This is a genomic window from Amycolatopsis sp. NPDC104863 (assembly GCF_055582965.1).
The window spans coordinates 253,179-310,325 of record NZ_JBVJOW010000011.1 but is presented as its reverse complement, the minus strand read 5'-3'; the positions used below and the strand labels follow the sequence as shown (position 1 = coordinate 310,325).

Sequence of the window (57,147 nt, the reverse complement as noted above, 5' to 3'; positions counted from 1 at the left end):
ACGTCGTCCTGCTCCATCGCCAGCCGGACGAACGTCGGCAGCCACTGGTGCCGCAGCATCATCTGCGCGTACGTCGGGTTCAGGATCGGCTCGAGCACGGCCATCGCGCGGGCCCGGTCGCCGCGCTGCTCGGCGGCGAGGGCGTCGGCGACCAGCAGGAAGTCGAAGCTCTCCCGCTCGGCGCCGGTCGCCGGGGCGTACTCCTCGGCCGCGTCGAGGTGGGCCGCGGCCTGCGCGCGGTCGTCACGGCGGCCCGCGATCAGCGCCGCGACACCGTGCAGCAGCAGCGCCGCCGGGCCGGGTTCGCGCAGGCCGTAGAACGTGATCGCCGGGCCGTCCTCGGTGACGGTGTCCAGCTCGACCAGTGCCTCGTCCCAGCGCCCCTCCCAGTACCGGTGCACCGCCACGGACACCTGCAGCCCGACCGGCATCGAGTGCCGCGCCGCGACCTCGCCCGCCATGCGCAGCGCGTCGCCGGCCTCGGCGAGGCGGTCGAGGTTCTGCAGCGTGAAGACGCGGTTGTCGAGCAGGTCGAGGTGCAGGTCGGCCAGCTCGTGCTCGTCACCGACGGCCTCGATCGCGGCGTCGACGTGGGTGAGCGCGCTGTCGTGCTCACGCCGCACGGAATCGACCAGCCACAACGTCTGCAGCGCGTGCGCGGTCAGGTACCGGTCGCCGCCCGCCTGCGCCTTCGTCTCCCGCGCCGCCTTCTCCGCAGTGTCCAAATCGGACAGATCACCGCGGCGGAAGTTCGCCAGCAGCTGCCGGTGCCGCACCCGCCACAGCTCCGGCACGGCCGGGTCGTCGGCCGACGCGCCGAGCGTGGCGACCGCGCTTTCGGTGTCCCCACGCCGGTGCCGCAACGCCGCGAGGACGTGCCGCATCTCCTCGACGGCGTCCGGGTCGGTGGCGACCTCGAGTGCTTGCTGCGCCAGGGTTTCCGGGTTGCGTTCCAGCCGGAACAGCACCTTCACCAGCGCGACGAGCAGGACTTCACGGCGGGCGTCGACACCCGCGGCCAGCGCGCGTTCGAGCAGTTCGACGGCGATCAGCGGCGCCCGGTTCGACACGGCCGCGTGGTGCGCCGCGAGCCAGTCCAGCACCCACTCGTCCACCGTCGCCGGGGCCGCCACCAGCTGCTCGGCGACGCGCTTCACCGGCGCGCCGATCCGGGCGAGCGCCTCGGCCGCCTGCCGGTGCAGCGCCGCCCGCGTCCCGGCCAGCAGCCGGTCGTAAAGCGCTTGCCGCAGCAGGGGATGGCGGAAGGCGAGCTGGGTCCCGGTGTCGATCAGGACGTTCGCCGCGACGGCTTCTTCCAGCGGCTCCAGCAGGTCCGACGGCCGGGTGCCGAGCACCGCGGCGATGTCCCCGACGGCGAACTCCATCCCCAGCAGCGCGCCCCAGCGCAGCACTTCCTGCGTTCCGGCGGGCAGGAAGTCGAGCCGCCGGTCGACCGCCGCGACCAGCGAGCTCGGCGCCTCGAACTCCTCCGGGTCGTCGACGTCGGCCTCGCCGCCGCTGACCTCGACCGCGCCGGCGCGCAGCAGGACGTCGACCATCTCCTTGACGTACAACGGGTTTCCCGCACCACGCGCGGCCAGCTCCCGCAGCCCCGGCCCGGGCGGCGACCCGATCTGGTCTTCGATCAGCCGCCCGACGTCCGCGCCGGTCAGCGGCGCGAGGTCGAGGACCACGCCGTCGCGCGCCAGGACCCCGCGGCGCAGCTGGGCGAGCTCGGCGCGGTCGGGCGCCGGCCGGGTCGCGGCCACCAGCAGCAGCGGCAGCTGCCGGGTCGCCGCGCAGAGCCGGTGCCAGACCAGCACGGACGCCTCGTCCGCCCACTGCAGGTCGTCGATCACCAGCACCTGCGGCGAGTGCGCGCACAGCTCGTCGACCAAGGCCAGGATCCGGTCGACGGCGCCGAGCACCGGGTCGGCCGGCCCCCAGCTGCGCCGCACCGGGCCTTCACCCGCGAGCTCCTTCGCCAGCCGCGCGCGCCGCGGGTCGGGCGAATGCGCGTCGATCGCCAGGCACTCCAGCATGACCTGCAGCGGGAACCGCGTGCTCAGCTCGTCCGCGGCCGCCCAGAGCCGCTGGACGCCGGGGGCGTCCGGCAGCGAGCTGGTGAGCAGCTCGGACTTGCCGATCCCGGCCTCGCCTTCGATCCACACGGCCCGGCCGCGCCCGGCCCGGACGTCGGTGACGAGCTCGGCGAGCCGAGTCGTCTCGGCTTCCCGGCCGAAGAGCCGGTGCCCGGTGACGACCACCGGCGCGGTGGGAGCGTCGAGGGCCGGGTCCTGGGCGAGGATCTGCTGCTGCAGCCGTTGCAGTGCCGGGCCGGGCTCAACCCCGAGCTCGTTGATCAGCGTGGTGCGGGCGTCGCGGAAGACGTCGAGGGCGTCGGCGTGCCGCCCGCTGCGGTAGAGGGCGAGCATGAGCGACTCGCGCAGCGGCTCCCGCAGCGGGTGCTCCCCGGCCAGCACCGCGAGCTCGGGCGCGAGGTCGAGGTGGCCGCCGAGCGCGAGCAGCGCCTCGGCCCGCCGTTCCAGGGTGTTCAGCCGCAGCTCAGCGAGGTATTCGCGGTGTCGCTCGGCGAACTCGCCGGGCACCCCGGAAAGCGCTTCACCCTGCCAGAGGGCGAGGGCGGCGTCGAGCTCGGTGACCGCGGCGCGCGGGTCACCTCCGTCGAGCCGGCGCTGCGCGGCGTCGCGGTGCCGCTCGAACACGGCGGCGTCGAGGGCGTCGTCTTCGAGCAGCAGCGAGTACCCGGCGGGGTCCGACAGGAGGACACTCGCGGCCGACCAGCGTGAGCGGTCCGGCTCCAGCGCGCGCCGCAGCCCCGAAACGTAGGTGTGGACGCTGCCTTCGACACTCGCGGGCGCGGAGTCGCCCCAGACCCCGGCGATCAGCTCGGCCCGCGGCACCGGCCGGCCGGCGTTGACCGCGAGCACGGCGAAGATGGCGCGCTGACGCGCGGGGCCCAGGCCGATTTCGGCCGTCCCGCGCCAGGCCCGCAGCGGGCCGAGCACGCCCACCCGCAGACCGGTGTCCGCATCCCCTGGCATGTCGTTCCGTTCCCTCTGGGGCGCGTGCCCCAGACCCCCGCCAGGGCGGGCCCCCAGGACCCCGGCGGACATCTCTCGGTGCCGACTTCACCGGCGAGCTTACTGTCGTGGCAAGAGGTACCTGAAGTGCGGGGAATCCGGGTTCCCGGCCCCTGGTGTCGGCCGAAGTTTCGACCGTCCGACCGGTATGCGCGGCAGGCTCACTCGCCGGCGGCGCGGGACCGCACGGGGTTGGCGCGCCGGATCCCGAACGGCTGCATCCGGGCCTCCGCGCGCCGCACGTCCCACACCGCGCCCATGCCGGTGTACGCGGTCAAGGCCGTCCGGAACGCCGTCCGCGCCTCGTCCAGCCGGCCCGACTCCGCGAGCAGGATCGCCGCGTCCTCGGTCGCCTTCGCCTGCTTCAGGAGCCGCCCGGCCGCGCGGTAGTGCCCGGCCGCCGTCAGCACCGGCTCCGGATCACCGGTGACCAGCCCCCGGCAGTGCGCGGCCGCCGCCGCGTGCGCCGGCGGGACGTCGCCGTCCGGCTCCAGCAGCCGCAGCGCCTGATGCGCCCGCTGCTGGTCACCCAGCGCCCCCGCGAGCCGCACCAGGTCCGGCAGCCACTGGTGGCGGGCGGCGGGCGGGTAGTTCTCCTCCAGCAGCGGCAGCAGCGCCGTCAGCGCGGCCTCGGGACGGCCGTCCTGCTCGGCCAGCAACGCCTGCGCGGCCAGGAGGAAGTCACCGCCGTCGGGCTCCAGGCCCTGCGGCCACCGCTGCCGGCTCGCCGCCTCGAGGTGGGTCCTGGCCGTGCCCGGCTCACCGCGGTGGCCGGCGATCAGCGCGCCGACGCCGTGCACGAGCAGCGCCGAACCCGGGCTGCGCAGGACGTAGGACGCGGTTTCCGCGCCGTCGCGGATCACCGCGTCCAGCTCGGCCAGCGCCTCGCGCCAGCGGCCCAGCCAGTAGTAGTGCACCGCGCCGGCCAGGTGCATCTCACCCGGCACCGCGCGGGTCGCCGCGATCCGGCGGGCCGCGTCGAGCGGCTCGGCCGCCTCGTCGAGGCTGTCGAGGTTCGGCACGGACAGCGCCGCGTCGTCGAGCGGGTGCAGCCCGGCCGGGACGAGCACCGCGCCGGTGTCTTCGCCGAGCCGTTCCAGCGTGGCCAGCAGCGACTCGTGCCGCCCGCGCCACATCTCCGGGACGTCGGCGTCGTCGAGGGTCCGCTTCAGCTCGGCCGTCGCCTCGGCGAAGTCGCCGCGGCGGTAGTAGATGTAGGCCAGGATCCAGCGCATCTCGGCCGCGCGCCTGCTGTCGGACGTCCGCGCGACGACCGAGCGTGCCTCGGCCTCGGGCTCGCGGCCGAGCCAGAACATCAGCCGCGCCAGGGTCGCGGTCAGCGTCTCCCGCGCGTCCGGCGGCAGCGTGCCCTGGGTGACGGCGTGGCGCAGCAGGTCGACGGCGACCCGCGGGGTCTCGGTGGCGACCGTGCCGATGTTCTCCAGCAGCCACGCGGTGACCCACGGGTCGACCTGCGCGGGCGCGGCGGCGAGCTGCTCGGCGACGCGGTCCGCGGGGGAACCGGTGCCGGCGAAGGCCTCCGCGAGCTGCCGGTGCAGCGCGACGCGCATCGCGGCGGGCGTCTTTTCGTAGAGCACGCGGCGCAGCAACGGGTGCCGGAACGCCAGCCGGTCACCCGACTCGACGAGCACCCCCGCCGTGATCGCCTCGTCGACCGCGCCGACCAGCGCCGTCGGCGGCCGTTCGGTGGCGACGGCGATGTCCGACAGCGAGAACTCGCGGCCCAGCAACGCGGCCCAGCGCAGGGTGTCGCGCGTCCCGCTGGAGAGGAAGCTCAGGTAGAGCGTGATCCGCGAGCCCAGCGGCGACGGGATGGTCGCGCACGAGTTGCCGTCGAGGTGCGCGTGGACGCCGTCGAGCACGATCATGCCCTGCCCGAGCAGCGTCTCGACGATTTCCCGGACGTAGCGCGGGTTCCCGGACGCGTACGACACCAGCACCTGGAGCCCGGGCCCGGGCGGCGCGCCGACCAGCTCGGTGGCGAGTTCGAGCGCGGCGGCGACGGCCAGCGGCGGCAGCGTGAGCACGGTGGTGGGGTCGGCGTCGAGCTCGGCGCGCAGGTCGTCGAGCGCGGCCTGGCGCGGCACCGCGCGGCACGCGCCCACGAGCAGCAGCGGCAGCTCCCGCGTCTCCCGGCTCAGGTGCCGCCACACCCGCAGGGTCGTGTCGTCCGCCCACTGCAGGTCGTCGACCGCCAGCACCAGCGGCGCCTCGGCGCACAGCTCGCGGACCAGCCCGAGCAGGCCGTCGACCGGGTCTTCCCCTGGCCGCTCGGCGAGCCGCGCGGCCAGGCCGGCCCGGCGTTCGTCGGTGGCGCGCGGGTGCACCCCCAGCGCGTCGAGCAACGGCCGGAGCGCGAACCGCTGGTCCAGCGCGTCCGCGGCGGCGAAGGCGGGCTTCAGCTCGGCGTCCTGGGCCATGGCGAGGACTTCGGCGAGCATGGCCGTGCGGCCGCTGCCCGGCTCACCCTCGAGCCACAACGACCGGCCCGTGCCCGCTCCGAGCTCGGCGACGGCTTCGCGCAGCCGGGTCAGCTCGGCCTCGCGGCCGACGAAGACGTCCGCCTGCTCGGGCAGGGTCGCGGCGGGGAACCGCGGCAGCCGGGCCGGGGGCGGCGGTTTCGGCGCCGCGGGCTCGGCGGGCTTCTCCACCAGCTGCTCGTACAACCGCCGCAGCGCCGGGCCGGGCTCGGTGCCCGACGACTCGACCAGCCTGTCCCGGACGTCGGCGTACACCGCGATCGCCTCGGTCCGCCGGTCGGCGCGGGCCAGCGCCCGCATGAGCAGCCCGCGCACCGTCTCGCGGAAGGGGTGTTCGCGCGTCAACGCGGTCAGCTCCGCGACGAGCTCGGCGTGCCCGCCCAGCTCCAGCACGATCTCCGCGCGCCGCTCGATCGTCGCCAGCCGGACCTCCTCGAGGCGGGCGCGCTGGGCGGCGGCGAACGGCCCGGGCAGGCCCGACAGCGGGATGCCCTGCCACAGGCCCAGCGCCTCATCGAGGGTTTCGCGCGCGCCGCGCAGGTCACCGGCCGACTGCGTGCGCTGGGCCAGCTCCCGCAGGGTTTCGAACCGGTGGACGTCGATCGACTCCGCGTCCAGCCGCAGGGAGTACCCGGACCCGATCGACGCGAGCAGCTGCGGGCCCTCACCCTTGACCCGGCCGGGTTCGAGCGCGCGCCGCAGGCCGGAAACGTAGGTGTAGATGGACCCTTGCGCACTCTGCGGCGGCGCTTCGCCCCAGACGGCGTCGATCAGCTCCTCGCGCGAGACCGTGCGGTTCGGGTTCATCGCCAGCACGGCGAGAACCGTCCGACGGTGCGCGGAGCCGAGGTCGAGCTCCTCTTCGCCCAGCCAAGCCTTCACCGGGCCCAGAAGGTGGAGTCTCGGTGCGGAGCTGTCCGCAGCCGACATCGGTCTCCCTTCGTGCGCTGACGGATCGTCACGCGCCGGATGCCTGAGGTGAGCATACGCGGCCGTCGTGAACCGGCAGGCAATGATGGCGGACATTCGGGCAACGGCGGACGGGCGGGGTTTCGTCGCGCCGCGGCGTGCGCCACGCTCGGGGAGCCGAACCCGTGTGAGGAGCCCGGATGTCCACACCCGTGCCGACGGAGGACATGAAGCACGCCGCAGCGCGCTTCGCGTCCGCCATCGAAGCGGCCCACGAGCGGCTTCGCGGGGTCAACAGCGAGATGGCGACGGTCCAGGCCGCGTGGCGCGGGGAGGCGTCCGTCCGGTTCGGGCAGGCGATGAGCGACTGGGAGCAGGAGTTCGACGTGATCCTCTCGAGGCTGGCGTGGCTGCTCGAAACCACCGGCGGCCGGGTGCCGCGGCCGCGGCGGCCGTGACCCGGCACGAGCTCGACTTCACCCTCGCCGACCTCGTGCTCGACCGGATGGGGTCGGTCACCGGTGAGCTCGGCGAGCTGCTCGCCGAGCTCGAGGAGGGGGTCGAGCCGGGCCTGGCCGGCTGGACCGGCGAGGCGCGGGAGCAGTACCTGCTGGCCAAGCGCGACTGGGCCCGCGCGGCCGAGCGGATGCCGGAGTGCCTGGAGCGGGCGCGGGAGGCGTTCGGGGAGCTGGCCCGGGGCGACGGCGGCCCGGCGACGCGCGACGGCTGGTGACTTCTTCACGGCGTGAAGACGGAATAGGGAAGGCGTGAAGACGCGCCGTCCACACTGCCTCCATGAAGCCCGTCGAAGTGACCGTCCTCGCCTCGGACCCGATCACGCACGCCGGCGCGGTGAGCCTCCTGGAGTCGCATCCGGACGTCCGGGTCACCGACCTGGTGCCGGACGTGCTGCTGGTGATGGAGGAGCACGTCACCGAGGCGGTGCTGGGCGAGATCCGCGCGGCGAAGGCGTCTCACGTCGTGCTGGTCGTCGAACACTTCCGCGAGAGCGACCTGATGGCGGTGCTGGAGAGCGGCGTCGTGGCGATCCTGCCGCGCCGCGAGACGGGCGGGGCCGAGCTGGTGACGGCGGTGCTGGCCGCGGGCGACGGCACGGCGAACCTGCCGCCGCGGCTGCAAGGGGCGCTGCTTTCGCAGGTGCAGCGCATGCGCCGGGACGTCCTGGAGCCGAACGGGCTGACGCTGTCCGGCCTCGCCGCGCGCGAATGCGACGTGCTGCGGCTGGTCGCCGAGGGCTTCGGGACCGAGGAGATCGCGGCGAAGCTGTGTTACTCCGAGCGGACCGTGAAGAACGTCCTCTACGGACTCATGACGCGCTGCGGCCTCAACAACCGCGCGCACGCCGTCGCCTACGCGCTGCGAGCGGGCGCGATCTGAGCCGGTTTCCGCGCCTTCGCGTGGGCTAGGGTCACGATCATGGTGTTGACGGCAGCAGAGATCGCGGCGTCCGTCCGGGCCGGGCAGCTCGATCCTGTGCAGGTGACCAAGGAAGCCCTCGACCGGATCGCCGCGGCGGACGGCGTGGTCGGCGCCTTCCGCCGGGTGCGCGCCGACGAGGCGCTGGCCGAAGCCGCGGAGGTCGCCGCGCGGCCCGATCTCGCGTCGCTGCCGCTGGCCGGCGTGCCGGTCGCGGTCAAGGACGTCACGGCGATCACCGGCGAGTTCGCCTCCCACGGTTCGGCGGCGGGGCCGTCTTCCCGGGCGGTCGAGGACGGCGTGGTCGCGGCGCGGCTGCGGGCGGCCGGCGCGGTGCTCGTCGGGCTGACGCGCGTGCCGGAGCTGTGCGTCTGGCCGATGAGCGACACCCCGGACGGCATCGCCCGCAACCCCTGGGACCCGACGTACGCCTCGGGCGGCTCGTCCGGCGGCAGCGCGGCGGCGGTGGCGGCCGGGCTGGTCCCGGTGGCCCACGGCACCGACGGCATGGGCTCGATCCGGCTGCCGGCCGCGATGTGCGGGCTGGTCGGGCTCAAGCCAGGCTCGGACCTGCTGGCCGAAGGCGGCTGGTTCGGCATGTCGGTGCACGGCCCGCTGACAACGACGGTCGCGGACGCGGCGGTGCTGCTGTCGGTGCTGGCGGACAAGCCTTCGCTGGCTTCGGTGCCTTCGCCGTCGGCTGTGCGCATCGCGACGTCGACGACGGTGCCGCTGCTGCACACCCCGGTGCCCCGCGAGCTGGTGGCGGCGGTCGCACAGGCGGCGGGCTTCCTGACGGCGGCCGGCCACACGGTCTCCCCGGGAGCACCGCGCTACCCGGCGACGATGGTGGCGGGCATGACGGCCCGCTGGCTCGCGGGCCCGGCCCGCCAGGCCCGCGACTTCGACTTCGGCCGGTTCCAGCGGCGCACCCGCACGCACGTCCGCCTCGGCCGGCTCCTGGAGCGGGCGGGCCTGATCCGCGACCGCACCCGCGACCGCTGGCTCGAGCGCGCGGCGGAGTTCTTCGAGGCCCACGACGTCCTGATGACACCGACGCTGTCGCACTGGCCGGTGAAGGCGGGCCGCTGGCACGAGCGCCGCTGGCTGACGAACGTCCTGCCGTCGACGCGCCTGGCGGGCTTCACGGGCCAGTGGAACCTGGCGGGCTACCCGGCGATCACGGTCCCGGTGGGCCGCTCGGTCAGGTCGGGCTTGCCAACGTCGGTCCAGCTGATCACCCGCCCCGGCGGCGAGCCGTTGCTGCTGGGCCTGGCGGCCCAGCTGGAGTCAGCCAACCCCTGGCCCCGCACCGCCCGCAACTGAACCCCGCGACCCCCGCCCCCACTCACGCGACTCCCGCCCGCAAGCACGCGAGTTCGGCCCGCAAGCACGCGAGTTCGGCCCGCAAGCACGCGAGTTCGGCCCGCAAGCACGCGAGTTCCGTCCGCAAGCACGCGAGTCCAGTCCCCAGTCACGCGAGTTCCGCCCGCAGGCACGCGAGTTCCGGTTCCAGCCACGCGAGCCGACCCACTAGGTCCGTGTCGTCCGCCCAGGTACGCGTGTCGTCCGCTCGGGTACGCGTGTCGTCCCTTCAGACACGCGAGTCGACCCTCCGATCACGCGAGTTGACCTTCCGATCACGCGTGTCGTCCCTCCGATCACGCGTCAGCCGCACCGCGCCGGCGAGCGCCGGAACTGTCGGTGCCCGCCGGTAGCGTGGAAAACGGGGGCTGCTCAGGCCCGGAAACGCACTGAAGGCCGCCCCGATCACTCGGGACGGCCTTCACGCGAGAAGTCTCAGGAACCCGGCTTGCTCGCCGTCGGCGAGAGCGGCTTGGCGCCGTTGCCGTTCCCGTTCGCCGGCTTGGTCGCCGGGCCGTTCGGCTTCGCGGGCGCATTGCCCGGCTTCGCCACCGGCTTGGGCGCCGGCGCCGCGGCCTTCACCGCGGGCTTCGCCGAAGCCGACGCCGGGATCGACGGCTGGACCACCGGGACCACCGGCGCGGCCGGGGTCGTCGGGGACTCCGCCGCGGTGTCGCCGCCCACCAGCTTGGACGCCTGCGGGATCACCGCTTCCTCCGGCAGCGTCGCCAGCTGCGTCTCGCTGCGGTTGAGGATGTCCTCCGCCGCCGCGAGGCTCTTGCGCGCCTGCTCGCGGATCTCCGCCAGGCGCTCGACCTTGCGGTTCGCCGCCGTCGTGCGCTGGGCCGCCTGGGTGGTCGCCTCGTCGAGCCGGCGCTTGGCCTCCGCCGTGGCCTCGTCCAGCCGCCGCTTGGCCTCGGCCGTCGCCTCCGCGAGCCGGCGCTCGGCCTGGTTCTTGCTGGCCGTGCGCTGGTCGGCGACGTGCTTCTCGAGCGCCGCCTTCTGCGCCGCCTGCGACGACTCGAACTCACGCTCGAGCTTCCGCCGCTTGCGCTCGGCCTCGTTGTCGAGCAGCTCCCGCCGCTGGGCCGCCTCGACGGTCAGCCGCTGCACCTCCGCGCGCGTCTCCGCCAGCGCGTTCTCGTGCTCGGAGTGCAGCAGGTCGGCCTGCTTGTCCAGCTCCGTGACGAGCCGCGAGTAGCGCTCGCGCAGCTTCGTCGACGCCTCGGTCGAGCCCGCCCACGTCTTCTCCGCGGCGGCCTCGGCGCGCTTGACGATCTCGTCCGCGCGGGCCTGCGCGAGCGTGACCGTCCGCTGCATCCGCTCGTCGAGGTCCTCGAGCCGCTCCGGCGGTTTCTTGAGCTCCTCCACCCGCGCTTCCAGCGACGCCACCTGCTGCCGGACCGACTCCAGCTCACGGGTCGCCGTGGCGGCCTGCGCCACGGCGGCGTCGCGGTCGCTCAGCACCCGGCGCAGCTGGGCTTCGACGTGGTCGAGGTACTGACGCACCTCGTTGCGGTCGAAGCCGTGCCAGGCCTGGGTGTATTCACGACGGAGGGGGAGGAGGCCGTTGAGGGCGCTCGCGGCGTGGTCGCGCTCAGGAACCATGCGCCCGACCGTACCCGGGCACCGTCCGCTTACGCCGGTCGGCTTAACAAATCACCAACACGTGTCGCGGTTCCGGCGGCGCGTCGCCGGAATGGCCGCACCCGGAAAACGCAGAGTCACCAGTGAAAGCCGCGCGAAAGCCGGGCGAGCGCCATCGCCGCACGCGAGAGGTGTTTCTCACCACGTCCGATCTTGAGACCGCCCGAACCGCCCGCCGCGGCGGAATCCGGGAAGATCCGGAAACCCTGGTACGCGACGGCGTCGGTGAGGCCCGGCGTGAGCGTGTACGCCAGCCCGATCGCCTGCCCCGCCGGGGTGCCGATGTGCTTCGGCCGCTCGACGAGCGCCTTGAGCACCATGTCCGCGGCCTGCTCCGGCGACTTCGTCGGGAACGCGTCGTAGATCTTCGTCGGCCGGATCATCGGCGTCCGCACGAGCGGCATGTGGATGGTGGTGAACGTGATCCCGTCACCGTGCGTCTCGGTCGCGGCGATCCGCGAGAAGTAGTCCAGCGCCGCCTTCGACGCCGCGTACGCCGAGAAGCGCGGCGCGATGCCCTGCACGCCGATCGACGAGACGTTCACGATGTGCCCGAACTTCCGCTCGGACATGTGCGGCAGCACGGCGAGGATCAGCCGGACCGCGCCGAAGTAGTTGATCGCCATCGCGCGCTCGTAGTCGTGCATCCGGTCGTACGACAGCTTGATCGACCGGCGGATCGACCGGCCGGCGTTGTTGACCAGCATGTCGATCCGGCCGTGCTCGGCGAGCATCGCGTCGACGGCCTTGCGCACCGAGTCCTCGTCGGTGAGGTCGGCGGGGTAGACCGACGCGGTGCCGCCGGCGGCGACGATCTCGTCGCGGACCTCTTCCAGCTCGTGCTGGCGCCGCGCGACGAGCAGCGGGACACCACCCGCGGCCGCCACCTTCAACGCCGTCGCCCGGCCGATGCCCGACGACGCGCCGGTGATGATCACGCGCCGGCCGTCCAGCTCACCGCGCGGGCCGTGCTTGCGGGCGCGGAACGGGTCGAGGTGCTCGCGCCAGTAGCGCCAGAGCGTCGGCGCGTAGTCCTCCAGCCGCGGCACCTCGAGCGACCCGGCGAGGGCCTTGCGCGTCTCGGCCGAGGAGAACACCGACGGGAACGCCATGGTCTCCAGCAGCACCGGCGGGATGCCGAAGCGCTCCATGACGGCGTCGCGCGCGATGGTGACGCCGGGGATGTGCTCGGTCAGCTTCACCAGCCCGACGATCCGCTTGGAAAGGCCTTCGCCGAGCTGCACGCTGATCGTCGGCGCGCCCGCGGCCTTCGCGAAGGCGTTGTAGACGGAGACGACCGGCTGCGGCTCGGGGTTGACCAGGTGGAAGGCCTGGCCGTCGAGACCGGGCTTGACCACCAGCTCGAGCAGCGCCTTCGCGACGTAGTCGACCGGCACGATGTTGGTGTCGCCGAGGTCCGGGCCGACGATCGGCAGCACGTCCGGCAGCCCGGCGAGCCGGTTGATCGCGGGGAAGAGGTAGTACGGGCCGTCGACCTTGTCCATCTCGCCGGTCTCGGAGTGCCCGACGACCACCGCGGGCCGGTAGACCCGCCACGGCACCTCGTCCTGCTCGCGGACGATCTTCTCGGCCTCGAACTTCGTCCGGTGGTACGGCGTGACGAGCCGCTGCCCGGCGTCGAACATCTCCTCGGTGAAGACGCCTTCGTGGTCACCCGCGACGGCCACCGAAGAAACGTGGTGCAGGCAGCCGGCGCGCAGGTCGGCGGCGAGGTCGACGACGGCGCGCGTACCGTCCACATTGGCCTTGATGCTGGCTTCGTCGTCGGCGGTGAGGTCGTAGAGGGCGGCGAGGTGCACCACGTGGTCGACGTGCCCGCGCAGCTCCTCGCGGTCCGCTTCGGACACCCCGAGCAGCGGCTCGCCGAGGTCGCCGGTGACCAGCGTGACGCGGTCGGAGTGCGGCCACTGGTCGACCAGCGCGGCCAGCTTCGCCTTGCTCGACGCGCGGACCAGCAGCGCGACGCGGTCGTCGTCGGGGCGGGAGAGCAGCAGCCGGGTGAACTGGCGCCCGATCAGTCCGGTCGCCCCGGTCACCAAGAACGTCGCCATCGTCTTCACACCTCTCACCGCTTGCCCTGACCCTGGGCATTCTGCTGCATCCGGGCGGCGGTGACCACCTCGCGAGGACGTGAAGTTACTCACGGGTAACTTATTGGGGGTCCGCGATGACGACGCGGTTCTCCTCGTAGCCGTCCGAACCGCCGACCCAGCGGCCCCCGCACGTCACCAGCACGAGCCGGTGCGGCCCGGACTGGCCGAAGAGGTCGTCGGCCCGGGCCGGGAGGTCGTTCTTGTGCACCGTGACGAGCTGGGAGACCTTGAAGCGCCGGAGTTTCCCGTCGTTGTCCACAATGGACACGATGGAGCCGGTCTCGATGGACCAGAGCTCGGCGAACGGCCCGGTCGCGCCCCGCCAGTTCACGTGCCCGGCGAGCACACTCGCCCCACCGGCGGCATCGAGGGCGGCGCCCCACCAGGTCGCCTGCCCGAGATCGGCGGGGATCGGAAGCTCCCCACCGGGGCCGAGGTCCTTCCGCACGAGGACGGCTTGACCACCACCGGGCAGCCGCACGGTGCCGGGCGGCTGCGGCTTGGGAGAAGGAGGTGGTGGGGTCGACTGGGTCTGCGCGGCCGGGGCGGCGGGCGCGGTGCTGGTCGGGGTGGGGGTGGTGGTCGGGCCCGGACTCGCGGCGGGGGCGGCGGCGCCCGCTGCGGGCAGAGCGGTCCCGGCTACGACGGCTACGGGCGGCGAGCCGGCCACGGAGGAGCCGAGCTGTACCGCGAGCACGGTCGCGGCGCCGAGCGCAAAGCCGACGAGCAGCCGACCCCGCCGCGGCTTCGGCGGGGTGTGGGTGCGCCACGGATCGGCGCTCGGCTGGTCGGCGCCGGTTTGCCACCGACTGTCCGCTTGCCGGCCCGCGCCGGAGTGCTGCTCGGTGCCGGTCTGCCCGGCGCCGCGGCCGCGCTGGTCGCCGACGGCCTGCCACGGGTCGGCGGTCGGCTGGTCGGCGCCGGTTTGCCACTGACCGTCCGCTTGCCAGCCCGCGCCGGGGTGCTGGTCGGCGCCGGTCTGCCACCGACCGTCCGCACGCCGCTCATCCGGCGGCCAAGCCCCACCGAGCTGCTCATCCTCCTCAGGACGCCACCCGGTCCCGCGCCGCCACTCCTCGACGAACCAGCTCTCGCCCTGCCAGTTGTCGCCTGCCAACGCCGTTACCTCCGGGATGCCCGCCGCGCCGCGAAGGCGACCAGACCGGCGCCCAGCAGCGCCAGCAGGCCGAGCCCGGCCAGGCCCGCCGTCGAATAGCTCGTCTCCACGACGCCCCGCGCCTGCGCCAGCGGCTGGTCGCCGGCCGGGATCGCGCGCGGGACCTCGTTCGGCTTGTTCGTCACCGTCAACGCCAGCGTCTCGCCCGGCTTCACCGTTCCGCACGCCGACGGCGGGTTCTGCGGGTCGTACGCGTTCGTGTACCCCGGTGGCGGGCTCGCCTCCACCACGCAGATCTCCTGTGGCGTCCGGAGGTTCTCCACCGTCACCCCGCCGGTCGCGCCGTCGGTCGTGACGACCGCGGGCTTGCCGTCGGCGCCGGTGAGGGGCTTGCCGTCCTGGCCGAGCGCGGCCGACGTCTTGTCCTTGCCGGTGATCCGCAGGACCGCGCCGCCGACACCCTTGCCCGTGTTCGCGTCCGTCTTCGTCACCTGCACCTTGCCGGGCTTCGCGACGTTCACGACCCCCTGCGCGGTCAGCTCCTTCTCACCGCCGGTGGAGACGACGCGCTGCTTCGACGTGTCGACCGGCAGCCGGACGTAGGGCCGGTCGGCCGGCGCGGACAGCGACGCCACCAGCTTCGGCCGGTCGCCGGTCGGGGTCAGCTTCACCGTCACCGTTCCGTCCGCGCCGGTCTTCAGCGTGACGTCCTTCGCCGCGGCCTGCGGGCTCGCGTTGCCCGCCGTGTCCCCGGCCGGTTCGCCGAGGGTGCCGGCCGTCGCCGTCAGCTTCACCGGGACGTCCGGGATGCCCTTGCCCCTGGCGTTCTTCACCGTCGCGGTCCACTCCGCCGGTTCGCCGAGGTGCTGGTCGCCCTTCGGCGCGGTCAGTGCTGCCGTCCACGGCCCGCGGTTGGTTTCGGCGTCCGTCCTCAGCCGCTCGACGGCGTCCGCCGAGTCCTTGCTCATGGCCTTCAGGTACCCGGGCGCGTCATAGGCGATCTTGTCCGCGGGCAGGCCCGGGTCGAGGTCGGCGGGGGTGCGTGGCGCCGCGGTCCACGAGTGCAGCAGGTGCGCGAGCGCGGTCGCCTCGTCGGGGTTCTTCGTGCCGCCGTAGCGCAGCAGCAGGTAGGAGATGTTCGCCGCCACGTCCGCGGGCAGCTTCGTGCCCCACTTCGTCAGCAGCTCGTCGCCGGGCTTGTACGGCTCGTCGGTGTCCGGCGCGCGGAGCCGGAAGCTCACGCAGAACACCTGCTCCCCGCCGACGACGTACGATCCCAGCCAGACCGGGCGCGGCGCCGGGTCGGCACCGACCCGGTGGCCGATGCCTTCCTGGCTCGCGGCCGACGCCGTGGTCGCGGACAGTGCGCCGAGCAGCGTCGCGGCGAACAAAGCGATGAGCACGCGGGCGCCCGCGCGCGGGCGTGTTGACCACCCCATGGTGTGTAGGCTCCTTCGTCGGACGTGCGGGCACGCAAACGCGTCGCCGCAGGTCACACGATTGATCAACTCCCCGACGCGCGTTCGGTGAACGTCCGAGCACGCCAGGTGAGCGTCGCGCCGACGGGGCTGGACTGTCTACCGCTCTTCGGGTGGCTGTCGCCGAACGGTCGTGATCCCGGTCGCATACGGTGTCCACCGTGGCCAGTGGCCCGCCGTCGAGTAAAGTTGTCTTTACTCGGCGGGAACCGCGCGTGCCCGGCGGTCGTTGAACCCGATGCAGCGTCGATCCACAAAGCAGCAGATCCAGGAGGATCAGGTGCGTTCCAGTAGCAACCCGGCGTTCCGCAACCTGCCCCGCGGCGGAACCCAGACCCAGTACGGCCCCCCGGTGGGCTTCAACCAACCCCAGGGCGGCGTGCCCGGGTACGGCCCGGGGCAGGTCACCTCCGGCGAGGGCGACCGGCCGATGACCGTCGACGACGTCGTCGTCAAGACCGGCATGAGCCTCGGTGTCGCGCTGCTCGTCGGGATCGTCACGGCGATCTGGGCCCAGAACACGCTGGCCGAGACCGGCAAGCTCTCCGGCGCCCTCATCGGCGCGATGATCGGCGGCCTGATCGTCGGGCTCGTCGTCTCGCTTGTGATCATCTTCAAGCAGAAGCCGAGCGGCCCGCTGACGCTGGTCTACTCCGCTGCCGAAGGCCTCTTCCTGGGCGCGCTGAGCGGCGTTTTCGAAACGGTCTACCACGGCATCGCGCTGCAGGCGATCATCGGCACCGTAGGTGTCTTCATCGGCATGCTGGTCGTCTACAAGACCGGCGCGGTCAAGGTGACGCCGAAGCTGACGAAGTGGATCGTCGGGGCGGTCGTCGGCGTCGCGGTCCTGATGCTGTTCAACCTGATCAGCTCGTTCGCCTTCGGGTTCAACCCGCTGCGCGACGGCAGCCCGCTCGCCATCGCCTTCAGCATCCTCTGCATCGGCATCGCCGCCTTCAGCTTCCTGCTGGACTTCGACCAGGCCGACCGGATGATCCGCGAGGGCATGCCGGCGAAGTGGGCCTGGTACACCGCGTTCGGCCTGATGACCACGCTGGTCTGGCTGTACCTGGAGATCCTGCGGCTGCTGTCCTACCTCCGCGAGTAACCTGGCTCACAGTTCCTCAGTGAAGGCGCTCCGTAACCAACGGGGCGCCTTTTCTGTGGGTAATTCGTGCATACGGGGACCCCGCTGCGGACCGCGATCACCCTGCGTGTTTGATGACCCGGTCGATTTCCTTTCACATGTGTGAGGTTCACAGTGAGCGTTCCCCCTCCGGCCCCCGGGGGCCAGCAGCCGGTGGGTCAGCCCGATCCCTACGGACCGCCCTCCGGCGGTCAGCCGCAGCCGCAGTACGGGCAGCCCGGCGCCTACGGCCAGGCGCCGCAGGGCCAGCCCGGTCAGCCGGGCCAGTTCGGCCCGCCGCCGCAGGGCCAGCCGGGCCAGTACGGCCCGCCGCCCGGCCAGTTCCCGCCCGGCCAGCCCGGCTTCCCGCCGGCGCCGCCCGCCGTCCCGAAGAAGTCGAAGACCGGCGCGATCATCAAGTTCGGCGTGATCGGCGTGATCCTGGTCGTCGCCGTCGTCGTGGGGATCGTCTCGTTCTCGAACTCGCCGGCCAGCTCCAACGTCGGCGACTGCCTCACGATCACCGAGTTCACCCGGGGCGGCGACGACCCGGCGAAGGCCGACTGCAACGACCCGAAGGCGAACGTCAAGATCGCGGCGAAGCTCGACAGCTCGTCCGACAACTGCCCGGGCGGCTCCGACGCCGGCTACGACACCTACTCGGTGAGCGGCCGCAGCTCCTACAAGCTGTGCCTGATGATCAACGCGAAGCAGGGCGACTGCCTGGCGAACTTCACGTCGCAGACCAAGGGGTACCAGAAGGTCTCGTGCTCCGACCCGACCAAGGACGGCGAGCTCGTCAAGGTCGTCTCGGGCCAGGCCGACAAGAACGTCTGCGAGGGCACGGACGCCACGCGCGTGGCCGTCTACCCGGAGCCGGCGACGACGATGTGCGTCAAGACGAACGAATAGCTCCACCGCCCTGAAGGCCTCCTCGCCGCGCCGGCGAGGGGGCCTTCTCGGCGTTCAGCGGCGTCCGGACTACTCCGTTCATCCCACACTGTGCGACGGGCTGCGACGAACCGGTCACGGGACCTAACTTTGATCGTCCTGCCCCACCCACCCGAGCCTGGAGTACTGGTGGCGACGACCGAATCCCCTGCCGGGGACAAGAAGTTCCTCGACTTCCCCACCTCCTGCGCCGCGCCCGTCCCGCAGCCGGAGGACCCCGTCCGCGTGGTCCCGCTGGCCGTCGCCGGGGTGCTCGCGGCCGGCCTGACCTGGTACGTCTGGGCGTCCTACGGCGCCAAGTTCGGCGTCCTGCTGCTGCTCGGGCTCGGACTCGGGCTCGCGCTGTTCCACTCGCGGTTCGGCTTCACCTCGGCGTGGCGGCAGCTGATCGCCGTCGGCAACGGCCAGGGCCTGCGCGCGCACACCGTCCTGCTCGGCACGGCCGCGACGCTGATCGCGCTGATCGCGGGCACCGGCAGCGGCCTGTTCGGCAGCAAGCCGGCGCCGACGGCCAGCCCGCTCGGCCTCGCCCTGTTCGTCGGCGCGACGCTCTTCGCGATCGGCATGCAGCTCGGCGGCGCGTGCGCGTCCGGGACGCTGTTCGCGGTCGGGTCCGGGCAGTCGACGATCGTGCTGACGCTCGGCGGGTTCATCACCGGGTCGGTGCTCTACACCTGGGCGTACCCGGTGCTGAGCGGCTGGCCGGAGCTCAAGGGCGTGCTGCTGGCCGACCACGTCGGCTGGTTCGGCTCGTGGGCGATCACCATCGCCGTGCTCGCCGGGATCGTGCTGGTCACCCGCGCGGTGCAGCGCCGCCGCACCCCGCCGCCGGTGGACGCCGTGCCGACCGCGCACGGCTTCGCGCGGATCTTCCGCGGCTCGTGGCCGATGCTGGTCGGCGCGGTCGTGCTGGGCGTGCTGGCCGGCGCGGTGTTCCTGGTGTCGGGCGGGATCTGGGGCGTCACGAGCGCGTTCTCCCTGTGGGGCGCCAAGATCCTGCAGGTGTTCGGGCTGCACCCCGAGTCGTGGGAGTTCTGGCAGCAGAAGCCCAACGCGACGTCGCTGGCCAACCCGATCTGGAAGGACAAGAACAGCCTCACCGACATCGGGATCATGATCGGCGCGGCGGTGGCTGCCGCGGCCGCGGGCGCGTGGAAGATCCACAGCTCGATCCCGTGGCGCACGGCGCTGGCCGCGGTCCTCGGCGGGATCATGATGGGCGTCGGCGCGCGGATGGCGGGCGGCTGCAACATCGGCGCGTACCTCGGCGGCATCTCCACCGGCAGCCTGCACGGCTGGCTGTGGGGCGTGTTCGCGCTCGGCGGCACGTGGATCGGGCTGAAGCTGCGGCCGCTGTTCGGGCTGGAGAACCCGGTCCCGACCGACAGCATCTGCTGAATCCCTTCGTTTTTTGTCGGTGCCCCCCAGTACCCTCGCGGACGAATCCACGAACCTGGGGGGCCTCTTCCTTATGACTACGCAAAGAACCGGCTCGGCGCCGAACGGTGACGCGCTCGATGCCGGGGTGCTGAAGGTGGCGTCCGTCGTCGTCCTGGGCGCCATCATGGCGATCCTGGACACCACGGTCGTCAACGTCGCGCTGCAGAAGCTGACGATCGAGTTCTCGACGTCGTTCGACGTCATCCAGTGGGTCGCCACCGGCTACCTGCTCGCGCTCGCCACGGTGATCCCGGTCACCGGCTGGGCGTCGGACCGGTTCGGCACCAAGCGGCTCTACATGGTCGCGATCGTGCTGTTCCTGGCCGGCTCGATGCTCGCCGGGCTGGCGTGGAACATCGAGACGCTGATCCTCTTCCGCGTCCTGCAGGGGTTCGGCGGCGGGATGCTGATGCCGTGCGGCATGACGATCCTGACCCGCGCGGCCGGCCCGCAGCGGATCGGGCGCGTGATGGCGGTGCTGGGCGTGCCGATGCTGCTCGGCCCGATCGGCGGCCCGATCCTCGGCGGCTGGCTGGTCGACGCGGTGAGCTGGCGCTGGATCTTCTTCATCAACGTGCCGATCGGCGTCGTCACGCTGCTGCTGTCGTGGCGGCTGCTGCCGAAGGACGCGCCGGAGCCGTCCGGCCGCTTCGACTTCGTCGGCATGCTGATGGTGTCGCCGGGGCTGGCGGCGCTGATCTTCGGCGTCTCGAAGATCCCGTCCGCGGGCGGGATCGGCGCCGTCGAGGTGTGGCTGCCGTCGCTGGGCGGGCTGGTGCTGCTGGTGGCGTTCGTGCTGCGCGCGCTGAAGGTGCCGAACCCGCTGGTGGACCTGCGGCTGTTCAAGAACCGCACGTTCACGGTCGCGATGGTCACGATGTCGCTGTTCTTCGTCGCGTTCCTCGGCGGGATGATGCTGCTGCCGACGTACTTCCTGCTGGTGCGCGGCGAATCCACGCTGCACGCCGGGCTGCTGCTGGCCCCGCAGGGCTTCGGCGCGATGATCATGATGCCGATCACCGGCCGGCTGGCCGACAAGGTCGGCGCGCGGAAGATCGTGCTGCCGGGTCTGGTGCTGATCGTCGGCGCGATGGCGATGCTGACCCAGGTCAGCGCGACCACGCCGTACTGGGTGCTGCTGTCGGCGCTGTTCGTGATGGGCCTCGGCATGGGCTGCACGATGATGCCGATCACGACGTCGGCGCTGCAGACGCTGCAGCCGAAGGACATGGCCCGAGCGTCCACGGCGACGAACATCGTCCAGCAGACGGCGGGCGCGATCGGCTCGGCGGTGATGGCGACGATCCTGGCGGCCCTGCTGGCGGGCAAGTTCGGCGTCCCGACGGCCCAGGGCCAACTGGCGGCCACGGCGGCGATCCTGAACCCGGAGACCCACCCGGCGGCAACGGGCCTGGCGGCGGACGCGTTCTCGACGACGTTCGTCTGGTCCCTGGTCCTGGTGGCACTGTGCGTGATCCCGGCGCTGTTCCTCCCGAAGACCCGCCCGGCAGCCCCGGCCGCCTCGGAGGACGGCGACGAGGTCGCACCCCCGGTGATGGTCCACTGACCGGTCTGCCGCGGCTGGTCGTGAGTGTTTAGGAGGGTTCTAACCCTCCTAAACATTCACGACCCCGGGGTCAGGAGAGGCGCTCCAGGATCATCGCCATGCCCTGGCCGCCGCCGACGCACATCGTCTCGAGGCCGAACTGCTTGTCGTGGTGCTGCAGGGAGTTGATCAGCGTCGACGTGATGCGCGCGCCCGTCATGCCGAACGGGTGACCCACCGCGATCGCGCCGCCGTTGACGTTCAGGCGGTCGAGCTCGATGCCCAGGTCGCGGTACGACGGGATGACCTGCGCCGCGAACGCCTCGTTGATCTCGACCAGGTCGATGTCGCCGATGGACAGCCCCGCGCGCGAAAGCGCCTGGTTGGACGCCTCCACCGGGCCGTAGCCCATGATCTCCGGCGAAAGGCCCGTCACACCCGTCGACACGATCCGCGCCAGCGGCGTCAGGCCCAGCTCGCGCGCCTTCGTGTCGGACATGACGACGACCGCCGCCGCGCCGTCGTTCAGCGGGCAGCAGTTGCCCGCCGTCACGCGGCCGTCCGGGCGGAACACCGGCTTGAGCCCCGAGACGCCTTCCAGCGTCACGCCCGCGCGCGGGCCGTCGTCCTTCGAGACGACCGTGCCGTCCGGCAGCGTCACCGGGGTGATGTCCTTGGCCCAGAAGCCGTCGGCGATGGCCTTCTCGGCGAGGTTCTGCGAGCGGACGCCGAACTCGTCCATGTCCTCGCGGGTGACGCCCTTCAGCCGCGCCAGGTTCTCCGCGGTCTGGCCCATCGCGATGTAGACGTCCGGGACGTCGCCCGACGTGCGCGGGTCGGTCCACGAGTCGGTGCCGGACTCGGCGGTCGCGGCGGTGCGCTTCTCGGCGTCGGCGAACAGCGGGTTGTGCGTGTCCGGCCAGGAGTCCGAGCTGCCCTTCGCGAACCGCGACACGGTCTCGACGCCGGCCGAGATGAAGACGTCACCCTCGCCGGCCTTGATCGCGTGGAACGCCATCCGGGTGGTCTGCAGGCTGGACGAGCAGTAGCGCGTGACGGTGCAGCCGGGCAGGTGGTCGTACCCGAGCTCGACGGCGACCGCGCGGCCCATGTTGAACCCGGACTCGCCGCCCGGCAGGCCGCAGCCCAGCATCAGGTCGTCGATGTCGGCGGGGTCCAGCTGCGGCACCTTGGCCAGGGCCGCCTGGATCATCTGCACGGTCAGGTCGTCGGGCCGCATGCTGACCAGCGAGCCCTTCCCGGCGCGGCCGATCGGCGAACGAGCGGTGGAGACGATGACGGCTTCAGGCATGACGTGACACATCCTCGTATCGCGAGCTAGCGTGCTAAGCGGTTGCTCACCATAGTGCCGCTTGTGGCCCCGGTCGCAAAGCCGAACGCGACCAAGGCAACACGACGCCTGGCAGGATGCCTCCGTGCCGACCGAGACGCGGGTGCTGGGGACGAGGACGATCCTGCTGTGGGGAGCCGGCCTGCTGGTGGTCGCCGCGGTCGCGGCCACCCTGCTGCTCAGCCTCCTGGGCGGCGGCCGCCCGGAGGACGCCGCCCGGCTGGACGCCCTGAAGACCGCCGCCACCATCGTCGTCGGAACCGGGGGCGCCGCCGCCCTGCTGCTCGCCGCCCGCCGGCAGCGCTCGGCCGAGCTGGACCTGGCGCAGAAGGACCACGACGCCACCGAGCGCCGGATCACCGAGATCTACGGCAAGGCCGCCGACCAGCTCGGCAGCGACAAGGCGCCGGTCCGGCTCGCCGGGCTGTACTCGCTGGAACGGCTCGCCGCCGGGTACGCGCCGCACCGGCAGACGATCGTCAACGTGCTCTGCGCGTACCTGCGGATGCCGTTCGAGCACAAGACGGAGAACGGCGAAGAGCTGCAAGTCCGCAAGACCGCGCAGCGCATCCTGATGCTGCACCTGCGGCGCGGTCCCGACGAGTGGCCGAACGAGGAGTTCTGGCCCGACGTCGACCTCGACTTCTCCGGGGCGAAGCTCGTCGGCCTGAACCTCACGCACTGTTCGATCCGGTCGATCACGTGCTACGGGACGGTGTTCCTCGAACTGGCGACCTTCCGTGGCACCGAATTCCGCACCAAGGCCGACTTCAACAAAGCGCGGTTCGACGAACGCGTCGATTTCCGGGGAACCGTTTTCGGCGGTGACCGCGACAGCTTCAACGGCGCCGTTTTCGCCGGTCCCGCCGATTTCGGGACGAAGTCCTCGGCCCGCCTCGCGGGCGCCGAAGCGCAGCGGGGGTTTCCCCGGACCTGGCCGCCCGGCTGGGAAGAACGGGCGGTCACCGACAAGCCGGGCTGGGCGGAATTGACACGAAAGGACGATCCGGGGCAACCGGCTGCCCGATAGGATCGTGTCATCAACGAGAGTTCGCCATTTTCCACGACGGGAGGTGAACCGGCGATGATTATCGGTCGGGCCGCACGGCGGCTGTCCCCGAACCTGCTGCGGACGGGTTGCCGCGCGCTGATCGGCGCCGGACGGCACCTCCGGGACGGGATGACGGCTCAGCGCACTGCGGCCCTCGGGCCGGAACCGGTTCGGACGGGCGGCTTGGTGGCCGCCTGAGGTCCGCGCCGGCGGTCCGACCTCGCGTTCGCTGCCCGGCGTCACCGACGCGCACCCGGAGGCCGCCCGGCCACGAGTGGACAACGCCACCGGTCGGCCGTTTAGGCTGGCCCCGTGGAGTACGCAGAGCACATCGCAGACCTCGTGGGCAACACCCCGCTGGTCAAGCTGAACTCGTTGACCAAGGGGCTCAAGCCGCTCGTGCTGGCCAAGGTCGAGTACCTGAACCCGGGTGGCTCGGTCAAGGACCGCATCGCGCTGCGCATGATCGAGGCGGCCGAGCGCTCCGGCGCGCTGCGCCCCGGCGGCACGATCGTGGAGCCGACGTCCGGCAACACCGGTGTCGGGCTGGCCATGGTCGCGCAGCGCAAGGGCTACCAGTGCGTCTTCGTCTGCCCGGACAAGGTCAGCGAAGACAAGCGCAACGTGCTCAAGGCGTACGGCGCCCGCGTCGTGGTGTGCCCGACGGCGGTCGCGCCCGAGCACCCGGACTCCTACTACAACGTCTCCGACCGCCTGGTCCGCGAGATCGACGGCGCCTGGAAGCCCAACCAGTACGCCAACCCGCAGAACCCGGAGAGCCACTACCTCTCGACCGGCCCCGAGCTGTGGAAGCAGACCGACGGCAAGATCACGCACTTCGTCGCGGGCGTCGGCACCGGCGGCACGATCTCCGGCACCGGCAAGTACCTGAAGGAGGTCAGCGACGGCGCCGTGCAGGTGGTCGGCGCGGACCCGGAGGGCTCGGTCTACTCCGGCGGCAGCGGCCGCCCGTACCTGGTCGAAGGCGTCGGCGAGGACTTCTGGCCGGACACCTACGACCGGAACATCGCCGACGAGATCATCCCGGTCTCCGACGCCGACTCGTTCCAGGTCACCCGGCGGCTCGCGCTCGAGGAGGGCCTGCTGGTCGGCGGCTCCTGCGGGATGGCCGTCGCGGCCGCGCTGAAGCTCGCCGAGCGGCTCACCGAGGACGACGTCGTGGTCGTGCTGCTGCCCGACGGCGGCCGTGGCTACCTGACGAAGGTGTTCAACGACACCTGGATGTCCTCCTACGGCTTCCTGCCGCCCGACTCCTCCGGCGCGACGGTGGCCGACGTGCTCACCAAGAAGAGCGGCACGCTGCCGGCGCTGGTGCACTCGCATCCGAACGAGACGGTCGCCGAGGCCATCGCGATCCTCGCGGAGTTCGGCGTCAGCCAGATGCCCGTGGTCAGCGCGGAGCCGCCGGTGATGGCGGCCGAGGTCGTCGGCGCGGTCAACGAGCGTGACCTGCTCGAGGCGCTGTTCACCGGCAAGGCCCAGCTCGCCGACCGGCTCGACCGGCACATGTCGCCGCCGCTGCCGACCATCGGCGGCGGTGAGCAGGTGAGCTCCGCGATGACGGCGCTCGAGGGCGCCGACGGCGCGCTCGTGCTGGTCGACGGCAAGCCGGCCGGGGTCGTCACCCGGCATGATCTCCTGGGGTTCCTGGCCGGGCGCTGAACAGCAGGCGAGAAGGGTCTTAATCGGTGAACCCGGCAGGGGCGTTACGAGCGCCCTGCCGGGTGATCCGATAGCGTGGGCGCAAATAGAACACTTTCGCGTCCTCGTCAAGGGGGTTCAAGACCCACATGAGTGCACCGCAGCCACCGAACCAGCCGTGGGGTGGCGGCCAGCCACCTCAGGGCCCACCGAGTGGCCCCCAGCCGCAGCAGGACCCGTTCGGCAGCCCCGAACCGACTCAGGTCGTGCAACCACAAGCCCCCGGTTCCCCGTTCGGGGACACTCCGGAGCCGACCCAGGTCGTGCAGCCGGTCCAGCCGGGTGACGGCGGGGCGGGCGCGACCCAGGCGATGCCGCCGGTCGACGCGAACGCGACGCAGATGGTGAACCCGGCCGGCGGCGGCGACGCCCCGGTCGCGGACTCCACGCAGCTGGTGCCCCCGGGCTCTCAGCCGCCGGCGATCCCGTACACCCCGCCGCCGAGCGCGGCGGACAACCCGGCCGCGGCCTTCGGCCAGCAGCCGGGCGGCTTCGGGCAGCCGGGCCAGCCCGGTCAGCCGGGCGGGTTCGGGCAGCAGCCGGGTGGTTACGGCCAGCCGCCGCAGGGCTTCGGCGGTCCCGGCTTCGGTGGCCCGCAGCAGCCCGGCTTCGGCGCTCCGCCGCCGCAGTTCGGCGCGCCGTCGGGTGGCAACGGCATGTACGGCTACATCGCCGGCGGTGTCGTCGCGGTTCTCGGGCTGATCGCGCTGATCATCTCGTTCGGGTACATGGGCGACGCGAGCGACTACTCGAAGATCTTCGACCTGGCCCCGAGCCAGGAGGCGATCGACAAGGCGCTCAACGACGCCGGGATCATCGGCCCGGGCACGGTCTGGTTCTACGTGGTCATGATCCTGGTGGCCTCGCTGATCTCCCTCGCCGGCGGTGTCGGCCTGGCGTTCGCGGGCAAGCTGGGCGGGATCAAGAAGTTCGTCCCGATCGTGGTCGTCGTGGGTGGTGCGCTGCTCACGCTCTTCGCGCTGCTGCTCAAGATCGGGATGACCCCGAACGCCGACACGCTCGCCCAGGCGTCCGCGTCGCAGAAGGACACGTTCGGTCTCGGGCTGCCGCCGCTGATCCTGGGTGTGCTCATCCTCATCGTGGGTGTCCTCGGGTTCGTCCCGGCGACGCAGCAGTTCGTCGGCCTCGGTGGCGGCGGTGCCGCGCCGGCTGGGCCGCAGGGCTTCGGCGGGCCGCCCAGCGGCGGCTTCGGCGCCCCGCAGCAGCCGGGCTTCGGCCAGCCGGGCCAGCCCGGTGGGTTCGGGCAGCCGGGTCAGCCGGGCGGATACGGCGACCCGGGTCAGCAGGGCGGGTTCGGGCAGCAGCCGGGCGGCTACGGCCAGCCCGGCCAGCCGGGTCAGCCGGGCGGCTACGGCCAGCCGGGTCAGCCCCAGCCGGGCCAGCCGGGCCAGGGTTACGGCCCGCCCCCGGGGTACGGCCAGCCGGGCGGGCCCAACCCGTCGAGCGGCGGGTTCCCGCAGCCCTCGGGTGGCGGGTTCGGCCAGCCGCCGCAGCAGCCGGGTGGGTACGGCCAGCCGGGGCAGCCGCCGCAGGGTTATCCGCAGCAGCCGGGTCAGCCGCAGCAGGGCTGGGGCCAGCAGCCGGGCCAGCAGGGCCCGCCGAGCGGCGGGTTCGGCCAGCCGGGCCAGCCGCCGCAGCAGCCGTGGTGAACTAGTACACCTTTTTCGTGCCCCGGAGCCATTCGGCTCCGGGGCACGCTGCATTTATCGGCGATTGCGCAATTGTCCTTTTCGGACAATTAACGAGTTGCGGGTCCGCCGGGAACTGTGACGGGATTTCTGCCGCTACCGCACAAAAATGATCTTGGGTTCCGCTGTTCGGCCGAACTCTCGTCTGTTTCCGGACTCCATCCCCCTTCCGACGCTAGGGTGAACGCCGTAGTCCCGCGTTCCTTGATGGGGGAGTTGTGACCGGCTCGCACGAATACCCGGTAACTTATTCGCATTCGTATTCACCGGTTCGGCCATCCGGAGTAACGGCGCTTCTCGCCGCCGTGCTCGGGCTTCCGGCCGCGGTCGCCGCGGGTTATGTGCCGGTCAAGATCTTCCTCGACATGCCCGCCGAATTCAGCCTCGGCGCGCTCCCGAACTGGGTGCTGGTGGACCTCGCCGGGTACCTGGTCGCCGGGCTCCTGCTCCTCCTCGGCTCGCTGGCGACGCTGTTCCGCGCGACGGCGGGCGCGGTCCTGCTCGGCCTCGGCGCGCTGCTGGCCATCGGCGCGCTGCTGACCGAGCCGCTCTCGGTCGGTGTCCCGCTGGCCCGCTTCGCCGACGCGATGTTCACCCACGGCGGCTTCGCGATGGTCGACCGCGTCGGGCTCGCCGGCCTCGCCGTGCTCGTCGTGGTGCTGGCGTTCGTGCCGCCGACGTTCCGGTACCTGCGCTACCGCGCTCCGCTGCTGCCGGCGCTCTCCGGCCAGGGCGCTTACCCGTCCAGGGGCTGGTGAGCGGCCCGCGGTGGCATCTTGCTGAGATCCATCCCACTTGACGGGAATTCGAGCGGCGGGCCGTACGCTTGACCAATGGTGGACGACTACTCAGCACTGGGCTTCGAAACTCGCGCGATCCACGTGGGTCAGAAGCCCGACCCCCGCACCGGCGCGGTGACCGTGCCGATCTACCAGACCTCCACCTACGCGCAGGACGGCGTGGGCGGCACCCGCGAGGGCGACTACGAGTACTCGCGCACCGCGAACCCGACCCGCACGGCGCTGGAGGAGGCGCTGGCCTCGCTGGAAGGCGGCCGGCACGCGCTCGCCTTCGCGTCCGGCATGGCGGCCTCCGACGTGGTGCTGCGCAGTACCCTGCGCCCCGGCGACCACCTCGTGCTCGGCAACGACGCGTACGGCGGCACCTTCCGCCTGATCGACAAGGTGCTCAGCCTGTGGGGCGTCGAGCACACCGTCGCCGACCTGGGCAACCTCGACGAGGTGCGCGCCGCCATCCGGCCGGAGACCAAGCTGATCTGGTGCGAGTCGCCGACCAACCCGATGCTCGGCATCGCCGACCTCGCGGCGCTGGCCGGCCTGGCGCACAACGCCGGCGCCCGCCTGGTGGTCGACAACACCTTCGCGACGCCGTACCTGCAGAACCCGCTCTCGCTGGGCGCGGACATCGTCCTGCACTCCACGAGCAAGTACCTCGGCGGCCACGCCGACGTTGTGGGCGGCGCGGTCGTCACCAACGAGGACGAGCTGCGTGAGCAGCTGTTCTACCTGCGCAACGCCGCGGGCGCGGTGCCCGGGCCGTTCGACGCCTGGCTGACGCTGCGCGGCCTCAAGACGCTCGCCCTGCGCATGGAGCGCCACAGCGACAACGCCGAGCTGATCGTGCAGGCGCTGGTCAAGCACCCCAAGGTGGCGAAGGTCTACTACCCGGGCCTGCCGGAGCACCCCGGCCACGAGATCGCGGCGAAGCAGATGCGCCGCTTCGGCGGGATGGTCTCGTTCAGCCACGCGGACGGCGAAGAGGCGGCGCTCGAGGTCGTCTCCCGCACGAAGCTGTTCATCCTCGCGGAGTCCCTCGGCGGCGTCGAGTCGCTGCTGGAGCACCCGGGCCGGATGACCCACCTGAGCACGGCGGGCTCGACCCTGCAGGTGCCGGCCGACCTGATCCGCCTCTCGGCGGGCATCGAAGACGGCCGTGACCTGGTCGAGGACCTGCTGCAGGCCCTGGGCTGACCCCCCCCGGAACGACAGAAACGGCGCCGGAACTGCTCCGGCGCCGTTTTTCGTGCTCGGGATCAGGGGTTGTAGTCGCCGTGGACGACGCCGCCAGCCTTCGGGGTGCCCGTGGCCGGCAGGTTCGCGCCGTCGACGCAGCCGCCGACCAGCTCGACGTGGCTGTCGTGGCGGATGTACTGGGCCGGGGAGCCACAGCTCGCGCTGTCCACGGTGAGGTAAGCCGCTCCGGTGAGCGCGGCGGCCGAGGCCAGGCCGATCACCAGGGGGAGCAGACCGGCCGAACGGGTGGCGCGAGCCCGCCGGGCGGTGTTCGCGTTGTTCCCCCGTGCCATGGTTGCTCCCTGTTTACCGCGTGTTGACACGGCCCAGGGTACCCGGCTCCCCGCCCGGTCAACCTGTGGATCTCCTGAGTGGCATCATCCGGCTCATGGAACTCGTGACCATCGAGCGGATCCAGGCCGCCCGGGAACTCCTCAAAGGAGTGACCAGGGTGACGCCGATGGAGCACGCGCGCGACCTGCGCCGGCTCCACGGCGGTCCGGTGCACCTGAAGTGCGAAAACCTGCAGCGCACGGGCTCGTTCAAGATCCGCGGCGCCTACACCCGCATCCACGGCCTCACCCAGGCCGAACGCGACCGCGGGGTCGTCGCGGCCAGCGCCGGCAACCACGCGCAGGGCGTCGCGCTCGCGTCGTCGCTGCTCGGCGCCAAGTCCACCGTCTTCATGCCGCTGCGCGCGCCGCTGCCGAAGCTCGCGGCCACGCGCGGTTACGGCGCCGACGTCCACCTGCACGGCGCCCTGCTCGAGGAGACGCTCGCCGCGGCGGTCGAGTTCGGCGAGCGGACCGGGGCGGTGTTCATCCACCCCTTCGACCACTCCGACGTCATCGCCGGCCAGGGCACGGTCGGCCTCGAGATCCTGGAGCAGCTGCCCGGGGTGAAGACCATCCTGGTCGCCACCGGCGGCGGCGGGCTGGTCGGCGGGGTCGCGTCGGCGGTCAAGGCGTTGCGCCCGGACGTCCGCGTGGTCGGCGTCCAGGCCGAGGAGGCCGCGGCGTACCCGCCGTCGCTGGCCGCGGGCGCGCCGGTCCGGCTGGGGTCGACCGCGACGATGGCGGACGGGATCGCGGTCGGCCAGCCGGGGCCGGTCAGCTTCGCCCACGTCGAGGCGCTCGTGGACGACGTCGTGACGGTGTCCGAAAGGTTCCTCTCGCGCGCGGTGCTGCTGTGCCTGGAGCGCCGGAAGCTGGTGGTCGAGCCGGCCGGTGCGGCCACGGTCGCGGCGCTGCTGCAGCACCCCGGTCACTTCGAGGCGCCGGTGGTCGCCGTGCTGTCCGGCGGCAATGTCGACCCGGTGCTGCTCTCGCAGATCATCCAGCAGGGCATGACGGCGGCCGGCCGCTACCTGCGGCTCCGGCTGCGCGTCCCGGACCGCCCGGGCTCGCTCGTCGGGGTGCTTTCGTGCGTCAGCGGGCTGGGCGCGAACGTGCTCGACGTCGAGCACTCGCGGATCTCGGGCAGCCTCGACCTCGGTGAAGCCGACGTCGCGCTCGCGCTGGAGACCCGCGGTCCCGAGCACTGCAAGGAGATCGAAGCCGCCCTGACGGAGGCGGGTTACACGGTCGTCTGACCCGGCTCGCCGGTGATGGCGGCCAGCGCGAGGTCCTTGGTGGGCTCGGGGACGTCGGCCGGTGCGGTGAAGCGCCGCGACCGGATGTGAGCGAGCAGGTCCGGGTCCGGCGGGACGCCGTGTTCACGCAGGTAGTACGCGACCGCGCCGGGCCAGGCCCACGCGCCGTCGGTGCGGAAGTTCATCGGCACCGCGTCCGCGCGGTCGGGCGCGAACGCGTCCGGCCCGTAGCTGCGCGAGGCCAGGATCACCGGCGCCGCGTCCAGGTAGGCGAGCACCCGCTCGGCCTCGGCCGGGACGAGCGGCTGACGCCGGATGAGCGGCTTGCCGGCCGCGTCGAGGCCGTCGTAGATCCGCGGGGTGCGGACCTCGCCGTCCGCCGCGGGCGGCGTCAGCCCGGCCTTCTCCCGCAGCCAGGCTGGGATGTGCTCGTCGGCGCGCGGGAAGAACCGCAGCTCGTCCTGGAACCCGAGCGCCGGCGGCTGTTGCCGGAACGGCGGTTCGAGGTCCGGGCGCACGAAGTCGACGTCCGGCGCCGCGGCGGGCTCGAACACGCAGATCACACCCAGCCAGGTGCCCCGGCCGGGCTGGTACATGCCCGAGCGCAGCACGCCGAGCAGGCGCACCGCCTCCGGGTGCGGCTGCGTCGGCCGCGGCAGGCCGTCCGGCCCGGTGACCAGCAGGTCGGCCTCGACGTGCCGGCCGGCGGCGCGGTACTCGATCCGCAGCTGCCGCCAGCCCGGCGGCGCCTGCGAAGCGAGCGCGAGGCCGATCTGCCGGACGATCTCCTGCTGCTGGTCCGGGCGCGGCGGCCCCGGTGGCTGGCTCATGTCGCCCCCAGGTCAGATGGTGATCTCGCCGACGCGGGTGCCCGCGAGCAGGTGGTGGGGCAGGTAGTCGGACTCGACGTCGAACGCCATCCCGGCGTCCCGGGCGAGGCAGGCCATGGCGAGCGGGGCCAGCGCGACGATGCTCGTGCTGTTGCGCGGCCGCTCGGGATCCGCGGTCCAGTACTCCTTGTGCAGCTGCAGCGCGGTGACGAGCGCGTCGGCGAACTTGCCGTCCTCCCGCTGGGTGAAGTGGTAGAACAGCTCGATCGGCGGGAAGTGCAGCTGCAGTACGCTTTCCGGGCTGGCGCGCACCGTCGCCGGGTCGGTGGCGCGCATGGCCGCCAGCACGGCCTCGACCAGGTCGCCCTCGCCGCGGACGTGGATCTGCAGCGCCCGCACCCAGTCGAAGACGAAGTCGTCGTACTCGGGACGCGACTGCCGCAGCAGGTCGACCGGAACGGCGGCCAGCAGCTCGAGCCGCGCCTGGTCGCGCGCCACGATGGCCAGGTATGCCGCCTTCAGCCAGTTCATCGCGCCGCTGTCGGTCGTCGGGCCGGTCGCCGGGCGCCGGATCTCGTCCTCGCCGAACCGGAACTCGACTTCCTCGCCCTCGGGCCGGTTCGCGGCGAGGAACAACGCGCTGCCGGCCTGCACGGCGCGGGTGAACGCCAGCCACGTCTCGTTCTCCGCCGCCCGCGGGTCGGCGCCGCACCGGTCGGCGAACTCGTTGTACGAGCGGTCCAGGGCGAACCCGGGGCCGAGCGTTTCGGTTTCGATGTCTTCACGCGCTTCGTGCCGGCGCGTGAAGAGCCGTTTCACGCCGCGTTCGGCATTCGGCGCGTCGAAGTCGTGCCGGTCGACAGTGGGCACTTTCGCGTCACTCCCCACGATTCTTCGGTGGCCTGGGCGTCAGATCGAATTGCTTCAGGTTGTAGCCACCGTACACGGGACGTTTCTCGAACTCGCCGGGGTTGGCGGAGTCCGGAACCCGGTTGCCCGACCCGTCGAGTTCGAACTCGTCGCGCACCCGCGCCTTGGCGACGTAATAGTCGAGATTTCCCTTGGTCTTGGCACGGGCGAGGTCTGCGGCGAGATTCTGTTCGGCTTCGGTGCCATTCACGCGCATGTTCTCGATGATGCTGTCGACATAGGCCGGGTGGCCCTGCTCGTAGCGGTAGCCGCCGTCGCCCTGCCGGGTGCCGAGCCCGGCGTTCGGCCCCTTCGCCTCCACGACGACGATCCGCGACGTGCCGTCCGGCCCGGTGACCTCGTAGATCTGGTCGAACCGGCCCGAGCCCGGCTTGCTGCCGAGCCGGGTGTTGTCCCCGTGGAGGTCGGGGTCGGGCAGTTCCTTGATCTCGTGGGGCGGCGACGGGAACTGGTCGGCGACGGCGTCGCGCGCGGCGTGCTCGCCGAGCTCCTCGCCGAGATCGGTCCGGTCGCGGTGCGCGTCGGAGCGTTCGCGCTCGATCTCGTCGGTGAGCGTGCCCTTTTCCTTGGCTTCCTGGTAGTCGCCTTCGGCGTCCCGCGCGCGCTGGTTCGCGTCGTGCCGGCGTTCGATCAGGTCCTGGGCTTCGTCCTTCTGCGGCTGCGTCGCGTGGTGCTCGACCTCGTTCTGCTTGTGGTAGGTCGCTTCTTCGAAGTCGTCGGACTTCGGTTCGAAGTGCTCGCCGTCGGGCTTGGTCTTGTCTTCCTTGATCTTCGGGATGCGTTCGTCGGCGGCGTCGACCTGGTCGGCGTTCTTCCGCGAGTACTCGCCGTTCTTGTTCGGGCCGTCGTAGTACTTCTCGCGGTAGGCGTCGTCGTTGATCTTTTCCTTCATCGACGCCTTCGGCTCCCGGTCCGGGTGCTCGATGTCGACCGGTTCTTCGTCGATGTAGCGCTCACCGCGGTGCTGCGCGCTGTCGGCGTCGACGTCGTGCGGGTCGCCGTGGTGCGTGTCCGGCGCGAAGCCGTCGTCGCCCGCCCGGTGCGTGGAGCCGTCCGGGTGGTGGGTGTTCCACTCGCCGTCCGGCGGGATGCGGGGGCGCATCTTCCCGTCGGGGCCGATTTCGTAGTCGGAGGAGAAGACGCGCCCGTGCGAGTCGGTCCACGCGGGTTTCGTCGGGGCCATGACCTCGGTGTCGAGCTCCCGCGAAAGCCGGTGCGCGAAGTCGTTGGAGCTCGCGTCGCAGCCGATGAGCCGGATCGGCCGGCCGTCGTAGTCGGCGTTGCGGCGCAGGATGTCGGCGAACTCTTCGGGCGTGTAGAGCCGGTCCCCGATGCGGGCGTGACCATCCGGCGTGACGTGCACGTCGACGGTGTACCGCCCGTCCGGGTCCGGCTGCACGCGGTGCGGGAGGTCGCCCATGTCGGCGTCCCCGGCGTGGTAGGAGCTGCCGGAGGGGGTGCTTTCGGAGTGGCGCGCGTTGACCTCGTCCGGGGTGAGTGGTTCGGAGTCGGCGTGGTGTGGGGCGCCGTCAGGGTCGTGGTGGCCGCTTTCGTGCGGGCCGTTTTGGTGCGGGCCGCCGTCGGGGCCGTGGGTGCCGCCGGGTCCGGTGTGACCGGGCCGGGTGCCGGGGGCGGGACGGGCGTCGGGACCGCCGTGGGTCCCGGGGCCGAACCCGCGAGCGGCGGGCGCGGGAGCGTCGGGCGTGCGCGGACGCGGGGTGTCCCCACCCGGGCGAGGACGTCCTTCGGGCAGGTCACGCGGCCGCCCGGGAGCATCAACGTGCGGCGAGTGCGCACCGGGACTGCCCGGAGTGCCGGTCCAGCCCCCACCCCCGCCCCGCGGCGACCCACCACCGGACCCGAGGCCACCCCCGCCACCCCCGGGCGGCATGCCTCCACCACCCATGGGCGCACCCCCTTGCGGCGGCACTCCGGAGGCGGCGCCGTCGCCACCGCGAGGCGAGGGGACGGTGCTGGGGTCCCCGGTCCGCGGAGCGGTGGGAGCGGTGCCGCTGGCGGAGGTGGTGCCGTCGGCCCGTGGGGTCGCGGCACTGCTGGGGGTGTCACCACCGGAGTGCGAGCCAGGCGCATCGGACCGCCCGGCGGGCGACGATCCGGAGTGCGCGGGAGAAGGACCGCCATCGCCGCCACGAGTGGGCGACGGGCCACCGTCGCCGCCACGGGTCGGCGACGGGCTGCTGTCCCCGGCATGCGAGGGAGTGTTGTCGCCCGCGCGCGAAGGCGAGTTGTCGCCCGCGCGGTTCGGTGTGTTGTCGCCTGCGTGGGAGGGCGAGTTGTCGGCTGCGCGGCTTGGGCTGTTGTCCCCGGCGTGGGAAGGCGCGTTGTCGCCCGCGCGAGTTGGAGTGCTGTCTCCTGCGTGGGAGGGTGAGTTGTCAGCCGCGCGGTTCGGGCTGCTGTCGCCTGGGCGCGAAGGTGAGTTGTCGCCCGCGCGGGTTGGAGTGTTGTCGCCTGCGTGGGAGGGCGAGTTGTCGGCTGCGCGGCTTGGGCTGCTTTCTCCGGCGTGCGAGGGCGAGTTGTCGCCCGCACGGGTCGGGGTGCTGTCACCCGCGTGCGAAGGCGAGCTGTCCCCGGCGTGCGACGGGCTGCTGTCCCCACCACGGACCGGTGAAGGACTGCCGTCCCCGGCACGTGACGGTGAGCTGTCCCCGCCACGAGTGGGGGACGAGCTGCTGTCGCCCGCGTGCGACGGCGAGTCATCTCCGGCGTGGGAAGACGAGCCGTCTCCGGAGCGAGGTGTGCTGCCGTCGCCAGATCGGGTCGCCGACGGGCTTCCATCTCCCGAGCGTGCCGTCGACGGGCTGCCGTCCGGTGAGCCGGAGGCCGAGTCGGGCGAGGAATCGGTGTTCAACGGGTCCGAACTCGGCGAATCCCCATCCGCGTGACCGGAGGAATCACCGTCCGGCGAACCATCCCCACCATGCGCCCGGGCATGCACGCCCCCGCCACCCTTGGGGACCTTGTGAACAAAACCCCCGGGCTTCACCTTCAACCCGTCCAGGCCACTGACCTTGCCCAGCACCTTGCCGAACACTTTCGCGATCTTCTCGAAAAGGTCGACCAGCTTCGACAGCAGCGGCGACACCTTGCGGATCGTGTCGGTCAGCTTCTTGAGCAGCTCCCCGATCTTCTTGCCCCACTTGGCGATCGCGGCCGTCGCCTGCGCGACGACGACCGGTGTGCCGAAGCCCAGTGAGAAGACTTCCTCCATCACCCACGCGATCAGCTTGCCCACGAGGTCGGCGATCAGCTGCCGCACGGTCTCCCGGACGAACGAGACGACCTGGCCCATGATCATCGTGACCGTGCTGATCGCGCCGGCCACCGTCGCCGCGCCGGACAGGGCGTCGCTGTGCTCGGCCGCGAACTTGCGGTACGCGTCCGCGCCCTGGCCGGTCCAGCCGGCCGTGCCGTTCTTGACCGCGTTGTCGAAGTCGGTCTTGCGCTCGCCCAGCGCCTTCGAGACGTTGCCCCAGGTGTCCGCATAGGACTGGATCACCGGCGGGTTGCCCGCGACGGAGTCGAGCATGTCCTTCAGCGGCTGGATGTGCTCCATCAGGAACGACGCCACCGACGACATCAGGTACCCGAACGGGTCGATCGCGGCGCCCGCGACCTCGCCGGCCAGGCTGAGCACGCCCAGGCCGCCGGAAACCCAGTCGCCGTCCTTGATGCCGTTGAACGCGTCCATCGACGACTCGGCGATGCCGATGCCGCCGGCCCAGCCGTAGTCGCCGTTGCCCGCGGTGAACGCGCCGGGCCCGTCCGGGTCCTGCTTGGCGTCGACGACGAGCGGGTTCCCCTCCGGCATCACGCACCGCCCGCGGACTTGTTCAGGTCACCGGCGACCCCGGCCTCGTACTCGTGGTAGGCCGCCGCGGCCTCGCGGACCTTGCCGGAGACGGCGGTCATCGCCTGCACGGCGTCCTTCAGCGCGTCGATTCCGTACTGCTCCACCGGGTCGAGCAGCATCCGGAACGGCTGGCAGAGGATGCCGTACGCGTCGGTCGGCATGCTGACCTGGTTCGCCGCGTCGACGGCCTGCTGCAGCCCGTCCCCGATGGCGTCGAGCTGGTGGGCGTGCGCCGTCAGGTCGGTGCTGAGTTCCACATCCGTCATCGGTTTCCCCCTCAGGAAAGAATCGGCCCGCCGAAGTCGTCGTCATCGTCGTTGTCGGCCGGACGCCGGCGCCGCGGCGGCTGCGGCGGTTGCTGCGGCTGCGGCGGAGTGCGCGGCGCCGCGGGCGGCGGCGAGTCGGTGTCCTCCGGCAGGAACCGGCGGACGCGGTCGGGTTCCGGGAACGCGGGCTCCGGGTCCGGCGGCGGCTGCGGGAACGTGCTCTGCGCTTCGCGGACGATCTCGGCGGCCGCCTGGTCACCGGTGCCGGTGGTCTCGGTCATCGCCTGCTGCAGCAGCTCCGGGATCCGGGCCTGCGCGCGCTGGACCAGCTGCATCACCTGCGCCGACACCTCGGCCATCCGCTTGCCGGCCGCGGCCTCGGTGATGACGAGGTTCTTCAGCAGCCCGCGCGAGTCGACGGTCACCTGCACCGAGCCGTCCTTCGACCGCTCGGTGACCGACTGGCCCTGCATGCGATCGGCCAGCGCCTGGTACCGGGCGGCGTTCTCCTCGAGCCGCTTGGTCCAGTTGTCGATCATCGCGTCGCTGGCGTCGATGCTGTCCGGCATCCCGGCCCCTTCTCTCTGCTTCTCCCCACTGACGGATCCGGGAGCCCGCCGGTTCCCGGAACACGCAAAGGCCACCATAGGGGACCGGAGGTCCGCCATGGTGGCCTTCGCCGTTCGGGGAACTACAGGTTGCCGCGGCGCTCCTGCTCGCGCTCGATCGCCTCGAACAGGGCCTTGAAGTTGCCCTTGCCGAAGCCCAGCGAGCCGTGGCGCTCGATCAGCTCGTAGAAGACGGTCGGGCGGTCGCCGATCGGCTTCGTGAAGATCTGCAGCAGGTAGCCGTCCTCGTCGCGGTCGACGAGGATGCTGTGCTCCTTGAGCGTCTCGATCGACACGCGGACGTTGCCGATCCGGGCGCGCAGCTCCGGGTCCTCGTAGTAGGACGCCGGGGTGTCGAGGAACTCGACGCCGGCCGCGCGCATCGCGGTGACCGTGGCGATGATGTCGTTGGTGGCCAGCGCGATGTGCTGGCAGCCCGCGCCGCCGTAGAACTCGAGGTACTCGTCGATCTGCGACTTCTTCTTCGCGACGGCGGGCTCGTTCAGCGGGAACTTGACGCGGTGGTTGCCGTTCGAGACGACCTTGCTCATCAGCGCCGAGTACTCGGTCGCGATGTCGTCGCCGACGAACTCCGCCATGTTCACGAAGCCCATGACGCGGTGGTACCAGTCGACCCAGTAGTCCATCTTGCCGAGCTCGACGTTGCCGACGCAGTGGTCGACGGCCTGGAACAGCCGCTTCGGCGCGCCTTCCGGCCGCTTGATCGTGCTCTCGCGCGGCTCGTAGCCGGGCAGGTAGACGCCGGTGTAGCGCGACCGGTCGACCAGCGAGTGGCGGGTTTCGCCGTAGGTCGCGATGGCGGCCATGCGGACGGTGCCGTGCTCGTCGGAGACGTCGTGCGGCTCCTCGAGGACGGTCGCGCCCTGCGCGCGGGCGTGCTCGACGCACTTGTCGACGTCGGTCGTCTCCAGCGCGAGGTCGATGACGCCGTCACCGTGCTTGCGGTGGTGGTCGAGCAGCGGGGAGTCCGGCCGCACGCCACCGGTGATGACGAACCGGGCCGAGCCGGATTTGAGGACGTAGGACTTGCGCTCGAAGTCGCCGGTCTCGGGGCCCGAGTACGCGACGAGCTGCATCCCGAACGCGATCTGGTAGTACCAGGCGGTCTGGGTGGCGTTGCCGGCGATGAACACGACCGCGTCCATGGCCTTGACCGGGAACGGGTCTGTCGAAGCGTCGTGGTCGACGAGGCCGACGAGCTGACGCAGCTGGTCGTAGCTGACGTCGTCGAGGGCGCCCTGGTGGGGTTCGGCAGTCTGGGTCATACCCCGAGGATCAACCCTGTACGGCAAGATGTGCAATGGTCCGAATTTTTGCTGGACAATGTGCTCGGTCACCGCAGGACATCGGCGGTCATCGTGGACAACCTGCGCAGGGGAGAAAGTGATGTCGGAGAACCTCGACGCGTTGGACGCGCGCCTGCTGCTGTTGCTCACCGACTCGCCCCGGCTCGGGGTGCTGGAGTGCGCGCGCCGGCTCGGTGTCGCGCGCGGAACGGTGCAGGCGCGGCTGGACCGGCTCACCGAGCGCGGCATCCTCGGCGGTTTCCCGCCGGAGCTCGACCTGGCGGCGATGGGTTACGGCCTGACGGCGTTCGCGGTGATCGAGATCGCCCAGGGCCGCCGCGCGGAGGTCGCCGAAGCCCTCGCGGCGATCGACGAGGTCTGCGAAGTCCACGCGACGACCGGCCAGGGTGACCTGTTCGTCCGGATGGTGGCACGCGGCAACGACGACCTGCAGCGCGTGATCGACAAGGTGGTCGGGGTCCCGGACGTGCTGCGGACGTCGACGTCGATCGCGCTGTCGACCCCGGTGCCACCGCGGGTCCGCCCGCTGCTGGAGCGGACCGCGCGGGACTGACCCCGAGCTTTCACGTGAAAGCTCGGGCTAGCGTTCGTCGATCACCTGGGCCAGGTACCGCTTCGCCGACCGCTGCACGACGTCGAAGCCGTCGGTGCGCACGATCGCGTCCCACCAGGCGCCGTAGATCGCGTCGAAGCGGTAGCCCGCCAGCAGCTCGGCCGCGCGCCGGACGATGTGCGGTCGCTCGGGGATCAGGTTCGGGTAGCTGTACATGAAGCCGACGTGCGTGCGGTCGCCGATCACCTGCACGATGTCGCCGGACAGCAGCGCGCCGCGGCCCTCTTCGCCGTCCGGCCAGTGCAGCACCGTGCCGCCGGTGAAGTGCACCCCGAGGTTGATCAGGCGCAGGTCGCCGGCGACGTCCAGGGTCGTGCCGGACCACAGCTTCACCGCCGGGTCGGGCCGGCCGATCCACTGCTGGTCGCCTTCGTGCAGGTAGATCGGGACGTCGAAGGCGTGCGCCCACTCGACCATCGTCGTGTAGTAGTGCGGGTGGCTGATCGCGATGCCGGTGATCCCGCCGAGGTCGCGGACCTGCGCCACCAGCGCGTCGTCGAGGTAGGCCGCGCAGTCCCAGAGGAAGTTGCCGGACTTCGCCTGCACCAGCAGCGCGCGTTCGCCGATCGCGAAGCCGGGGTTCGAGCCGACGCCGATGATGCCGCGGCCCTGCTCCTCGATCCGCGGCGTGTAGGTGCCGCTCGCTCGCAGGGACGCGAGGTTCGTCCACTGCTGCCCGGACTGCGGGACGTACTGGCGTTCGTCCTCGCAGACCGGGCAGTCGTCACGGGCCACGGCGTACTGCATGCCGCAGGCCTGGCAGATCGGTTCGGTGCTCACGGCTGCTTCCTCCCAGAATGTGGATCCTGGGAGGACACGCTAGCCGCGTTTACTTGGTGTCGGCGTACGGAACCGCTTTCACGAGGGTGACCTTCTGGAGCTTGCCGTTGGGCAGCTCGTACTCGCGCGACTCGCCCTCCTTGGCGCCGAGCAGGGCCTTGCCCAGCGGCGACTCCGGGGAGTACACGTCGAGCTCGCCCTCGGCGCCTTCCTCACGGGTGGCGAGCAGGAACTTCTCGTCCTCGTCGTCACCCTCGTACCGGACGGTGAGCACCTTGCCCGGGCCGGCGGTGCCGTCGTTCGCGGGCGCCTCGCCGACCTTGGCCGAGCGCAGCAGCTCCTGCAGGTGCCGGATGCGCGCCTCGGCCTGACCCTGTTCCTCACGGGCGGCGTGGTAGCCGCCGTTCTCCTTGAGGTCGCCTTCTTCACGGCTGTCGTTGATGCGCGCGGCGATAACCGGACGATTCTCGATCATTTCGTCGAGCTCGTGCTTCAACCGGTCGTAGGCATCCTGGGTGAGCCAGGTCACCTTGGTGTCGCTCACGGTCACCATCTCCTCGTCGGGCCTGCCAGGCTTGCGTGTTCAAGCCGGCCCACACGGGCGTAGGTGCCCGTGTGGCTGAGATAAAGGAAAAACACGGCCCGTCGTGGGCCGTGCTGAGGGGTCAGAGTATCACGGCGCGACAGGCCGACGCCCGTTATTTCCGCACGCCGTGGGCGTTGGGCGCGCGGTTCACCCCGTTGGCCGCTATGGGGTTGACAGATAGTCTGGTATGTCGTACGAGCAGCCGTACACGTCGGCCGTCACCGGTTCCCCGATGCTCTTGATCGTCGTGCTCATCCTGCTGTACTTCGCGCCGGCGGGGATCAGGAGCTCCTTGCGGCCGCTCTCGGCGCCGGTCTTGTCGCGGACGCGGACGATGCAGACGCCCGGCCGGTTGTTGTCGTCCCGGGTCACGTTGATGGTGATTTCCATCGCGTTGCCCGGTTTGCCGCTGAAGGCGACGCGCTCGGCGTCGATCGGCGCGGCGCCGAGGTTGACGTAGGCGACCCACGCGACCACGCCGCTGACCAGCAGGGCGATGGCCAGGAACAGCCAGCGGCGCCAGCGTTTGGGCGCCTTCGCCCGCGTGGTGCCGTACCGGCCTTCGGGCAGCACGGGCGTTGCCGTTTCCGCCGGTCCGCCTGCCAACGCGGGGCCTCCTGCTCGTTCTTGTCGTACCCGTGAGGACAATGGTGGGGCGGGTACGGCTTCGAGTATCCGCCCGCTGGGTGGGCGGCCCGCAGGTGGGTCGCGGAATACGGGTAGAGAAGGAGTCGTTCGCAGCATGGTGGACCAGCTGACGAAGACCGCCACGCCGCACCTGCGGATGATGGCCGTGCACGCGCATCCGGACGACGAGTCGAGCAAGGGCGCCGCCACGATGGCGCGCTACGCCGCCGAAGGCCACGAGGTGCTGGTCGTCACGTGCACCGGGGGCGAGGCCGGCAGCATCCTCAACCCGGCCATGGACCGGCCCGAGGTGCTCGCGAACATGACCGAGGTCCGCCGCGAGGAGATGGCCCGCGCGGCCAAGATCCTCGGCGTGAGCCAGCGCTGGCTCGGTTTCGTCGACTCCGGCCTGCCGGAGGGCGACCCGCTGCCGCCGGTGCCCGAGGGCTCGTTCGCCGTCGTCCCGCTCGAGGAGTCGACCGAGGCGCTGGTCCGCGTCATCCGCGAGTTCCGCCCGCACGTCATCACGACGTACGACGAGAACGGCGGGTACCCGCACCCCGACCACATCCGCACGCACGAGGTGTCGATGGCGGCGTGGGACGCGGCGCCGGACCCGAGCCGCTTCCCCGACGCCGGCGAGCCGTGGCAGCCGTTGAAGCTGTACTACATGCACGGCTTCTCGAAGGCCCGGATGGTGGCGTTCGACGCCGCGCTGAAGGAGGCCGGGCTCGAGTCGCCGTACACCGAGTGGCTGGAGAAGTGGGACCCCGACCGCGCCGATGTGATGGAGCGGGTGACGACCCGCGTGGAGTGCGGTGAATACTTCGAGGCGCGGGACGAGGCGCTGAAGGCCCACGCCACGCAGATCGACCCGACCAGCCGCTGGTTCGCCGTGCCACTGGAGATCCAGCGCGAGACCTGGCCGACCGAGGAGTACGAGCTGGTCAAGTCGCTGGTCGACAGCACTTTGCCGGAGGACGACCTGTTCGCCGGCATCAAGGAGAAGGTGAACACATGAGTCTGACGCTGTCGGCCGGCGTGGCGCTTCCGGTGACCGCGTCGGCCCTCGTGCTGACGCAGCAGCCCGGCAACGGCGACAACGGCGGGCAGGGGGAGGACTTCGGCAAGTCCTCCCCGGTCGGCTTCCTGGTGCTGATCCTGTTCCTCATCGCGGTGGCCTTCCTGGTCCGTTCGATGACGAAGCACCTCAAGCGCGTCCCGGCCAGCTTCGACGAGCCGGCGGAGGAAGCCGCGGCGGAGCAGCCCGAGCCGGAGAAGAAGAAGGACGAGGCGGCCGAGAAGCCCGCTTCGGACTCCACGGCCACCACGAAGGCCGACTAACCGCGGCTCGGCAAGTGCGTTATCGGTGCCCGTGCTGCGGGCATCAGCTGCGCGCGCCTGACCACGGCGGCGGCGCGAACGGTCCCTCACTGATCGAAGCGCAACACAACTACGCGGATCTCGGCGCGATGGAACTCCGGTTCACGAGGCTGGTGCGCCCGGCCTCCGCGACCGAACCCCTGGACGACGGGTGGCGGCCCATCGATCTCGCCGTCGACAGCTTCGAGCCCCGGGGAGCCAGGGACGCGCCCGTCGACTGGACGACGCTGTACTGGTGGCGGCCGACCTTCCGGCGTCGCGGCTGAGCCGGGGCGAAGCCCGCCGGTGATCGCTCACCGGCGGGATCGCTACAACCGCGGGTCCACCGGGTCCGACTCGAGGGCCAGCACCGCGAACACGCACTCGTGGACCCGCCACAGCGGCTCCCCGCGGGCCACGCGCTCGAGTGCCTCCAGGCCGAGCGCGTACTCCCGCAGCGCCAGCATCCGCTTCCGGTTCAGCCCGCGCTTGCGCAGCCGCTCCAGGTTCGACGGCAGCGTGTAGTCCGGCCCGTAGATGATCCGCAGGTACTCCCGCCCGCGCACCTTCACGCCCGGCTGGACCAGGCCACGCGCGCCGCGGGTCAGGTTGGCCGCCGGCTTCACGACCATGCCCTCGCCGCCGGCGCCGGTCAGCTCCTCCCACCACGCGACGCCACGGGCGACCGACTCCTCGTCGAGGAGGTCGACCGCCAGCGTCCGGGTGCGCTGGAACCGCGGCCCGCCCAGCCGGCCGAGCATCGACAGGTGCCACTCGTGCGGCCGGTCGTGGTAGCTCGCCCCTTCCGACGCCAGCAGCTGGAACGGCGCCAGCTTCACGCCGTCCAAGCCCGAGGTGGGCCAGCAGTACCGCCGGTACGCCGCCCGGTACGACTCCACTGTGGACTCTCGGGTTGCCGTGCGCTCCAGCAGGTCCGTGACGTCGATGCCGCGCGCGGCCGCCGTGGTCAACGCCGTGACCGCCGCCGGCAGGACGGCCTCGGCCGCCGCGCCGACCGCCGCGTACTGGTCCGAGATCAGCGAACCCGCCTTCGCGCTCCACGGCAGCAGCTCGGCGTCGAACAGCAGCCAGCCGCTGTTCAGCCCGTCGAACAGCTCGGCCGCCGCCGTCCGCACCTCCGACAGCAGCGAAGCGTTCTGCGAGGCGGAGAAGAACGGCCGCCCGGTGCGCGTGTACACCGCTCCGCCGCCGCGGATCCCGAAGCGCCGGTACGCGACGTCGTCGTCCTGACACACCAGCACAACGGCCCGCGAGCCCATGTGCTTCTCCTCGCACAGCACGGACTGCACCCCGGCCGCCCGGAACTCGGCGAACGCCTCTTCCGGGTGCTCCAGGTAGTCCTCCCGCGAGGACGTCGAACACGGCGCCATCGTCGGCGGCAGGTACGTCAGCCACCGCGGGTCGACCGCGAACCGGCTCATGACCTCGAGCGCCGCCGCGGACTGCTCCGCCGAGACGCCGACCCGCCCGTGGTGGCTGGTCTGCACGATCCGCTTCCCGGTGACGTCGGCCAGCTCCAGCACGGCGGGCTCGCGCCCACCCAGCGGCCGCGACGCGTCGAGCGGCTTCGACGGCTCGTACCAGACCTGGTGCGCCTTCACCGAGACGACTTCCCGCTCGGGGTAGCGCAGCGCGGTCAGCTTCCCGCCGAAGACGGCCCCGGTGTCGAGGCACATGGTGTTGTTGACCCACTCCGGCTCCAGCGTCGGCGTGTGCCCGTAGAGCACCATCGCGGACCCGCGGTAGTCCCGCGCCCACGGCAGCCGCACCGGCAGGCCGTACTCGTCGGTCTCGCCGGTCGTGTCGCCGTAGAGCGCCATGCTGCGCACCCGCCCGGACGCGCGCCCGTGGTACCGCTCGGGCAGCCCCGCGTGCGCGACGACCAGGTTGCCGCCGTCGAGGACGTAGTGCGCGATCAGGCCGTCGCAGAACTCGTGCGCCTGCCGGCGGAACTCCTCGGTCTCCGCGCCGAGCTGCTCCAGCGACTCCGCGAGCCCGTGCGCGACGTTGACCTTCCGGCCGTGCAGCGCGCGCACCAGCTTCTGCTCGTGGTTGCCGCAGACGACCAGCGCGTTCCCGCTCTCGGCCATGCCCATCACGCGCCGCAGCACACCCGGCGTGTCCGGCCCGCGGTCGACGAGGTCGCCGACGAACACCGCGGTCCGCCCCTCGGGGTGCACACCGTCGGTGTAGCCCAGCTCGCCCAGCAGCTCCTCCAGCTCGGCCGCGCAGCCGTGGACATCACCGATGACGTCGAACGGCCCGGTCAGCTCACGCTTGTCGTTGCGCAGCGGCTCGAGGACGATCTCCGCTTCGGCCACCTCGGTCTCGCCACGCAGCACGTGCACGCGCCGGAACCCCTCGCGCTCCAACGACTTCAGCGACCGCATCAGTTCCCCGCGCTGCCGCCGGATCACGTGCTCGCCGAAGTCGCGGTCGGGCCGGCCGGCGTTGCGGGCCGCGCAGACACCGAGCGGCAGGTCGAGCACGATCGCCGTCGGCAGCACATCGTGCTCCTTCGCGAGCTTCACCAGGCTCGCCCGCGAAGCGCGCTGGACGTTCGTCGCGTCGATGACGGTCAGCCGTCCGGCCGCGAGCCGCTTGCCCGCGACGTAGTGCAGCGTGTCGAAGGCGTCGGCGGACGCGGACTGGTCGTTCTCGTCGTCGGCGACGAGCCCGCGGAAGAAGTCGCTGGAGAGCACCTGCGTCGGCGCGAAGTGCGTGCGCGCGAACGTCGACTTGCCGGAGCCGGAAGCGCCGACGAGCACAACGAGCGACATGTCGGGAACGGTCAGCTTCACGCGGCCACCTCCTTCTCACTCGTGAAGACCGCCAGCTGGGTCGGCGGTCCTGAAGTCTGGTCCTCCGGTCCCACCGGCAGGTAACGAACGGCGTAGCGATTTCGGGCCGCGACGCCGTCCGCCCAGACGCGGAACTGCGCCCTCGTCCATTCGAACCGGTGGTCGGCGTGCCGGAAATGCCCCATCGGCAGGAATTCGAACAGCCGGTTGTACTCCGCGTTGGGCGTCGTGACGAGCACGGTGCGCGGCGCCGCGACCGCGAACACCGCGTGCTCCAGGGCCGGCAGGCGCTCCTCGTCGACGTGCTCGACGACCTCCATCAGCACCGCCGCGTCGTACCCGGCCAGCGCCGGGTCGGCGTAGGTCAGGGCGGACTGCCGCAGCGTCACGCGGCTGCGCTCCTTCAGGCGCTTCTCCGCGATGTCCAGCGCGCTCGCGGAGACGTCGACACCGACGATCTCGGTGAACGACGGCTCCTTCTCGAGCACGCGCAGCAGCGCGCCACTCCCGCAGCCGAGGTCGAGGACGCGCCGCGCGCCGGCCGCCCGCAGCGCGGCGAGCACACTGCCGTGGCGCTGGGTGGCCAGCGGCTCCGGCCGGTCGGGCACCTCGGTGACCAGCGCCTCGGCCTCCGCCGGGACGTCGTCGGACTCGGCCAGCCGCGAAAGCGCGTAGCTCACGACCGGGCGGCGTCGCTCCAGGTAGCGGTTGGTGATGAGCGTCCGCTCGGGGTGGCCGGCGAGCCAGCCGTCGCCGGCGCGCAGCAGCTTGTCGGCCTCGTCCTGCCCGACCCAGTAGTGCTTGTCACCGTCGAGCGCGGGCAGCAGGACGTAGAGGTGGCGCAGCGCGTCGGCGACCCGGTGGGTGCCGGTGAGCCGCAAGTCGACATAACGACTCTCGCCCCACTGCGGGAACTGCGGGTCGAGCGGGATCGGCGTCGCCGTGACGGCCCAGCCGAGCGGCCCGAACAGCTTGTGCACCACCTCGGCCCCGCCGCGCGCCGACAGCGACGGCACATGGATCTCCAGGTCGAAGGCCTCGTCGACCAGCTCGGGACGCGCGGCGCAGCGCCCGGCGAGCGCGGTCGTGAACGCCGCCCGCAGCGCCACCGCGAGGTACGAACCCCCGGCGTACGGCCGGTCGTTGACGTACTGCGTCAGCGACGTCCCACCGCCGCGGACGAGCGCGATGGGGTCGATCTCGACGAGCAAGGCGACGGCGCAGCGTTCCGGCGCGGCTTCGGGGTAGAAGACGTGCGCGGTGCCGGCGGACAGCGCGACCGACTGCGCCTTCTCCGGATGCTTGTGCAGGAGAAAGCCCAGGTCGGTGGCGGGGGTACGGGTCGTCGTGATCGTCAACAGCACCCGCCCAGTGTGGCGGAGGGGCCGGTGACCGCGCGCCCGGTTTTCCCGGGTGCGACCCTGGACGGCATGAACCGCCTCGCCAGCGCGACCAGCCCGTACCTGCTCCAGCACGCGGACAACCCGGTCGAGTGGTGGCAGTGGGGCGCCGACGCGCTCGCCGAGGCGAAACGGCGGAACGTGCCGATCCTGCTCTCCGTCGGCTACGCCGCCTGCCACTGGTGTCACGTGATGGCGCACGAGTCGTTCGAGGACGCCGAAACCGCGGCCGTGATGAACGCACACTTCGTCAACATCAAGGTCGACCGCGAGGAACGGCCGGACATCGACGCCGTCTACATGGCCGCCACGCAGGCGATGACCGGGCAGGGCGGCTGGCCGATGACCTGCTTCCTCACCCCGGACGGCGAGCCGTTCCACTGCGGCACCTACTACCCGCCGACGCCGCGGCCGGGCATGCCGTCGTTCCGGCAGCTGCTCGCCGCCGTCACCGAGGCCTGGCAGGAGCGGCCCGACGAGCTGCTCAACGGCGCCAAGCAGATCGTCGCGCACATCGCGGAGCAGACCGGGCCGCTGCAGGAGTCCGTTGTGGACGAAGTCGTGCTCGCGGCCGCCGTCGAAAAGCTGCGAGGGGAAGCCGATCCGGTCAACGGCGGCTTCGGGCGGGCGCCGAAGTTCCCGCCGTCGATGGTGCTCGAGTTCCTGCTGCGCCACCACGAGCGCACCGGCTCCGAGGCCGCGCTGTCCCTTGTGGACAAGACCGCCGAGGCGATGGCCCGCGGCGGGCTGTACGACCAGCTGGCCGGAGGCTTCGCGCGGTACTCCGTCGACGCCGAGTGGATCGTGCCGCACTTCGAGAAGATGTTGTACGACAACGCGTTGCTGCTGCGCTTCTACGCCCACCTCTGGCGGCGCACCGGCTCGGCGACGGCGTTGCGCGTCACCACCGGGACCGCGGAGTTCCTCGCCGCGGACCTGCGGACGCCCGAAGGTGGCTTCGCGTCTTCGCTGGACGCGGACACCGACGGCGTCGAAGGCCTGACGTACGTCTGGACACCGGCGCAGCTGCGTGACGTGCTCGGCGACGACTCGGCGGCCGAGCTGTTCGGCGTCACGCCCGAAGGTACTTTCGAGGAGGGCGCGTCGACGTTGCGCCTGTTCGGCGACCTGCCGGAGGCCATGCGCGTCCAGCTCCTGGAGGCGCGGGCGAAGCGGCCGCAGCCGGGCCGGGACGACAAGGTGATCGCGTCCTGGAACGGCCTGGCGATCACGGCGCTGGCCGAAGCCGGTGTCGCCCTGGATCGTCCACAGTGGATTCAGCTGGCGGTCGACGCCGCCGAGCTGCTCCTGCGGGTGCACGTCGTCGACGGCCGGTTGCGGCGCAGCTCGCGTGACGGTGTGGTCGGGGACTCGGCGGGGGTGCTGGAGGACTACGCCTGCGTCGCCGACGGGTTCCTGGCCCTGCACCAGGCGACGGCCGACGCGCGCTGGCTCACCGAGGCGACCCGGCTGCTCGACCTGGCGCTGACGCACTTCGCGTCCCCGGACGTCCCGGGCGCGTACTTCGACACCGCCGACGACGCCGAGGTGCTGGTCCAGCGTCCGGCCGACCCGGGTGACAACGCGAGCCCGGCCGGTGCGTCCGCGCTGGCCGGAGCGTTGCTGACGGCGTCTGCGCTGGCGGGCCACGACAGCGTCGGCCGCTACCGGCAGGCCGCCGAGCAGGCACTGCGGCGGGTCGGCGTGCTGGCCGCGCGGGTGCCGCGGTTCGCCGGGCACTGGCTGTCGGTCGCCGAGGCGCTGCAGGCGGGTCCGGTGCAGGTCGCGGTGGTCGGCGCGGACCCGGCGTTGCGCCTGGCCGCGGCCCGCGGGGTGCACGGCGGCGGCATCGTGCTCGCCGGCGAGCCGGACGCGCCCGGGGTGCCCCTGCTGGCCGACCGCCCGCTGGTCGACGGCGGCGCGGCGGCGTACGTCTGCCGCGGTTACGTCTGCGACCGCCCGGTCACGACCGCGGAAGCCCTCACCGCCCAGCTCTGACCCCGAGCTTTCACGTGAAAGCTCGGTTCCGCCGTGGGTGAACGCCGTCCCGATCCACCTGCATTGCGCGTAGCGTGAGTTACGTTGTAATCATGTAATCGCGGAGGTGCGACATGGGACGAGGCTGGAAGGGCGGCCGCGGCTGGCAGCAGGGCGAGGTGCCGTCGGCGGACGACGCGGCGGCCTGGTTCGGCGGGCGCCTGCCCGACGGGTGGTTCACCGGCGCGCCGGAGGTCACGGTCGACCGCGAGGAGATCATCGTGGTCGGCGAGCTGCCGGCGCTCACCGAGGAGTACGCCGACGACGCGGCCCGCGCGGCCGCCGAGGAAGGCCGGATCAGCCGGTACCGCGAGGAGACGCGCGACGAGCGCATCGAAATCGCGCGCCAGGCCGAGCACCGCTACCAGCGCAAGGTGGCGTGGGGCGCGAAGCTCGGCGGCACGACCGCGTTGTTCACGACGCATTCGGCGCCGGTGATGACCCGGCTGCGCCAGCCGGAACGCCTGATCCTCGACACGCTGGTCGACGCCGGCGTGGCACGGTCGCGGTCCGACGCGCTGGCGTGGGCGGTCCGCCTGGTCGGCGAGCACGCCGACAGCTGGCTCGGCGACCTGCGGGAGGCCATGAGCAAGGTCGACGACCTGCGCTCGAAGGGCCCGGACCTGGCCTGAAAGCCGCTCACGACCCGGCCTGTGGGGTGCCGCCCCCTCGGTGGCACCCCACGAGCCTGCCGCGGCTTGTCGTGAGTGGTCAGGGCGGTTCTAACCGCCCCAACCACTCACGACCGGGTCAGTCCGCGACCAGCACCGGCTTCCGGAAACCGGCGCCCAGCTCCCGCTGCCGCCGCACGACCCAGGCGCCGGGCGCGATGCCCGTGCCGCCGTGCTCGGGGTGGATCAGGTACGCCGGCGCGGTGGTGTCGAAGACCGCGACGGCCAGCCGTTCGGGGTCGCTCACCCACCTGGCCAGCCGGCAGGTGCCGCGGTCCGCGACGAGCGTGTGCGGGTTGTTGCCCGCCTCGCCCCGGACGAGTTCGCGGCCTTCGGCGGGCAGGTCCCACCAGCCGCCGCGATGGAGCGTCGCGTCCAGGAAGGCCAACGGGAGGACGAGCAGGTCGCCCTGGGCCTGGAGGCCGTCGATCACCGGGACGGTGACCTGGCGGTCCAGGTGGTCGAGGACGTCGAGCCCGGTCCGGTCGAGCAGTTCTGCGAGTTCCATGGGGTCACCTCGTGGGTCAGGTCCGGCGCCGCAAGCCGGCGTACTGGGCTCCGGTGAGCCCGTACGACCAGCCGGCCGCGTCGAGGGGATGGTCGAATCCGGCGGGCACGCGCAGTCCGTAGCGGCGGCGGGTGCCGTCGCGTTCCACGGAGCCGTTGACGGCCAGCAGCAGCCGGCTCGGCGCGTGCCACTTCTGCGGTGGCAGGGTGTAGAGCCGCAGCTCACAGCCGGGGTTGCCCGGATCGGGCGCCCGGCTCAGCAGCCGCAGCCCGGCCTGGTCGATGTAGGTGGGCCAGCCCAGGTTTTCGATGGCGCAGCGGCGCACCTCGACGTTGAGCTCCCGGTTGATCCGGTCGGCAGTGGGGTCCTCGATCACCCAGGACGGCACCCGTGTGCCGTGCCAGACGTGCACGGCCCAGCCGTCGGGATAAACCACCGCGGGCCCGGACGCGCAGTGCAGCCGGTAAGCGCTTCCTGCGGGCTCGGTGCGGACCGCCAGCGGCCGTTCGGCGACCACGCAGAAGCCGTCGCGAGGCCACCACCAGCCGCAGGATCGGACCAAAGTGGCCCACAGCTCGGCTTCCGGACCGGGCCGGCAGCCGGCCACCCAGTAGGCGTCCTGCTGGCCGTACCAATGCAGCCCGAAATGCTGCCGGATCGCGCCTCGGACCAAGGCGGCGAAGGACTCCTTGACGGTCGGCCACAGCACCGGGTCCGGCCGCCGGTCGTGCCGGCGCAGCTGGGCGACACGCGTGGCCAGCCGGCCTTCCAGCGGCAGCGGCCCGGTCGTGGAAAGCGCTTGCGGTGGCGGCAGGTGCGGCACGGCGGCGTTCGGCGAAGCCACCCACACGAACGCGGGCGGCGGCTCACCCAGCAGCGCGTAGAGGCGGGTGATGGCGTCCTCGGCCGCGGCCCGATCAGCGGGCGCCGTGCAGAAGGCGTGCTTCAGCCACTCGGAATCATCGGGAGGTCGGCGGTCCGGCCGCCGGGAGGCGCTCAACGCGCGAGGGCGCGCACGCCCTTTCGGATCGACATGTTCCGATCATGACAGCACTTTCGCCGCTCGCGCAACCCTGGACCTGGAGCGCCTTCCGCCCTTAGAGTTCGTCGTGCCCGCGGTCCGTGCCGGGGGTTCCGCCGTCACACAGGGTCTTTCACGTGAAGGAACACGCCCATGGACGGCAGGTTCACCCGGCGGCAGCTGATCAAAGGCGGGCTCGCGGTGGCGGCGGTGCCGCTGCTGCCCGGCATCGCTTCGGCCGCGCCCCGCCAGTACCGCGTCGACGTCCCCACGCTCCCGTGGCCGGCGGCGAACGACATCGTCGCGAACACGACGATCCCCGTGTTCCCGGACCGGACGTTCGCGATCACCGACTACGGCGCGAAGAACGACGGCAAGACCGACAACACCGCGGCGATCAAGAAGGCGGTCGACGCCTGCAACGCGGCCGGCGGCGGCCACGTCACCGTGCCGAAGGGGACCTTCCTGACCGGCGCGGTCTACCTGAAGAGCAACGTCGACCTGCACCTCGAATCCGGCGCCGTGCTGAAGTTCGGCGGTGACGCGTCGAAGTTCCCGAACGTGCTCACGCGCTACGAAGGCATCGAGTGCGTCAACCACTCGCCGATGATCTACGCCTACCGGGAAAAGAACATCGCCCTCACCGGCAGCGGCACGCTCGACGCGGCGGCGACGTCGTCGTGGAACAAGGGCAGCGACCGTACCTACCTGGAAACGCTGGTGGCCAAGGGAACCCCGCCGGAGAAGCGGGTGGTGCCCGGCTCCGGCCACACCATGCGTTCGACGTTCGTCGAGCCGTACGCGTGCGAGAACGTGCTGATCCAGGGCGTCACGCTGAAGAACTCGATGTTCTGGCAGCTGCACCCGACGCTGTGCCGCAACGTGACCGTCGACGGCGTCACCACCGACCCCAGCACCGCGCACTCCAACACCGACGGCTGCGACCCGGAGTCGTGCGACCACGTGGTCATCGCGAACTGCAGCCTCGGCGCGCACGACGACAACATCGCGATCAAGTCCGGCCGCGACGCCGACGGGCGCCGGGTGAACGTCCCGTGCCAGAACCTCGTGGTGGTGAACTGCGTGATGAACGGCAACTGGGGCGCGATCACCTGCGGCAGCGAGCAGACCGGCGGGATCCGCAACGTCTACGCGTACCAGCTCACCGTGAAGGGTGACACCAAGTTCGCCCTGTACGTGAAGTCGAACACGCTGCGTGGCGGGTTCTCGGAGAACATCAACCTCGACAGTATTTCCGGCACGTTCGCGCGGAACTTCGTGTTCGTGACGTCGACGTACAACAGCCAGACGGGGAAGACGCCTCCCTCGTTCGGGCCGTTCACGATCAGCAACTGCACGAGCACGAAGATCGCCGGCAAGACCTTCGACGTCAGCGGGCTTTCGACCGCCCACGTGCACGGGTTCGCCGTTTCGGACTCGAAGTTCGCGGGTGTGTCCGACGCCTCGAACACGCTGAAGTACGTGGACAACGCCCGGTTCACGAACGTGACGGTGAACGGCAAGCCCGTCTGACGTGGCAGGATCGGCGCGGCTGCGGCAGGCTTACTACCAACGAGTAGGAAGCCTGCCGTTCGTCCTTTCCGGAGGTTAGCCGTGGACATCCCCGAAGTGCCGTCGAAGGTGGATCCGGACGAGCTGACCACCGTCCTCGACGGCCGCTGGGCCGAGCTGCGCCGCGGGGTGCGCGCGCAGATGAGCGGCACCGAGTTCCGGGACCCGGTGAACCTCGGCGTCGAGGCGCACCGCGCCCAGGTGCTCGACCAGCTGCGCGCGCTCGCCGAGACCGACCGGCCCGGCCTGGGCTTCGATTCGGCCTACGGCGGCGGTGGTGACGTCGGCGGCTCGGTGACGTCGTTCGAGATGCTGGGCTACGGCGACCTGTCGCTGATGGTGAAGGCCGGTGTCCAATGGGGACTGTTCGGCGGCGCGGTCCAGCTGCTGGGCACGGCCCGCCACCACGAGCGGCACCTGCGCGAGATCATCGACCTGCGCCTGCTCGGCTGCTTCGCGATGACCGAACACGGCCACGGCTCCGACGTCCAGCACCTGCGCACCACGGCGACCTATGTGGACGGTGGGTTCGTCGTGCACACGCCGGATGCCATGGCGCAGAAGGAGTACATCGGCAACGCGGCCCGCGACGGCCGGATGGCGGTGGTGTTCGCCCAGCTCGTCACCGGCGGCGAGTCCCGCGGGGTGCACGCGTTCCTGGTGCCGATCCGCGACGAGGCCGGCGCGCCGGCGCCGGGAGTGTCCATCGAGGACTGCGGCCCGAAGGCGGGCCTCAACGGCGTCGACAACGGACGGCTGAGCTTCGACAACGTCCGGGTCCCGCGCGAGGCCCTGCTGAACCGCTTCGGCGACGTCGCCGAAGACGGCACGTACTCGAGCCCGATCGAGAGTGACAGCCGCCGCTTCTTCACCATGCTGGGCACGCTGATCCGCGGGCGCGTGAGTGTCGGCGGAAGCGCGGGAAGCGCGACAAAACGCGCGCTCGCCCTGGCCGTCCGCTACGGCGAGCAGCGCCGTCAGTTCATGACCCCGGACGGCGATGAGGTGGTCATCCTCGACTACCTCGGCCACCAGCGGAAGCTGCTGCCGGCGCTGGCGAAGACGTACGCGCTGCACTTCGCGCAGGAAGAGCTCGTGTCGAAGCTGCACGACATCGACTCGTCGGCGCCGGAGGAGGAGCAGCGCGAGCTGGAGTCGCGCGCGGCCGGCCTGAAGGCGCTCAACACGTGGCACGCGACGGCGACGATCCAGGCCGCGCGCGAGGCCTGCGGCGGCGCGGGGTACCTGGCGGAGAACCTGCTGCCCGGCCTGAAGGCCGACACCGACGTCTTCACGACGTTCGAAGGCGACAACACGGTGCTGCTGCAGCTGGTCGCGAAGGGCCTGCTGACCAGCTACAAACACGACTTCGAGGACCTCTCGCCGCTGGCCACGGCCCGGTTCTTCACCGACCAGGTGGTCAGCGCGATCCTGGAGCGGACGTCCGTGCGCAAGGCCCTGGACGCGCTCACCGAGGGGTCGGACTCGGACGTCTTCTTCAGCCGTGAGTGGCAGCTGCGGCTGTTCGAGGACCGCGAGGAGCACGTCGTCGAGGGAGTGGCGAAGCGCCTGCGCAAGGCGGCGTCGGACCCGTTCGGCGTGTTCAACTCGGCGCAGGACCACGTGCTGCGCGCGGGCCGGGTGCACGTCGAGCGGCTGATCCTGTCGGCGTTCGCGTCGGCGATCTCCCGGTGTGAAGACGCGGACGCCCGTTCGCTGCTGGAGCGGGTCTGCGACCTCTACGCGCTGTCGGCGATCGAGGAGGATCTGGCCTGGTTCCTGGGCCACGGCCGGTTGTCGGCGGCACGGGGAAAGGCCGTCACCGCGGCGGTGAACGGCCTCTGCGCCGAGCTGCGCCCGCACGCGCGGGCCCTGGTCGACGCGTTCGCCATCCCGGACCAGTTCCTGGCGGCGCCGATGCTGACGTCCTGATCGTCCCTTTGGTGCGGTTTCCTTGTGAGGCAAGGGAAAGGGGAGCGGCGCGCGTGCTCTACGCTGGCGCGTCCGCTCCCGCTCCCCGAAGGAACCCCCCATGGGCGCACGCCGTGAAAGACGCTTGCTCGAGCTCGCCGCACCCCTGATGCAACCGGGCGAAACGCCCGAAGTGATCACGATGGCCAAGGTGGGCTCGGTCCGCCAGGTCTTCGGCCAGGGCATCGCCCTCGGCATCGCCACCGCCGTGCTCAGCGGCGGCATGATGTTCTCGATCACGACCCAGCGCGAGCTCTACCTGCTGCTGACCGACCGTCAGCTGCTGTTCTTCGAGGCCGACCCGTCGACCGGCGGCCCGCGCAAAGCCCTCTTCGGCGTGCCGCGCGAGCAGGTCGCAATCACCGAGCCGACGAGCGGCTTCCTGGTGAAGTTCGAGCTGTACGTCCAGGGCGCGGACCGCGCGCTGACGCTGTCGATGCCGCCGTTCCCGCCGTCGATGCGGAAGAAGGGCCTGCGGCTGCTGGCCGGGCTGGCGCGCCTGCGCACGGCCCCGGCCTGAACCCGGGGGCGGCCGGGGTCGGGGCCCGGCCGCCCGCACCGGGCGGTCCTACTTGCGGTGCTTGCCGTTGTCGTCGGTGACCTCGAACTGCTCCTTGCGGACCTTGCCCGAGACGGTCTGCTCGTCGGTGACCGTCTCGGTCCGCAGGCGCGCCCGCTCGACCGGCACGGTTTCCTTGCGCACCACCGGCTTCTCCGCGTGCAGGACGACGTCCTGTTCGGCCTCGCCGATGTCCCCGCCGGCCTGGCCGTCCTTGATCGGCTCGCGCTCGATGCGCACCTCTTCGTGCCGCACCGGCACGGTGACCTGCTGCTCTTCGGTGACGACGTACTTGCGCAGCCGCACGTGCCCGGTCTCGACCTGTTCGGTGCCGACGTTGAGCCGCTCCTCGGAGCGCGTCATGACGCGGTCGTCGTCCTTTTCGGACTTACCGCGGCCCATCGCCGGGTCGCCGGCCTTACCGCGGCCGGCCATGCCCTGGCCCGCGTCGGCCATTCCGGCCTTCTCCTGGCCCGCCCGGCCTTTCCCGGCGCCGCCCATCGCCGGGTCGCGACCCTGCGACCGGTCGTCCATCCGGCCGTCGGGCGAGGTGCGCGGCATCGGAAGGCCGTAGTGCTGGTAGAGCTGCGCGCTCTCCTCGGGGGAAAGGTGCCCGTCGGCGTCGATGCGCGGCGCGTCCGAGACGGCGTCCTTGTCGACCCGGACGTGCACGCCGTCCTTGTCGGTGTGCGCGCCGGAGAGCGGGACGAAGCTCTCCTTGGTCCCGAACAGGCCGGTCTTGACGGTGATCCACTCCGGCTGGCGGGTCGCGTCGGCGAGGTAGACGTTGCCGACCTTCCCGAGCTTGTTGCCGGCCGGGTCGACCACGGCACTGTCGATGAGCTCCTGGGGCTGCATGGTCTTGGCCATCGCTGTGCTGCTCCTTCCACGCGTTGGGTCTGTAGGGGTTACGGTCGGCCGTGCTGTTGATCACGGCAACCGCCGTGGTGCACCCGTGGGTGACCCACGAAGGTGGTGGTTTGAAGCGGTCCCCGCTGGTCAGGCCCGAGGTGTCCCCGCAGGTCGGCGGGGGTGCGAGTGAGGCGCCGGGCGGCGTGGGTGATGGCGCGAAGGTGTGGACCTCGGCCTCCCTGGGAAGCAGGGGGCATGGACGAGTGCGAAGTGATGTGGCGCGTCCCCGCGGACGCGGACGCGGTGATGCAGTTCGTCGGCTGGGACCACCCGCTGCCGGCGGTGGTGCTGAAGCTCGGCGAGGTGACGATGACGCTCGCCCCGCCCCGCAACCGCGCGGAGGACATCGAGTTCGCCAAGTTCATGGTGAAGCTGGCGGCCGCAGCCCGCGACGCGGCGAAGCAGGTCCTGCCGCTGTGACCGGCGCCACTCCCGCTGCTGTCACAACTCGGGGCGCCACCGCGTCAAGGCTGTGGAACTCCAGAGGAAGGGAAGCACCATGGAAGCGCGTCTCAACATGTTCGAGAACGAGGTCACGACCAAGTTCTTCAAGCGCCTGATCGCGGCGTCCCGCCCGATCGAGGAGTCCGGCCTCCCCAAGGCGACGCAGGAGCTGGTGAAGATCCGGGCGAGCCAGATCAACGGCTGCGGAATGTGCCTGGACATGCACACCAAGGACGCGGCAGCGGCCGGCGAGACGGCGGTCCGCCTGGCGTTGGTGGCGGCGTGGCGCGAGGCAACGGTGTTCACCGAGGCCGAGCGCGCGGCCCTGGCGCTGACGGAGGAGGGAACCCGCCTGGCGGACGCGCACGAAGGCGTCAGCGACGAGACGTGGGAAGCGGTCCGCAAGCACTACGACGACGAGCAGGTCGGCGCGATGGTGTGCCTGGTGGCGGAGATCAACACGTGGAACCGGCTGAACGTGATCCTGCGCAACCCGGCGGGCGAGTACCAGCCGGGGATGTTCGGCTGAGTCTCGGTACGGCAAGCTGAGCGCATGAGCGATGGGGGAGAAACACAGGCCGCCGGTTCCCGGAGACGGGCCCTGGCCTGCGTGATCGCCGGTGCGGCGGCCATAGTGTTGTTCGTCTTCGTGGCGCTGGTGTCGCGTTGGTGGACGTCATGGTTGTGGGTGGCGGTGCTGGTGCCTTATACGGGGATCCAGTGGGCGCGGTACCGGCGGTTGAAGCCGCAGGGGTAGCCGGGTGTTCGGACCTGGCGGACCCCGGCCAGGCCCCACCCTGCATCCCGATCCGAAGCCAGAACACGGCCGGTGGGGGGGGGGGGGGGGGGGGGGGGGGGGGGGGGGGGGGGGGGGGGGGGGGGGGGGGGTGACGTACGTACACCCCCCCCCCCCCCCCCCCCCCCCCCCCCCCCCCCCCCCCCCCCCCCCCCCCCCCCCCCCCACCGGCCGTTGTCACGATCAGGCGTCGGGATGGAGGTCCCCAACGACGGTGCGTAACAGAGATCGACTCCCAGACGACCCGATTGTCACCACCGCTCGTAGCTCGTCGAGGAGGCCGGGATGGGGCAGGGGACTCGTGTGCCGCCGCCGCGCGGCGCTGCGCCAGGTAACCCGCTGGCGGCCGCACCGCCCGGCCGGCGGGCGAAGCGGAGCGGCAGCCCGCCGTGCCGGAAGCGGATGCGGCCGCCCAGGCGAGGGGCTACGTAGGCGACAGGG

At 71.8% G+C, this 57,147-nt stretch carries 47 protein-coding genes (1 of these 47 cut by a window edge); 25 read left to right on the top strand and 22 right to left on the bottom strand.

Annotation, left to right across the window (positions count from 1 at the left end; translation table 11 throughout):
- A protein-coding gene (locus tag ACZ63J_RS45160) for a BTAD domain-containing putative transcriptional regulator (RefSeq protein WP_465407046.1) crosses the window boundary here: on the bottom strand, positions 1 to 3,065 show its 5' portion. The gene continues 559 nt to the left of window position 1, outside the view; only the first 3,065 of its 3,624 coding nucleotides appear in the window; its start codon is at positions 3,063 to 3,065; the stop codon falls past the left edge of the window.
- A 200-nt stretch (positions 3,066 to 3,265) separates the two neighbouring features.
- Positions 3,266 to 6,487 carry a BTAD domain-containing putative transcriptional regulator gene (locus tag ACZ63J_RS45155; protein ID WP_465407048.1) on the bottom strand — a complete coding sequence of 1,074 codons (3,222 nt, stop codon included), beginning with the start codon at positions 6,485 to 6,487 and terminating at the stop codon, positions 3,266 to 3,268.
- Positions 6,488 to 6,714: 227 nt separating this feature from the next.
- Here ACZ63J_RS45155 and ACZ63J_RS45150 point away from each other — a divergent pair, with 227 nt between their 5' ends.
- The 4 genes from ACZ63J_RS45150 to ACZ63J_RS45135 all read left to right on the top strand — a co-directional run bounded on the left by ACZ63J_RS45150 (position 6,715) and on the right by ACZ63J_RS45135 (position 9,277).
- Positions 6,715 to 6,972: a WXG100 family type VII secretion target gene (locus ACZ63J_RS45150; RefSeq protein WP_465302600.1), complete on the top strand. Its 258-nt coding sequence runs from the start codon at positions 6,715 to 6,717 to the stop codon at positions 6,970 to 6,972.
- Positions 6,921 to 7,247 carry a hypothetical protein gene (locus ACZ63J_RS45145; protein ID WP_465342402.1) on the top strand — a complete coding sequence of 109 codons (327 nt, stop codon included), beginning with the start codon at positions 6,921 to 6,923 and terminating at the stop codon, positions 7,245 to 7,247. The genes ACZ63J_RS45150 and ACZ63J_RS45145 overlap by 52 nt, the downstream gene beginning before the upstream one ends.
- Before the next feature lie 62 nt (positions 7,248 to 7,309).
- A complete protein-coding gene (locus tag ACZ63J_RS45140) occupies positions 7,310 to 7,912 on the top strand; it encodes a helix-turn-helix transcriptional regulator (protein ID WP_465302604.1) in 603 nt (200 codons plus the stop codon).
- A 39-nt stretch (positions 7,913 to 7,951) separates the two neighbouring features.
- On the top strand, positions 7,952 to 9,277 hold the full coding sequence (locus ACZ63J_RS45135; protein ID WP_465407050.1) for an amidase: 1,326 nt from the start codon (positions 7,952 to 7,954) through the stop codon (positions 9,275 to 9,277).
- A 474-nt stretch (positions 9,278 to 9,751) separates the two neighbouring features.
- On the opposite strand, the gene ACZ63J_RS45130 is transcribed toward ACZ63J_RS45135, so the two are convergent.
- The 4 genes from ACZ63J_RS45130 to ACZ63J_RS45115 form a co-directional block, all read right to left on the bottom strand.
- Entirely contained in the window at positions 9,752 to 10,924 is a 1,173-nt protein-coding gene (locus ACZ63J_RS45130) for a cell division protein DivIVA (RefSeq protein WP_465302608.1), read from the bottom strand.
- 116 nt (positions 10,925 to 11,040) lie between these two features.
- Positions 11,041 to 13,035, bottom strand: a complete 1,995-nt coding sequence (locus ACZ63J_RS45125; RefSeq protein WP_465407052.1) for an SDR family oxidoreductase — start codon at positions 13,033 to 13,035, stop codon at positions 11,041 to 11,043.
- A 100-nt stretch (positions 13,036 to 13,135) separates the two neighbouring features.
- A complete protein-coding gene (locus ACZ63J_RS45120; protein ID WP_465407054.1) occupies positions 13,136 to 14,194 on the bottom strand; it encodes a class F sortase in 1,059 nt (352 codons plus the stop codon).
- A 5-nt stretch (positions 14,195 to 14,199) separates the two neighbouring features.
- Positions 14,200 to 15,633: a hypothetical protein gene (locus ACZ63J_RS45115; protein ID WP_465407056.1), complete on the bottom strand. Its 1,434-nt coding sequence runs from the start codon at positions 15,631 to 15,633 to the stop codon at positions 14,200 to 14,202.
- Between the two features lie 319 nt (positions 15,634 to 15,952).
- Between ACZ63J_RS45115 and ACZ63J_RS45110 the strand changes: the two genes are divergently transcribed.
- From ACZ63J_RS45110 to ACZ63J_RS45095, 4 genes are all read left to right on the top strand, one after another.
- The gene (locus ACZ63J_RS45110; protein WP_465407058.1) at positions 15,953 to 16,780 is read left to right on the top strand and encodes a Bax inhibitor-1/YccA family protein; all 828 of its coding nucleotides are present in this window, start codon (positions 15,953 to 15,955) and stop codon (positions 16,778 to 16,780) included.
- Between the two features lie 192 nt (positions 16,781 to 16,972).
- A complete protein-coding gene (locus ACZ63J_RS45105) occupies positions 16,973 to 17,710 on the top strand; it encodes an LppU/SCO3897 family protein (protein ID WP_465407075.1) in 738 nt (245 codons plus the stop codon).
- Between the two features lie 168 nt (positions 17,711 to 17,878).
- Positions 17,879 to 19,147, top strand: coding sequence for a YeeE/YedE family protein (locus ACZ63J_RS45100; protein WP_465407060.1), 1,269 nt, complete (start codon positions 17,879 to 17,881; stop codon positions 19,145 to 19,147).
- 73 nt (positions 19,148 to 19,220) lie between these two features.
- Positions 19,221 to 20,756: a DHA2 family efflux MFS transporter permease subunit gene (locus ACZ63J_RS45095; RefSeq protein ID WP_465407062.1), complete on the top strand. Its 1,536-nt coding sequence runs from the start codon at positions 19,221 to 19,223 to the stop codon at positions 20,754 to 20,756.
- A gap of 70 nt (positions 20,757 to 20,826) precedes the next feature.
- On the opposite strand, the gene ACZ63J_RS45090 is transcribed toward ACZ63J_RS45095, so the two are convergent.
- Positions 20,827 to 22,047 carry an acetyl-CoA C-acetyltransferase gene (locus ACZ63J_RS45090; protein ID WP_465342410.1) on the bottom strand — a complete coding sequence of 407 codons (1,221 nt, stop codon included), beginning with the start codon at positions 22,045 to 22,047 and terminating at the stop codon, positions 20,827 to 20,829.
- 124 nt (positions 22,048 to 22,171) lie between these two features.
- Between ACZ63J_RS45090 and ACZ63J_RS45085 the strand changes: the two genes are divergently transcribed.
- From ACZ63J_RS45085 to ACZ63J_RS45065, 5 genes are all read left to right on the top strand, one after another.
- Complete coding sequence (locus ACZ63J_RS45085) at positions 22,172 to 23,116, top strand: pentapeptide repeat-containing protein (protein ID WP_465407063.1); 945 nt, start codon at positions 22,172 to 22,174, stop codon at positions 23,114 to 23,116.
- A gap of 333 nt (positions 23,117 to 23,449) precedes the next feature.
- Positions 23,450 to 24,820, top strand: coding sequence for a cystathionine beta-synthase (locus tag ACZ63J_RS45080; RefSeq protein WP_465302626.1), 1,371 nt, complete (start codon positions 23,450 to 23,452; stop codon positions 24,818 to 24,820).
- A gap of 245 nt (positions 24,821 to 25,065) precedes the next feature.
- Entirely contained in the window at positions 25,066 to 26,529 is a 1,464-nt protein-coding gene (locus ACZ63J_RS45075) for a hypothetical protein (protein ID WP_465407065.1), read from the top strand.
- 344 nt (positions 26,530 to 26,873) lie between these two features.
- On the top strand, positions 26,874 to 27,326 hold the full coding sequence (locus ACZ63J_RS45070; RefSeq protein ID WP_465342414.1) for a hypothetical protein: 453 nt from the start codon (positions 26,874 to 26,876) through the stop codon (positions 27,324 to 27,326).
- Positions 27,327 to 27,401: 75 nt separating this feature from the next.
- Entirely contained in the window at positions 27,402 to 28,559 is a 1,158-nt protein-coding gene (locus tag ACZ63J_RS45065; RefSeq protein WP_465342415.1) for a cystathionine gamma-synthase, read from the top strand.
- 62 nt (positions 28,560 to 28,621) lie between these two features.
- On the opposite strand, the gene ACZ63J_RS45060 is transcribed toward ACZ63J_RS45065, so the two are convergent.
- Complete coding sequence (locus ACZ63J_RS45060) at positions 28,622 to 28,894, bottom strand: hypothetical protein (protein ID WP_465302634.1); 273 nt, start codon at positions 28,892 to 28,894, stop codon at positions 28,622 to 28,624.
- Positions 28,895 to 28,989: 95 nt separating this feature from the next.
- On the opposite strand from ACZ63J_RS45060, the gene ilvA reads away from it, so the two are divergent.
- A complete protein-coding gene (ilvA, locus tag ACZ63J_RS45055) occupies positions 28,990 to 30,192 on the top strand; it encodes a threonine ammonia-lyase (protein ID WP_465407066.1) in 1,203 nt (400 codons plus the stop codon).
- Here the strand turns inward: ilvA and ACZ63J_RS45050 are convergent.
- The 6 genes from ACZ63J_RS45050 to hppD all read right to left on the bottom strand — a co-directional run bounded on the left by ACZ63J_RS45050 (position 30,177) and on the right by hppD (position 37,983).
- Complete coding sequence (locus ACZ63J_RS45050; RefSeq protein WP_465407067.1) at positions 30,177 to 31,022, bottom strand: ferredoxin; 846 nt, start codon at positions 31,020 to 31,022, stop codon at positions 30,177 to 30,179. The two genes, ilvA and ACZ63J_RS45050, sit on opposite strands and share 16 nt — an antisense overlap.
- A 12-nt stretch (positions 31,023 to 31,034) precedes the next feature.
- Positions 31,035 to 31,892: an immunity 49 family protein gene (locus ACZ63J_RS45045; RefSeq protein ID WP_465407068.1), complete on the bottom strand. Its 858-nt coding sequence runs from the start codon at positions 31,890 to 31,892 to the stop codon at positions 31,035 to 31,037.
- Between the two features lie 7 nt (positions 31,893 to 31,899).
- Complete coding sequence (locus ACZ63J_RS45040; protein WP_465439939.1) at positions 31,900 to 35,781, bottom strand: hypothetical protein; 3,882 nt, start codon at positions 35,779 to 35,781, stop codon at positions 31,900 to 31,902.
- Positions 35,781 to 36,089: a type VII secretion target gene (locus tag ACZ63J_RS45035; RefSeq protein WP_465302644.1), complete on the bottom strand. Its 309-nt coding sequence runs from the start codon at positions 36,087 to 36,089 to the stop codon at positions 35,781 to 35,783. Before ACZ63J_RS45035 ends, ACZ63J_RS45040 begins: the two co-directional genes overlap by 1 nt.
- Before the next feature lie 11 nt (positions 36,090 to 36,100).
- On the bottom strand, positions 36,101 to 36,658 hold the full coding sequence (locus ACZ63J_RS45030) for a YbaB/EbfC family nucleoid-associated protein (protein WP_465408947.1): 558 nt from the start codon (positions 36,656 to 36,658) through the stop codon (positions 36,101 to 36,103).
- Between the two features lie 122 nt (positions 36,659 to 36,780).
- On the bottom strand, positions 36,781 to 37,983 hold the full coding sequence (hppD, locus tag ACZ63J_RS45025) for a 4-hydroxyphenylpyruvate dioxygenase (RefSeq protein WP_465342420.1): 1,203 nt from the start codon (positions 37,981 to 37,983) through the stop codon (positions 36,781 to 36,783).
- Between the two features lie 121 nt (positions 37,984 to 38,104).
- Between hppD and ACZ63J_RS45020 the strand changes: the two genes are divergently transcribed.
- Positions 38,105 to 38,578 (top strand): Lrp/AsnC family transcriptional regulator, encoded by a 474-nt coding sequence (locus tag ACZ63J_RS45020; protein ID WP_465302650.1) that lies wholly within the window; start codon positions 38,105 to 38,107, stop codon positions 38,576 to 38,578.
- A 27-nt stretch (positions 38,579 to 38,605) separates the two neighbouring features.
- Here ACZ63J_RS45020 and ACZ63J_RS45015 read toward each other — a convergent pair whose 3' ends face one another.
- From ACZ63J_RS45015 to ACZ63J_RS45005, 3 genes are all read right to left on the bottom strand, one after another.
- Positions 38,606 to 39,418, bottom strand: coding sequence for an MBL fold metallo-hydrolase (locus ACZ63J_RS45015; protein ID WP_465408945.1), 813 nt, complete (start codon positions 39,416 to 39,418; stop codon positions 38,606 to 38,608).
- Between the two features lie 49 nt (positions 39,419 to 39,467).
- The gene (gene greA / locus ACZ63J_RS45010) at positions 39,468 to 39,971 is read right to left on the bottom strand and encodes a transcription elongation factor GreA (RefSeq protein WP_020641255.1); all 504 of its coding nucleotides are present in this window, start codon (positions 39,969 to 39,971) and stop codon (positions 39,468 to 39,470) included.
- Between the two features lie 195 nt (positions 39,972 to 40,166).
- Positions 40,167 to 40,610, bottom strand: a complete 444-nt coding sequence (locus tag ACZ63J_RS45005) for a DUF4307 domain-containing protein (protein WP_465302656.1) — start codon at positions 40,608 to 40,610, stop codon at positions 40,167 to 40,169.
- 136 nt (positions 40,611 to 40,746) lie between these two features.
- Between ACZ63J_RS45005 and mca the strand changes: the two genes are divergently transcribed.
- Genes mca through ACZ63J_RS44990 form a run of 3 tightly spaced genes read left to right on the top strand, consistent with a single transcriptional unit; the run spans position 40,747 to position 42,280 of the window.
- Positions 40,747 to 41,652, top strand: coding sequence for a mycothiol conjugate amidase Mca (gene mca, locus ACZ63J_RS45000; protein ID WP_465408942.1), 906 nt, complete (start codon positions 40,747 to 40,749; stop codon positions 41,650 to 41,652).
- Positions 41,649 to 41,975: a hypothetical protein gene (locus ACZ63J_RS44995; protein WP_465408941.1), complete on the top strand. Its 327-nt coding sequence runs from the start codon at positions 41,649 to 41,651 to the stop codon at positions 41,973 to 41,975. The genes mca and ACZ63J_RS44995 overlap by 4 nt, the downstream gene beginning before the upstream one ends.
- A gap of 14 nt (positions 41,976 to 41,989) precedes the next feature.
- The gene (locus tag ACZ63J_RS44990) at positions 41,990 to 42,280 is read left to right on the top strand and encodes a CPCC family cysteine-rich protein (protein WP_465408939.1); all 291 of its coding nucleotides are present in this window, start codon (positions 41,990 to 41,992) and stop codon (positions 42,278 to 42,280) included.
- Positions 42,281 to 42,322: 42 nt separating this feature from the next.
- Here the strand turns inward: ACZ63J_RS44990 and ACZ63J_RS44985 are convergent, their stop codons facing one another.
- Together ACZ63J_RS44985 and ACZ63J_RS44980 are read right to left on the bottom strand one after the other, a co-directional pair.
- On the bottom strand, positions 42,323 to 44,815 hold the full coding sequence (locus ACZ63J_RS44985; RefSeq protein ID WP_465408937.1) for a polynucleotide kinase-phosphatase: 2,493 nt from the start codon (positions 44,813 to 44,815) through the stop codon (positions 42,323 to 42,325).
- Entirely contained in the window at positions 44,812 to 46,179 is a 1,368-nt protein-coding gene (locus ACZ63J_RS44980; protein WP_465408935.1) for a 3' terminal RNA ribose 2'-O-methyltransferase Hen1, read from the bottom strand. Before ACZ63J_RS44980 ends, ACZ63J_RS44985 begins: the two co-directional genes overlap by 4 nt.
- A gap of 66 nt (positions 46,180 to 46,245) precedes the next feature.
- Between ACZ63J_RS44980 and ACZ63J_RS44975 the strand changes: the two genes are divergently transcribed.
- Positions 46,246 to 48,213, top strand: a complete 1,968-nt coding sequence (locus ACZ63J_RS44975) for a thioredoxin domain-containing protein (RefSeq protein WP_465408933.1) — start codon at positions 46,246 to 46,248, stop codon at positions 48,211 to 48,213.
- 113 nt (positions 48,214 to 48,326) lie between these two features.
- A complete protein-coding gene (locus ACZ63J_RS44970; protein ID WP_465302666.1) occupies positions 48,327 to 48,884 on the top strand; it encodes a hypothetical protein in 558 nt (185 codons plus the stop codon).
- A 118-nt stretch (positions 48,885 to 49,002) separates the two neighbouring features.
- Here the strand turns inward: ACZ63J_RS44970 and ACZ63J_RS44965 are convergent, their stop codons facing one another.
- Both ACZ63J_RS44965 and ACZ63J_RS44960 read right to left on the bottom strand, forming a co-directional pair.
- Positions 49,003 to 49,431 (bottom strand): hypothetical protein, encoded by a 429-nt coding sequence (locus tag ACZ63J_RS44965; RefSeq protein WP_465408870.1) that lies wholly within the window; start codon positions 49,429 to 49,431, stop codon positions 49,003 to 49,005.
- A gap of 16 nt (positions 49,432 to 49,447) precedes the next feature.
- A complete protein-coding gene (locus tag ACZ63J_RS44960; RefSeq protein ID WP_465408868.1) occupies positions 49,448 to 50,431 on the bottom strand; it encodes a DUF6745 domain-containing protein in 984 nt (327 codons plus the stop codon).
- Positions 50,432 to 50,605: 174 nt separating this feature from the next.
- On the opposite strand from ACZ63J_RS44960, the gene ACZ63J_RS44955 reads away from it, so the two are divergent.
- The 3 genes from ACZ63J_RS44955 to ACZ63J_RS44945 all read left to right on the top strand — a co-directional run bounded on the left by ACZ63J_RS44955 (position 50,606) and on the right by ACZ63J_RS44945 (position 54,515).
- Positions 50,606 to 51,985, top strand: a complete 1,380-nt coding sequence (locus ACZ63J_RS44955; RefSeq protein ID WP_465439937.1) for a glycosyl hydrolase family 28 protein — start codon at positions 50,606 to 50,608, stop codon at positions 51,983 to 51,985.
- 81 nt (positions 51,986 to 52,066) lie between these two features.
- Positions 52,067 to 53,956, top strand: coding sequence for an acyl-CoA dehydrogenase family protein (locus ACZ63J_RS44950; RefSeq protein ID WP_465408862.1), 1,890 nt, complete (start codon positions 52,067 to 52,069; stop codon positions 53,954 to 53,956).
- A 100-nt stretch (positions 53,957 to 54,056) separates the two neighbouring features.
- Positions 54,057 to 54,515, top strand: coding sequence for a hypothetical protein (locus ACZ63J_RS44945; RefSeq protein ID WP_465408860.1), 459 nt, complete (start codon positions 54,057 to 54,059; stop codon positions 54,513 to 54,515).
- Positions 54,516 to 54,563: 48 nt separating this feature from the next.
- On the opposite strand, the gene ACZ63J_RS44940 is transcribed toward ACZ63J_RS44945, so the two are convergent.
- The gene (locus ACZ63J_RS44940; RefSeq protein WP_465439935.1) at positions 54,564 to 55,424 is read right to left on the bottom strand and encodes a DUF2382 domain-containing protein; all 861 of its coding nucleotides are present in this window, start codon (positions 55,422 to 55,424) and stop codon (positions 54,564 to 54,566) included.
- A gap of 237 nt (positions 55,425 to 55,661) precedes the next feature.
- On the opposite strand from ACZ63J_RS44940, the gene ACZ63J_RS44935 reads away from it, so the two are divergent.
- Positions 55,662 to 55,886, top strand: a complete 225-nt coding sequence (locus tag ACZ63J_RS44935; protein WP_465302680.1) for a hypothetical protein — start codon at positions 55,662 to 55,664, stop codon at positions 55,884 to 55,886.
- A gap of 79 nt (positions 55,887 to 55,965) precedes the next feature.
- Entirely contained in the window at positions 55,966 to 56,439 is a 474-nt protein-coding gene (locus tag ACZ63J_RS44930) for a carboxymuconolactone decarboxylase family protein (RefSeq protein ID WP_465408857.1), read from the top strand.
- Positions 56,440 to 57,147: the final 708 nt, after the last annotated feature.

What these genes read in the sequence shown, in the direction of transcription:
- ACZ63J_RS45150 (WP_465302600.1), top strand. Translation starts at nt 6,715, where the DNA reads ATGTCCACACCCGTGCCGACGGAGGACATGAAGCACGCCGCAGCGCGC.
- ACZ63J_RS45140 (WP_465302604.1), top strand. Translation starts at nt 7,310, where the DNA reads ATGAAGCCCGTCGAAGTGACCGTCCTCGCCTCGGACCCGATCACGCAC.
- ACZ63J_RS45135 (WP_465407050.1), top strand. Translation starts at nt 7,952, where the DNA reads ATGGTGTTGACGGCAGCAGAGATCGCGGCGTCCGTCCGGGCCGGGCAG.
- ACZ63J_RS45130 (WP_465302608.1), bottom strand. Translation starts at nt 10,924, where the DNA reads ATGGTTCCTGAGCGCGACCACGCCGCGAGCGCCCTCAACGGCCTCCTC.
- ACZ63J_RS45125 (WP_465407052.1), bottom strand. Translation starts at nt 13,035, where the DNA reads ATGGCGACGTTCTTGGTGACCGGGGCGACCGGACTGATCGGGCGCCAG.
- ACZ63J_RS45115 (WP_465407056.1), bottom strand. Translation starts at nt 15,633, where the DNA reads ATGGGGTGGTCAACACGCCCGCGCGCGGGCGCCCGCGTGCTCATCGCT.
- ACZ63J_RS45095 (WP_465407062.1), top strand. Translation starts at nt 19,221, where the DNA reads ATGACTACGCAAAGAACCGGCTCGGCGCCGAACGGTGACGCGCTCGAT.
- ACZ63J_RS45090 (WP_465342410.1), bottom strand. Translation starts at nt 22,047, where the DNA reads ATGCCTGAAGCCGTCATCGTCTCCACCGCTCGTTCGCCGATCGGCCGC.
- ACZ63J_RS45065 (WP_465342415.1), top strand. Translation starts at nt 27,402, where the DNA reads ATGGTGGACGACTACTCAGCACTGGGCTTCGAAACTCGCGCGATCCAC.
- ACZ63J_RS45060 (WP_465302634.1), bottom strand. Translation starts at nt 28,894, where the DNA reads ATGGCACGGGGGAACAACGCGAACACCGCCCGGCGGGCTCGCGCCACC.
- ilvA (WP_465407066.1), top strand. Translation starts at nt 28,990, where the DNA reads ATGGAACTCGTGACCATCGAGCGGATCCAGGCCGCCCGGGAACTCCTC.
- ACZ63J_RS45050 (WP_465407067.1), bottom strand. Translation starts at nt 31,022, where the DNA reads ATGAGCCAGCCACCGGGGCCGCCGCGCCCGGACCAGCAGCAGGAGATC.
- ACZ63J_RS45040 (WP_465439939.1), bottom strand. Translation starts at nt 35,781, where the DNA reads ATGCCGGAGGGGAACCCGCTCGTCGTCGACGCCAAGCAGGACCCGGAC.
- ACZ63J_RS45035 (WP_465302644.1), bottom strand. Translation starts at nt 36,089, where the DNA reads ATGACGGATGTGGAACTCAGCACCGACCTGACGGCGCACGCCCACCAG.
- ACZ63J_RS45030 (WP_465408947.1), bottom strand. Translation starts at nt 36,658, where the DNA reads ATGCCGGACAGCATCGACGCCAGCGACGCGATGATCGACAACTGGACC.
- hppD (WP_465342420.1), bottom strand. Translation starts at nt 37,983, where the DNA reads ATGACCCAGACTGCCGAACCCCACCAGGGCGCCCTCGACGACGTCAGC.
- ACZ63J_RS45020 (WP_465302650.1), top strand. Translation starts at nt 38,105, where the DNA reads ATGTCGGAGAACCTCGACGCGTTGGACGCGCGCCTGCTGCTGTTGCTC.
- greA (WP_020641255.1), bottom strand. Translation starts at nt 39,971, where the DNA reads ATGGTGACCGTGAGCGACACCAAGGTGACCTGGCTCACCCAGGATGCC.
- mca (WP_465408942.1), top strand. Translation starts at nt 40,747, where the DNA reads ATGGTGGACCAGCTGACGAAGACCGCCACGCCGCACCTGCGGATGATG.
- ACZ63J_RS44995 (WP_465408941.1), top strand. Translation starts at nt 41,649, where the DNA reads ATGAGTCTGACGCTGTCGGCCGGCGTGGCGCTTCCGGTGACCGCGTCG.
- ACZ63J_RS44975 (WP_465408933.1), top strand. Translation starts at nt 46,246, where the DNA reads ATGAACCGCCTCGCCAGCGCGACCAGCCCGTACCTGCTCCAGCACGCG.
- ACZ63J_RS44970 (WP_465302666.1), top strand. Translation starts at nt 48,327, where the DNA reads ATGGGACGAGGCTGGAAGGGCGGCCGCGGCTGGCAGCAGGGCGAGGTG.
- ACZ63J_RS44965 (WP_465408870.1), bottom strand. Translation starts at nt 49,431, where the DNA reads ATGGAACTCGCAGAACTGCTCGACCGGACCGGGCTCGACGTCCTCGAC.
- ACZ63J_RS44955 (WP_465439937.1), top strand. Translation starts at nt 50,606, where the DNA reads ATGGACGGCAGGTTCACCCGGCGGCAGCTGATCAAAGGCGGGCTCGCG.
- ACZ63J_RS44945 (WP_465408860.1), top strand. Translation starts at nt 54,057, where the DNA reads ATGGGCGCACGCCGTGAAAGACGCTTGCTCGAGCTCGCCGCACCCCTG.
- ACZ63J_RS44940 (WP_465439935.1), bottom strand. Translation starts at nt 55,424, where the DNA reads ATGGCCAAGACCATGCAGCCCCAGGAGCTCATCGACAGTGCCGTGGTC.
- ACZ63J_RS44935 (WP_465302680.1), top strand. Translation starts at nt 55,662, where the DNA reads ATGGACGAGTGCGAAGTGATGTGGCGCGTCCCCGCGGACGCGGACGCG.
- ACZ63J_RS44930 (WP_465408857.1), top strand. Translation starts at nt 55,966, where the DNA reads ATGGAAGCGCGTCTCAACATGTTCGAGAACGAGGTCACGACCAAGTTC.